The 57,671-nt window shown below is 36.4% G+C and carries 45 protein-coding genes (1 of these 45 running past the window's edge); 17 read left to right on the top strand and 28 right to left on the bottom strand.

Annotated elements, in window-relative coordinates; genetic code table 11:
- On the top strand, positions 1-1,926 hold the 3' portion of the coding sequence (locus C245_RS0115815; RefSeq protein WP_232424371.1) for a TonB-dependent receptor. The gene continues 462 nt to the left of window position 1, outside the view; 1,926 of the gene's 2,388 nt are visible here — the last part of the coding sequence; the start codon falls outside the window, past its left edge; it ends in the stop codon at positions 1,924-1,926.
- A gap of 134 nt (positions 1,927-2,060) precedes the next feature.
- On the opposite strand, the gene C245_RS0115810 is transcribed toward C245_RS0115815, so the two are convergent.
- From C245_RS0115810 to C245_RS0115785, 6 genes are all read right to left on the bottom strand, one after another.
- Positions 2,061-3,083 carry an LLM class flavin-dependent oxidoreductase gene (locus tag C245_RS0115810; protein ID WP_017497587.1) on the bottom strand — a complete coding sequence of 341 codons (1,023 nt, stop codon included), beginning with the start codon at positions 3,081-3,083 and terminating at the stop codon, positions 2,061-2,063.
- Positions 3,084-3,311: 228 nt separating this feature from the next.
- Entirely contained in the window at positions 3,312-3,701 is a 390-nt protein-coding gene (locus C245_RS0115805; protein WP_026110103.1) for a DUF1634 domain-containing protein, read from the bottom strand.
- Positions 3,702-3,705: 4 nt separating this feature from the next.
- Positions 3,706-4,542, bottom strand: coding sequence for a sulfite exporter TauE/SafE family protein (locus C245_RS0115800; protein ID WP_017497585.1), 837 nt, complete (start codon positions 4,540-4,542; stop codon positions 3,706-3,708).
- Positions 4,543-4,730: 188 nt separating this feature from the next.
- Positions 4,731-4,973, bottom strand: coding sequence for a hypothetical protein (locus tag C245_RS0115795; RefSeq protein WP_124020557.1), 243 nt, complete (start codon positions 4,971-4,973; stop codon positions 4,731-4,733).
- 287 nt (positions 4,974-5,260) lie between these two features.
- The gene (locus C245_RS0115790; RefSeq protein WP_017497583.1) at positions 5,261-5,698 is read right to left on the bottom strand and encodes a DoxX family protein; all 438 of its coding nucleotides are present in this window, start codon (positions 5,696-5,698) and stop codon (positions 5,261-5,263) included.
- Between the two features lie 70 nt (positions 5,699-5,768).
- Positions 5,769-6,137 (bottom strand): helix-turn-helix domain-containing protein, encoded by a 369-nt coding sequence (locus C245_RS0115785; protein WP_017497582.1) that lies wholly within the window; start codon positions 6,135-6,137, stop codon positions 5,769-5,771.
- Positions 6,138-6,218: 81 nt separating this feature from the next.
- Between C245_RS0115785 and C245_RS0115780 the strand changes: the two genes are divergently transcribed.
- Positions 6,219-7,097 (top strand): NAD(P)H-binding protein, encoded by an 879-nt coding sequence (locus C245_RS0115780; RefSeq protein ID WP_017497581.1) that lies wholly within the window; start codon positions 6,219-6,221, stop codon positions 7,095-7,097.
- Between the two features lie 168 nt (positions 7,098-7,265).
- Positions 7,266-8,279 carry a zinc-binding alcohol dehydrogenase family protein gene (locus tag C245_RS0115775; RefSeq protein WP_017497580.1) on the top strand — a complete coding sequence of 338 codons (1,014 nt, stop codon included), beginning with the start codon at positions 7,266-7,268 and terminating at the stop codon, positions 8,277-8,279.
- 18 nt (positions 8,280-8,297) lie between these two features.
- Here C245_RS0115775 and C245_RS0115770 read toward each other — a convergent pair whose 3' ends face one another.
- Positions 8,298-9,002, bottom strand: coding sequence for a LytTR family DNA-binding domain-containing protein (locus C245_RS0115770; RefSeq protein ID WP_017497579.1), 705 nt, complete (start codon positions 9,000-9,002; stop codon positions 8,298-8,300).
- Positions 9,003-9,006: 4 nt separating this feature from the next.
- Complete coding sequence (locus C245_RS0115765) at positions 9,007-10,095, bottom strand: sensor histidine kinase (protein ID WP_017497578.1); 1,089 nt, start codon at positions 10,093-10,095, stop codon at positions 9,007-9,009.
- Between the two features lie 210 nt (positions 10,096-10,305).
- Between C245_RS0115765 and C245_RS0115760 the strand changes: the two genes are divergently transcribed.
- A complete protein-coding gene (locus C245_RS0115760; protein ID WP_017497577.1) occupies positions 10,306-12,657 on the top strand; it encodes a TonB-dependent receptor in 2,352 nt (783 codons plus the stop codon).
- Between the two features lie 34 nt (positions 12,658-12,691).
- Here C245_RS0115760 and C245_RS0115755 read toward each other — a convergent pair whose 3' ends face one another.
- The gene (locus C245_RS0115755; protein WP_017497576.1) at positions 12,692-13,450 is read right to left on the bottom strand and encodes a LytTR family DNA-binding domain-containing protein; all 759 of its coding nucleotides are present in this window, start codon (positions 13,448-13,450) and stop codon (positions 12,692-12,694) included.
- A gap of 99 nt (positions 13,451-13,549) precedes the next feature.
- Positions 13,550-14,578 (bottom strand): alpha/beta fold hydrolase, encoded by a 1,029-nt coding sequence (locus C245_RS0115750; protein ID WP_157495884.1) that lies wholly within the window; start codon positions 14,576-14,578, stop codon positions 13,550-13,552.
- 757 nt (positions 14,579-15,335) lie between these two features.
- Between C245_RS0115750 and C245_RS0115745 the strand changes: the two genes are divergently transcribed.
- Complete coding sequence (locus C245_RS0115745; protein ID WP_017497574.1) at positions 15,336-16,646, top strand: HAMP domain-containing sensor histidine kinase; 1,311 nt, start codon at positions 15,336-15,338, stop codon at positions 16,644-16,646.
- Between the two features lie 12 nt (positions 16,647-16,658).
- Complete coding sequence (locus C245_RS0115740) at positions 16,659-17,090, top strand: response regulator (RefSeq protein WP_017497573.1); 432 nt, start codon at positions 16,659-16,661, stop codon at positions 17,088-17,090.
- 166 nt (positions 17,091-17,256) lie between these two features.
- Here the strand turns inward: C245_RS0115740 and C245_RS0115735 are convergent, their stop codons facing one another.
- The 5 genes from C245_RS0115735 to C245_RS0115715 all read right to left on the bottom strand — a co-directional run bounded on the left by C245_RS0115735 (position 17,257) and on the right by C245_RS0115715 (position 27,196).
- Positions 17,257-18,576 carry a RagB/SusD family nutrient uptake outer membrane protein gene (locus C245_RS0115735; RefSeq protein ID WP_017497572.1) on the bottom strand — a complete coding sequence of 440 codons (1,320 nt, stop codon included), beginning with the start codon at positions 18,574-18,576 and terminating at the stop codon, positions 17,257-17,259.
- A gap of 11 nt (positions 18,577-18,587) precedes the next feature.
- On the bottom strand, positions 18,588-21,932 hold the full coding sequence (locus C245_RS0115730) for a SusC/RagA family TonB-linked outer membrane protein (protein WP_017497571.1): 3,345 nt from the start codon (positions 21,930-21,932) through the stop codon (positions 18,588-18,590).
- A 25-nt stretch (positions 21,933-21,957) separates the two neighbouring features.
- The gene (locus tag C245_RS0115725) at positions 21,958-24,558 is read right to left on the bottom strand and encodes a zinc-dependent metalloprotease (RefSeq protein ID WP_017497570.1); all 2,601 of its coding nucleotides are present in this window, start codon (positions 24,556-24,558) and stop codon (positions 21,958-21,960) included.
- A 106-nt stretch (positions 24,559-24,664) separates the two neighbouring features.
- Positions 24,665-26,227: a histidine kinase gene (locus tag C245_RS0115720; RefSeq protein ID WP_017497569.1), complete on the bottom strand. Its 1,563-nt coding sequence runs from the start codon at positions 26,225-26,227 to the stop codon at positions 24,665-24,667.
- A gap of 414 nt (positions 26,228-26,641) precedes the next feature.
- A complete protein-coding gene (locus C245_RS0115715) occupies positions 26,642-27,196 on the bottom strand; it encodes a GNAT family N-acetyltransferase (protein ID WP_017497568.1) in 555 nt (184 codons plus the stop codon).
- 602 nt (positions 27,197-27,798) lie between these two features.
- Between C245_RS0115715 and C245_RS0115705 the strand changes: the two genes are divergently transcribed.
- Both C245_RS0115705 and C245_RS0115700 read left to right on the top strand, forming a co-directional pair.
- On the top strand, positions 27,799-28,773 hold the full coding sequence (locus C245_RS0115705) for a ribonucleotide-diphosphate reductase subunit beta (protein ID WP_017497566.1): 975 nt from the start codon (positions 27,799-27,801) through the stop codon (positions 28,771-28,773).
- Positions 28,774-28,790: 17 nt separating this feature from the next.
- Entirely contained in the window at positions 28,791-30,488 is a 1,698-nt protein-coding gene (locus tag C245_RS0115700; RefSeq protein ID WP_017497565.1) for a ribonucleoside-diphosphate reductase subunit alpha, read from the top strand.
- A 214-nt stretch (positions 30,489-30,702) separates the two neighbouring features.
- On the opposite strand, the gene C245_RS0115695 is transcribed toward C245_RS0115700, so the two are convergent.
- From C245_RS0115695 to ribB, 9 genes are all read right to left on the bottom strand, one after another.
- Positions 30,703-31,917 carry a hypothetical protein gene (locus C245_RS0115695; RefSeq protein WP_017497564.1) on the bottom strand — a complete coding sequence of 405 codons (1,215 nt, stop codon included), beginning with the start codon at positions 31,915-31,917 and terminating at the stop codon, positions 30,703-30,705.
- A gap of 24 nt (positions 31,918-31,941) precedes the next feature.
- Entirely contained in the window at positions 31,942-32,844 is a 903-nt protein-coding gene (locus C245_RS0115690; RefSeq protein WP_026110101.1) for a DUF4625 domain-containing protein, read from the bottom strand.
- Between the two features lie 37 nt (positions 32,845-32,881).
- Positions 32,882-35,308 (bottom strand): TonB-dependent receptor, encoded by a 2,427-nt coding sequence (locus tag C245_RS0115685; protein ID WP_081603542.1) that lies wholly within the window; start codon positions 35,306-35,308, stop codon positions 32,882-32,884.
- Positions 35,309-35,318: 10 nt separating this feature from the next.
- Entirely contained in the window at positions 35,319-35,792 is a 474-nt protein-coding gene (locus C245_RS0115680) for a DUF4625 domain-containing protein (RefSeq protein ID WP_035746835.1), read from the bottom strand.
- Positions 35,793-36,246: 454 nt separating this feature from the next.
- Positions 36,247-36,594, bottom strand: a complete 348-nt coding sequence (locus tag C245_RS0115675) for a hypothetical protein (protein WP_017497560.1) — start codon at positions 36,592-36,594, stop codon at positions 36,247-36,249.
- Between the two features lie 254 nt (positions 36,595-36,848).
- Entirely contained in the window at positions 36,849-37,175 is a 327-nt protein-coding gene (locus C245_RS0115670; protein WP_017497559.1) for a multidrug efflux SMR transporter, read from the bottom strand.
- Positions 37,176-37,249: 74 nt separating this feature from the next.
- On the bottom strand, positions 37,250-37,813 hold the full coding sequence (locus C245_RS0115665; protein ID WP_017497558.1) for a Crp/Fnr family transcriptional regulator: 564 nt from the start codon (positions 37,811-37,813) through the stop codon (positions 37,250-37,252).
- 133 nt (positions 37,814-37,946) lie between these two features.
- Positions 37,947-38,525 (bottom strand): Crp/Fnr family transcriptional regulator, encoded by a 579-nt coding sequence (locus C245_RS0115660; protein ID WP_017497557.1) that lies wholly within the window; start codon positions 38,523-38,525, stop codon positions 37,947-37,949.
- A gap of 68 nt (positions 38,526-38,593) precedes the next feature.
- A complete protein-coding gene (gene ribB / locus C245_RS0115655) occupies positions 38,594-39,256 on the bottom strand; it encodes a 3,4-dihydroxy-2-butanone-4-phosphate synthase (protein WP_017497556.1) in 663 nt (220 codons plus the stop codon).
- Between the two features lie 316 nt (positions 39,257-39,572).
- Between ribB and C245_RS0115650 the strand changes: the two genes are divergently transcribed.
- Positions 39,573-40,340 carry a methyltransferase domain-containing protein gene (locus C245_RS0115650; protein WP_017497555.1) on the top strand — a complete coding sequence of 256 codons (768 nt, stop codon included), beginning with the start codon at positions 39,573-39,575 and terminating at the stop codon, positions 40,338-40,340.
- Positions 40,341-40,368: 28 nt separating this feature from the next.
- Here the strand turns inward: C245_RS0115650 and C245_RS0115645 are convergent, their stop codons facing one another.
- A complete protein-coding gene (locus C245_RS0115645) occupies positions 40,369-40,962 on the bottom strand; it encodes a hypothetical protein (protein WP_017497554.1) in 594 nt (197 codons plus the stop codon).
- 465 nt (positions 40,963-41,427) lie between these two features.
- On the opposite strand from C245_RS0115645, the gene C245_RS0115640 reads away from it, so the two are divergent.
- Together C245_RS0115640 and C245_RS0115635 are read left to right on the top strand one after the other, a co-directional pair.
- Positions 41,428-41,847 (top strand): OsmC family protein, encoded by a 420-nt coding sequence (locus C245_RS0115640; protein ID WP_017497553.1) that lies wholly within the window; start codon positions 41,428-41,430, stop codon positions 41,845-41,847.
- A gap of 70 nt (positions 41,848-41,917) precedes the next feature.
- Complete coding sequence (locus tag C245_RS0115635; protein ID WP_026110097.1) at positions 41,918-42,715, top strand: alpha/beta hydrolase; 798 nt, start codon at positions 41,918-41,920, stop codon at positions 42,713-42,715.
- A 183-nt stretch (positions 42,716-42,898) separates the two neighbouring features.
- Here C245_RS0115635 and C245_RS0115630 read toward each other — a convergent pair whose 3' ends face one another.
- Positions 42,899-43,864 carry a hydrogen peroxide-inducible genes activator gene (locus C245_RS0115630; RefSeq protein WP_017497551.1) on the bottom strand — a complete coding sequence of 322 codons (966 nt, stop codon included), beginning with the start codon at positions 43,862-43,864 and terminating at the stop codon, positions 42,899-42,901.
- Between the two features lie 182 nt (positions 43,865-44,046).
- Between C245_RS0115630 and C245_RS23755 the strand changes: the two genes are divergently transcribed.
- From C245_RS23755 to C245_RS0115615, 3 genes are all read left to right on the top strand, one after another.
- Positions 44,047-44,475: a DM13 domain-containing protein gene (locus tag C245_RS23755; protein ID WP_017497550.1), complete on the top strand. Its 429-nt coding sequence runs from the start codon at positions 44,047-44,049 to the stop codon at positions 44,473-44,475.
- Entirely contained in the window at positions 44,472-45,374 is a 903-nt protein-coding gene (locus C245_RS0115620) for a hypothetical protein (protein ID WP_017497549.1), read from the top strand. The genes C245_RS23755 and C245_RS0115620 overlap by 4 nt, the downstream gene beginning before the upstream one ends.
- A gap of 252 nt (positions 45,375-45,626) precedes the next feature.
- Positions 45,627-48,449, top strand: a complete 2,823-nt coding sequence (locus C245_RS0115615) for a pitrilysin family protein (RefSeq protein ID WP_232424370.1) — start codon at positions 45,627-45,629, stop codon at positions 48,447-48,449.
- 221 nt (positions 48,450-48,670) lie between these two features.
- On the opposite strand, the gene C245_RS0115610 is transcribed toward C245_RS0115615, so the two are convergent.
- Positions 48,671-49,471: an AraC family transcriptional regulator gene (locus C245_RS0115610; RefSeq protein WP_017497547.1), complete on the bottom strand. Its 801-nt coding sequence runs from the start codon at positions 49,469-49,471 to the stop codon at positions 48,671-48,673.
- Positions 49,472-49,616: 145 nt separating this feature from the next.
- Positions 49,617-50,612 carry an SDR family NAD(P)-dependent oxidoreductase gene (locus tag C245_RS0115605; protein ID WP_017497546.1) on the bottom strand — a complete coding sequence of 332 codons (996 nt, stop codon included), beginning with the start codon at positions 50,610-50,612 and terminating at the stop codon, positions 49,617-49,619.
- Positions 50,613-50,970: 358 nt separating this feature from the next.
- On the opposite strand from C245_RS0115605, the gene C245_RS0115600 reads away from it, so the two are divergent.
- The 3 genes from C245_RS0115600 to C245_RS23165 all read left to right on the top strand — a co-directional run.
- Positions 50,971-52,815 carry a HAMP domain-containing sensor histidine kinase gene (locus C245_RS0115600; protein ID WP_017497545.1) on the top strand — a complete coding sequence of 615 codons (1,845 nt, stop codon included), beginning with the start codon at positions 50,971-50,973 and terminating at the stop codon, positions 52,813-52,815.
- A 47-nt stretch (positions 52,816-52,862) separates the two neighbouring features.
- The gene (locus tag C245_RS0115595) at positions 52,863-53,483 is read left to right on the top strand and encodes a response regulator transcription factor (RefSeq protein WP_157495883.1); all 621 of its coding nucleotides are present in this window, start codon (positions 52,863-52,865) and stop codon (positions 53,481-53,483) included.
- Between the two features lie 363 nt (positions 53,484-53,846).
- Positions 53,847-57,671, top strand: a 3,825-nt coding sequence (locus tag C245_RS23165; RefSeq protein ID WP_157495882.1) for a choice-of-anchor A family protein, incomplete at its 3' end; no start/stop codon positions are given.

Genomic DNA, 57,671 nt, shown 5'->3' with positions numbered 1-57,671 from the left:
ATGAGTGACGGAGTAATCCGAAATGTGAGTGGAGCCGTGCGCTCTGAGCATTGGGGAGATTTGTACACCAATATAAAAATGCGTGGTTCACAGGTTCAGGCGTTCCGTAATGGCTTTAATGTGGTTACTTCTTTCTGGGGACCTCTTACGGAAGACATGAGCTTTGTAGATCATATCGAGTTTGTAAAAGGACCGGCAGGATTTATGCTTTCCAGCGGTGATCCAAGCGGATTGTACAATGTGGTAACTAAGAAACCAACCGGAATGACAAAGGGTGAAGCTTCTGTAATTGCGGGAAGTTATGATTTTTACAGAGCGAGTATTGATCTTGACGGTAAATTGGACAAAAAAGGAAAGTTATTGTACCGTTTTAATGCTGCAGCCCAAAACAGAGGTTCGCACCGTTCCTTTGAACACAATAACCGTTATGTAATTGCTCCGGTACTTACCTACCAGATTGATGATAAAACAAAAATTACGGCGGAGTATAATTTTCAATATGCCAACATGACTGAGGTAGGTTCTTATTATGTATTTGGACCTAAATCTGATGGATATGCCACTTTACCGGTTGGATTTACCCTGACACAGCCTGGTATTCCGGATACTAATATTCAGGACCATAGCGGGTATTTTATGTTTGAGCATAAGTTTGATGATAACTGGAAACTGACAGCACAAACTTCTTATTTCAAGTACATTCAGCAAGGATACAGTTCATGGCCTGCCAGCGTTGGCTCAAGTGAAAATACCCTTGGTAAAGGCAACATTATTAGAAATGTGGGTATCTGGGATGCAGAAAGTAATATGTATTTAGGTCAGGTATTCGTAAATGGGAAGTTCAATACAGGAGCTGTTACGCATAAAATACTAAGTGGTGTAGATTTGGGGAATAAAGATTATATGGCAGATTGGGGACAGTCTCATGATCTTGATACGGCAGCGAATCCATTTAATGTTTACAGTCCAAATTACGGTACACCTTCTAATGGCTTTCCGGCTTTTGATCGTGCAACACCGCTTTCTGTCAGAGCCGGAATTGGAGGCAGACTGGGACAAAAGTATGCGGCAGGTTACATTCAGGATGAGTTAGGTTTTTTTGAAAACAGGTTGAGATTGACTCTTGCGGCACGATACACCTGGATTAGTCAAAACAGTTGGGGAACGGATGAATCTGACAGTCATATTACGCCACGTGTGGGAGCTAGTTATTCTGTGACTGATAATCTGGCTGTTTATGGTTTATACGATCAGGCTTTTATACCACAATCCGGAATTATTCAAAATGGGGATCAGGTAAAACCACTTACAGGAAATAATTTGGAATTTGGGGTTAAGAAAGATTGGTTTGACGGATCATGGAGTACTACATTGTCGGCTTATCGTATCGTAAAACAAAATGAGCTTACTTCTGATCCTAAGAATGGACCAAACGATGTTTATAAAATTGTTTTGGGAGAGAAAAGAGCACAGGGTATTGAATTTGACGTAAGAGGAAAATTATTAGACGGACTTAACCTTATTGCCAATTATGCTTTTACAGAATCTGTAGTTACAAGTTCAGTAGTTAAAACTATTGTAGTTGGTTCAGTTGTACCGGGCTTTGCTAAACATACTGCAAATGCGTGGTTGAACTACAGCATTCAAAGCGGAAAGTTAAAAGGATTAGGAGCTTCTATAGGAGGGACATATCTTGCGGGCCGTCAGACAGACAGTTGGAGTGTAGGAGCTATAAGCTTACCGAACTATTTTAAACTGGATGGAGGGTTATCTTATGAAACCGGAAAGTTTAAAGTTACTGCCAACGTCTTTAACATTCTGGATAAATACCTTTACAGCGGATCTTACTATGAGTGGCTTTCTGCTTACTATTGGCAAACAGAAGCGCCAAGAAACTTTAGAGTGGGGGTAACGTATAAGTTTTGATTTTTTTAGGTTCTAAGGTACTGAGGTTCTAAGGTTCTAAGAGTAAACCCGACAGGTTTTTGAAACCTGTCGGGTTTTTTTGTTGTTATGAAATAAGAAATCCTTTTAATCTGTGCAATCTGTGGCAAAAAAAACTACCCTTTTTGAATGAGCGGAATCACTTTTGCACCAATAAGTTCTATAGCATTCATGAGTTGTGTGTGCGTGAGACCAGCATTGTCCATTTGAAAGGTGAATCTGGAAATACCGCCAAGTGATTCGCTGTGACGCAAAATTTTATCAGCAATGCGTTCCGGGTCTCCCACAATCAGTACCCCCAGATCGTCAATTAATCCGTCAAATTTGGCTTTGGTCACGGGCGGCCAACCGCGTTCCAAGCCTAATTTTGTCCAAAGTTCAGCATAACCGGGATAATATTCTTCAATAGCTTTTTCGGTTGTATTTGCAGCAAATCCGGGTGAATGTAGACCCACTTTAAGTTCTTCGGGTTGATAACCCGCAGCTTTTCCTGCTTCACGATACAAGTCAACTAAAGGACGAAAACGATGAGTCTGACCCCCAATAACTGCGACCATCAAGGGAAGCCCTAACGATCCGGCGCGGATAAATGATTCAGGAGTTCCGCCAACACCCAGCCATACAGGAAGTTTTTCTTGCAAAGCTCTGGGATAAACCGGAAGATTATTTATGGACGGGCGAAATTTTCCCGACCAGGTCACAAATTCATTGTCTCTGATTTGAAGCAAGAGATCTAATTTTTCTTTAAAAAGTTCATCGTAATCATTCAGATTAAATCCAAAAAGCGGGTAAGCTTCGATGGAAGATCCACGGCCTACTACAATTTCGGCTCTTCCTTTTGAAATTAAATCAAGAGTCGCAAAACTTTGATAGACTCTTACCGGATCGGCAGCACTTAGAACTGAAACAGCACTTGACAATCGAATGCGTTTGGTTCGTGCCGCAGCAGCACTTAAAATCACAGCGGTAGCTGAATCTAAAAATTCTTTTTTATGGTGTTCACCAATACCAAAAACATCAAGTCCGGCCTGATCTGCCAGCTCGATTCTTTGGAGTAATTGTTCCATTGCATCAACACTGCTTAGCGTATTGTGGTCTCCATACATCGCCGAAGCGAAACTGTCAATTCCTATTTCCATTTTTTATAGCTTTAGGCTTTAAGCTTTAAGCTTTAGGCAGTATGCTTTCTTATTAAGCCTATTGTCAAATGCTTATCGCGGTTAGTATTTTTATAGCTTTAGGCTTTAAGCTTTAAGCAATATGCTTTTTTTAGAAAGCCGACAGCCCAATACTTATCGCGGTTATTATTTTTTTTTAGGCTTTAGGCTTTAAGCAGTAAGCTTTTTAAGAAAGCCTAAAGCTTATAATTAATGAGAAAAACCAAAGGAAACACTAATCAGAATAATCACAATAACAATTAAGGTGATGCCTACATACAGATAATCTTTTTCCAGTAAAAACGAAAATAGTGATAGTAAAACACGTAAAACCGGAGTTAGAAAAAGCAGAATAATTCCAAAAAAGATTAAAGATTCACCGTTTCCCTGAATTACACCCTGATAAATTGCCGAAATTACTTCAAAGATATTACGGTCATTTTCATGAAAGACCGAATAGTCTTCAATGTCCGCGCTATGATGCAGTAAGTAAACAATTCCACCAATAAAAGCTACGGATAAAGAAATCCAGACGCCATAGCGCAATAAATTTCCGATAATGGTTTGAAAATCTTTTTCTCCAAATTTTTCGTGTTGCATAGTCTTAGATTTTTCCATTAATTCCGTTATAGATCATATTTACTGCTAGTACAAAGATGAGACAGGCAAAGAATATTCTTAGTTTCTTAGGATTTGTTTTCACAAGAACTTTCGCTCCTGCCATCGCTCCAAAAAGCACACCAACTACTACAGGCATACAGATTCCAGGTTCGATGTATCCTTTCTGAATGTAAATGACAGAACTTGCCATTGCGGTAACTCCCATCATAAAGTTACTGGTGGTAGTAGAAACTTTAAACGGAACTCTCATAATATTGTCCATGGCGATTACTTTAAAAGCTCCGGAACCAATTCCTAATAAACCGGACATCATTCCGGCAATTCCCATCATACTGAAACCTCCTATAACATTTTTAGTTCCGTAATGAATAACTTTGCCATCGTGTGCGGGATAAGTGCCTTCTAATTTTAGTTTTTTAGCCAAAGGACTAGATTCTAAAACAATATGTTCTTCTTTTTTACGAAGCGAATTGATAGCCGAGAAAATTAAAGTAAGCCCAAATAAAACGGCAATAAACGAAGTAGGAGCAATAGTTGAAAGCAGGGCTCCGCAAACAGCACCTATTGTAGTGGCAATTTCCAGAAAAATACCCAATCGCATGTTGGTGATTCCTTCTCTCACATAAGCTGCGGCTGAACCTGAAGAAGTTGCAATTACGGAAACCAGAGCTGCACCAATTGCATAATGAATGTCAACGCCAAGAATGACTGTTAAAAGTGGAATTATGATAATCCCGCCACCTAAACCTGATAATGAGCCAATAAAACCTGCTAAAAAAGCACCGAGAATCATAATCAGGGTAAACGTAAGTACTGTCATTCGAATCGATTTTGTTACCGCTAATTTACGAATTGAAATTGGGAGAGGAACTTTTTTATTTCTTAATTAAAAACTAAAATGACAGCATCATAAAATATAAAGGATGAAAAATAATGCCAAAATAATTCTAACTGATTGATTTTTAAATAACAATCAGGGAGGTTGATGATGCGCTAAGATTGAAGAATTTACAGGTTGTCTTCTATTATTTTTTGCACACTATTGATAAAAGTCTCCGTATCCTTAACATCCTGCTTGATGTATAAATCGTATTTGGTTAATTTATACTGATCAATCATGTCCTTTTTTAAATACTTTATGAGAGATTCGAGAGTTCGGGTATCTTCCTCATTTTGCCTTTTTAGTTCCCTTTGTTTGCTTTGCAAGTAATCCAGACTGTTTTTTAATCTCTCGACATTTAACTTTTCCACTCTTTTCCTTCGTTTAAAATTATTTAATAAACGATATCCCGGGAGGTTATTAAGCTCAATATGCCCCAAAAACCATTACCATTTGAGTTTAATTCCTCCGGAGTATCGTATTTTCATACATACGTTTAAATTGAGAATTTAGATTTGGGAATTGTTATATAATTTGTATTGCGATTTACAAAATTTGTATTTGAGGTGAGCAGGTTGTCGAAAGCCCAATGTTTTGGTCTTTTTCGCAGGTAGTTATTTTTTAAGGATTTTATATTTTGAATGAGTTTTATAAATTTTTATTGGGATCGATTGTCTAAAGCGAGATACGTTTTGTCCAAAGAAGAAAGCAATAAGGCTGCCGCAGCACTTGTTAGAACCGAGTAATCAAAAGGAGCTTTTACAGAGACTGAAACAGCCATGGAGAATGCAAAAAGAAGCATTAAACCTGCAGTTCCCAAAGCAATGTAACGGGTTTTAAATCCTATGATGAGAAACAAACCAAACAAAATCTCAAAAAAAGTAGCCAAAGCTCCCAATACTTCTGCTAAGGATCTACTAGCAAAGGAGTTTAAGGTTTGGGTGTAAACAATAAAATTGTCCCAGTTTCCCCACGCAACTCCGGGAGCGCCGGGTGCACCCCAAAGACCAAAACGGTCGGCAACTGCAGAGAGCATCGTAATTCCTAAAACAATTCTTAAAACAAAACCTGCCTGTGTTGTACCAATTTTTCTCATTTGGATCTTTTTAGGTAAAGGTAACAAGATGTTCTGCTACTTTGATGATTATTTTTGAGACCAAGCTATTTTAAGAACTCTTAAATCCATCTTCCTTATCCTTGAAGGCCCATGTCGCCATAGCTTCGATAACAGGCATTAAACCTTTTCCCGACGGACTTAAGCTATAGGTCACAAAAGGAGGTACAACCGGTTTAGCTTCTCTAATGACAAGATGGTCGGCTTCGAGCTGCTTTAAATGTTGTATCAGCATCTTTTCGGTAACTGCAGGGATAGCCCTTTTTAGTTCGCTGTAACGTTTGCTTCCGCCTGAAAGATGGTAAATGATAATGGGTTTCCAATAGCCTCCAATTTTTTCCATAACATAAGTTACAGGACATTGGTCTAAAGCATATTGCTTGTTTTCCTGAATAGTCGATGATTCTTTGATGGCGGTCATAGTGCATACTTTAGGGTAAGTACTTGTATAAAAGTAAGTACAAATATACCTTTGTTACAGAACATAAAAAAATAAACAGAGATGAAAATTACAATTTCAGGATCATTAGGAAACATAGGTAGGCCATTGACCCAAAAACTTATTGCCTCGGGACACGAGGTAACAGTAATCAGTAGTAGTTCAGACCGCGTAAAAATGATTGAAGCAGCAGGAGCAAAAGCAGCGATAGGTTCTGTAAGTGATGCCGCTTTTTTGCAAAGCGCATTTGAAGGAGCGGATGCTGTATTTGCAATGACTCCGCCTAATATGGGAGGAGTTAATATCATTACCAATACTACAGACGCCGGTAAAGCACTTGCAAAAGCCATAGCAGCTGCCGGAGTAAAACGTGTTGTAATGTTGAGCAGTATTGGTGCAGATTTACCAGGAGGAAATGGTCCAATTGCCGGACTTCATAATATTGAGAAATTATATGAGTCATTAGAGAACGTATCGGTTACGTATCTTCGTGCGGGTTTTTTCTACACGAATTTGTACCATGATGTTCCAATGATTAAGGGAGCGGGAATTATTGGAGCAAATTATCCTTCTAACACTACAATTCCTTTTGTACATCCTGAAGATATTGCCGCAGCAGTGTCTGAAGAATTACTAAAAACGATAGTGGGAAAGAACATTCGTTATATTGTAAGTGATGTGCGAACTCCAAATGAAGTAGCCAAAACTTTAGGCTTAGCCATTGGAAAACCGGATTTACCATGGATAGAATTTACCGATGTACAATCTCTTGACGGAATGAAACAAGCGGGACTACCGGAAGAAATTGCTGAACTGTATACCGAAATGGGATCAGGTTTTAGAAACGGTAAAATTGCAGCACATTTTTTAGGCGATTATAGTTCTGTTGAAGGACGAACTAAACTGGAAGATTTTGCAAAAGAATTTGCCGCTAAATTTTAAATAAAAGTAAGAAGCTGGTTTTAGGATCAGCTTTTTTTAGTATTTGAGAATTCTAAAGTGCTATTGATTTTTGATAAGAATATACTGGTTTAGTATAAAATTATACCGTTTGTAAGATTCGGACTGTATTTATCTTTGTAATAATAATAGAACTTAAAAATTATAAAGATGAAAGCCATAGGATTTAAAACATCGTTACCAATTGCTGAAGAAGAGAGTTTTATAGCATTTGAAACTCCAAAACCAGTTCCCGGAGAACGTGATTTAGTAGTAAAAATTAGTGCAGTATCTGTTAATCCCGTCGATTTTAAAATTCGTCAAAATAGTACAAAAGATACCATTTTAGAAACTCCGAAGATTATAGGTTGGGATGCTGTGGGTATTGTTGAAGCGGTAGGAGAGAAAGTAAGCCTGTTTAAGGTGGGAGATGAAGTTTTTTATGCCGGAGATATTACCAAACCGGGTAGTAATGCCGAATACCAGGTTATTGACGAACGAATTGTAGGCAGAAAACCAAAGTCCTTAAGTCTTGAAGAATCGGCAGTCATACCTTTAACCGGTTTAACGGCTTGGGAAATTCTCTTTGACCGCATCCGAATCAATCCTGAAAAAGATAAAGGTAAGTCGATCTTAATTATTGGAGGAGCAGGAGGAGTAGGTTCGATCGCTATTCAATTGGCCAAAAAAGTAGCGGGTCTCACGGTTATTGCAACCGCATCCCGCCCAGAAACTATAGGCTGGTGCAAAGAGCAGGGAGCTGATTATGTAGTCGATCACCGAAATTTAATTGCTTCGGTTCAGGAAGCCGGGTTTCAACAGGTTGATTTTATTTTAGATTTTGTAGATACGAATTCGTATTGGGATACTATGGTAGAATTGATTAAACCCCAAGGGCATATTGCTTCTATTACCGGAAGCAGTGATCCTGTGGCTCTGAACAAACTAAAAAATAAAAGTGCCTCCTTCTCGTGGGAGCTTATGTACACACGATCGATGTATGAAACCGATGATATGGAGGAACAGCACGTTATTCTTAATAAATTGGCTGATCTTTTAGATCAGGGCATGCTAAAATCAACGCTAAATGTAACGTTAACAGGTTTAACGGTATCGAATTTCAAAAAAGCGCATGAACTTTTAGAGTCAGGGAAGACTATAGGAAAAATTGCTATTAAGTTCTAAAGACAAGCAGGGATGAGGTTATGAACCTTTTAATATCTTAAAAACATATTCTTTGTAGCTTGCCCCGATAGGAATTTCTATGGAGCCAATTTCAACATCATAAGCGGTAAAAGCTGTAATGTTTTTTAAATTGATGATAAAAGAACGGTGTACCCGAAGAAAATCTTTTCCCTGAAGTTCCGCTTCAATATCGCCGATTTTGTATTTAGAGGTTAGTTTTATGTCTTCCTTCTGATGCACCACAATGTAGTCTTTCACACTTTCAATAAACAAAACATTGTCCGTATTGATTTTATGAAATTTAGTACCGCTTCTGATGTAAATAAAACTCTCGAGAGGTGGCGTTATAATTTTTGTATTGCTTGGGCCACTGATACGTAAATAACGATCGGTGGCTTTAAAAAAGCGATCAAAAGTAATAGGTTTGAGCAAATAATCTACAATGTCATGTTCGTAGCTTTCCAAAGCATATTCACGATAAGCCGTTGTGAAAATAATAGCCGGAGGGTTTTTCAATGTCTTTAAAAAATCAATTCCCGTGATCTGTGGCATTTTAATATCCAGAAACATCAGGTCAACTGCTGTAGTTCTTAATACTTCGGCAGCTTTTAAGGCATTCGGACAGGTTCCTACAATCTCAAAATAATCCAGCTTACTGATGTGATTTTGCAGCAGGTTTATGGCCAAAGGCTCATCATCGACTAATAAACATCTTATTTTCATTTTTCTAAGCTTGGTTGGAATCGTTTTGCAGCTTGATTTCTAAATGGGCTGTAAAATGAGTATCGTTTTTGGTAACCTCAAAAGTATAATTTTCTGGATAAATTTTGTCCAGCTGCTGTATGATATTGTTCAGTCCAATTTTACCGTTTTCAGATTCAGTTTCACTCTTCCCAATAGTGTTTTTAACCGTAAAGGTAAAATGACTGTTCTTTAGTTTTAAATCAATAGCTATAATGGGGGAATCCGTATCTTCTCCGGCACCATGTTTAAAAGCATTTTCTACTAATGAAAGTAAAATTAAAGGCGCAATAACATCATTATGGTCGACATCGGTATTAAAAATAACACTGAGCCTTTCATCATATCGTAATTTTTCAAGTGCAATATAATTGTTAAGCAATGCAATTTCTTGTGAAACAGGGACATATGTGCCGCTGCAGCGATATAAAATACAATCTAGTATTTCAGACAATACGGCAATTGATGGTGAAGTAATGGGAGAATTAACAAGGGAAAGCGAATAAATATTGTTGAGCGTATTGAACAAAAAATGAGGATTCAATTGGGCTTTTAGCACTTTCAATTCCGTTTCCGCCTTTTGCTTTTCCAGTAACAATGCTTTTTTCTGAACTAAATACTGGTTTTTAACCTGTTTTACAAAAACAAAAAATAAAGAAAGAAAAAAGGATTGAATAAAATAGGATCGAAACAACTTTGAAATATCTGTAAAGATTTCAAAAACGGACTCCTGTATAAAAGGAGGGGTGCGTACAATAGGTTCCAGTATATAAATGATTATAGTTCGGTTAATAGCCGAGATAAGATAACAGCCCACTATAAATTCAAGCCAGACCATACTATGATTTTTGGGCGTCATTAAGCGCGGAAGAATACGATAGGAAAGGAAATAGGCAAACAGCATAGAGAAAAAGAGATCGAATGCAATTCCCAGCATTTCATTTGGAATGTTTAATGCAGGATCATCAAAATTGTTTTTACCAAGGAACATAATATACAGGCAGAACCAAAACACAATATGTGTTGGAACTCTGTGCGCTGAGGAATAGTTGATGAGTTTTTCGAATACTGACATAGCAGACCAAAGTTAGTATTTATTTACAAAGAGAAAGAACGTGTCGACAAACAGGTTCAAAAAAGACATTAACGCATGAAAAGCGTAGATAAACATCGTTAATACTCGTTATTTAATGGTTTAACGATCTGAAAGAACTGTATAGCATGCGCTTAATTTTTGCATACAATTAAAGAAGAGTTTTGGTGAAAATTATAAACGAAACCAAAAATGAAAAAGCTCATCTTACTCATCATCCTTTCTTTAGGCTTTGAGGCTGTGGCACAGACCAATGAATTTACGCTTAAAGGAAAAGTTATGGATTCAAAAACAAAACAATCCCTGTCCTATGTTACCGTCACGCTGGAATCGTCTGATCAGAAAAAAAGAACGGTTTCTTCTGATGAAAACGGGATGTACGTTTTCAAGAGCCCTCCCGGAAATTATCAGTTGAAAATCGAATTTATATCCTACAAACCATTCACCGTAAACGCGATTTCACTTCAGAAAGATCTGATTTTAAAAGACGTTTTACTGGAAGAAGAAGTCAATGAACTGAATGAAGTGAATGTGGTAGCTGAAAAATCGGCCGTAGAACTAAAAATGGATAAAAAAGTATTCAACGTTGGGAAAGACATTCTCTCCAAAGGCGGAACAGCTAACGATATTTTGAATAATGTTCCTTCTGTGAATGTTGATATTGCAGGGGCCGTAAGCCTTAGAGGCAATAGCGGTGTTACGGTTTTAATTAACGGAAAACCATCCATGTTAACGGCCAATAACGGTTTGTCTCAAATTTCGGCGGGGAATATTGAAAAAGTAGAAGTTATTACAAATCCCTCAGCGGCTTACGAAGCGCAGGGGAGTGCAGGAATTATAAATATCATACTAAAGAAAAACAGTATGCAGGGATTCAACGGTTCGCTGCAGGCAGGAATAGGAAATCCGGCAAATCATAGTCTGAATGCCAATGTGAGTTATAAAACCGAAAAAGTCAATTTGTTTTCCAATATAGGATACCGTTATATTGACGTTTTTGCTTCCAACAGACAGTTTCAGCACAATACCAGCAACAATGCAGTAACCACGCTGAATCAATACGATGATATCCGAAGAAATAATAGTATCTACAATATTTACATAGGAGGAGATTATTACATTAATGCCAAAAATACTTTAACTGGAAGCTACTATCGAGACAGAAACAATAACAATTACAAAACGGCTATTGGGTACGAGTATGCCAATGCCAATAATGCAACTGACAGTATCATCAATCGCTACGAAAATTATAAGGAACCAAAGTTTTACAATGCCTTAGAATTAAATTATGTAAAAACATTTGATAAAAAGGATAAAAAATGGACGACCAGCCTGCAATATGATTTTTGGCACGACGATGAAAATCAATACATCGATCAGCAAAAAACGATGCCTTATGAACCCGAGGTTTCTAATCTGTACAGCCGAGATATTGAAAGCAGTAACGATATCTTTCTAAAGTCTGATTTTGTAAATCCGATAAACGAAAATTCTAAAATTGAGATGGGAATCAGAAGCGATTTGCGCGCCATTAGAAGTGATTATTATACGGTTTTGGATGAGGTTTTGCAGGACCAGTTTACCAATAAATTAAAATACGACGAAAATCTTTATAGTGGTTACATTCAGTTTGGAAGTAAAATTAAAAAGTTCAGTTATCTGGCAGGTTTGCGGGCGGAATTATCCGATATTAAAATTGCCGATTCAAAGAATTTGTTCAGCAACACTAAAAATTATATCAACCTGTTTCCAACCGTTCATTTAGTATACAATCTAACCGAAAAAACGGACTTACAGCTTAGCTACAGCAAACGTATCAACCGTCCGAGGTTTTGGCAGCTGAATCCTTTTTCCGGGCTTTCAGATTTGCGCAATCTTACCGTAGGAAACCCTGATTTGAATCCGATGTTTACGAATTCTTTTGAATTGACTTTACTGGCCAAACCCGGAAAATTCAGTATTAATCCGTCTGTATACTATCAGCACACTACCGATTTTTTCGAGTATATTCTGCAGCGTACCGATGAAAATTATTTTGTGAGAACACCGGTAAATCTGGACACCGAAGATCGTTACGGAGCAGAAGTTTCTTCAACTTACAGTCCAACAAAATGGCTGAGACTGTCTTTGGATTTTAATTACTACAAATTTAAGCAGCAAGGTATTTACAAAGAGGTAGTTTATGATGTGGAAGATGAAACCTGGCTGTCAAGTTTTCGTTCGGTTGTGAAGTTTCCAAAAATCATTTCGGGCGATTTTAGTTTTAAATACCGAGGTAAAAATCAGGGAGTTCAATCGGTTACCGAGGCACAATACTCGGCCAATATTGGTTTAAACAAGGACTTTTTTAACGATAAAATGTCGGTTACTTTAAATGTGAACAACCTTTTTAATTCGCAACTAACCAAACAAACGGTCAGCACACCGCTCTATTATTTAGAATCAGAGTTTCGTTCGCAGGGAAGATATATCAGACTGACTGTAATTTACCGTTTTAACCGAAAAAAGAATGAAGCCGACAGACTTCCGGATTCTGAATAGTCTGGAAATTTATATTCTTTACTCTAACTGAATTTTAGGAATCGAGCCAGTTTTTAAAATTATTGATTTCCTTTTTGCTTAGAATAATAGGTTCTGTATCCGGAACGGTAACATTCAGTAAAATTTCGATTTTCTGGCTCGAATGTTTTACAATTTCCTGAACAGAATGGCGGTTGATAATATATTTTCTGTTGATTTTAAAGAAAAGAGCCGGATCGAGTTTATTGATGAGGTCTTTCAAATTATTATTGTACAGATAACTGCTGCCGGAGTTGGTGTAGATAAACAAATGTTTTCCGGTGGCAAAGAAAAAGGGAATTGAAGTGTCGTTAACAGAAATTAGTTTATCTCTGTGGCTCACCAGAAAATGATGCTGAATGTTACTTTGATTCTCAATTTCAACTAAAGATTCAACAACTGAATTGCTGTTAAAGGTTTCTTTTATGTTTTTGTATTTGTGCAAAGCTTCGAGTAATTCTTCCTCTTCGTAAGGTTTAAGAAGATAATCGATAGTAAAATGTTTGAAAACTTTTACGGCATAAGAGTCATAAGCAGTGATAAAAATAACGGGGCATGACACGAGAGCCTGCTCGAAAATATCGAGGCTTTTACCATCTCCCAAATGAATATCCATAAATGCCAGATCAACGGTATTCGCTTTAAAAAAGGCAACAGCACCCTTTACAGATTTCAGTACTGTAATTTCACTGATCGGAAGGATAGTCTGCTCTTCCAGAATATTTTTGAGATAGGTGGAGGCGAGATGTTCATCTTCAATGATGACTATTTTCATTTCGTTTATTTTTTGTAAAGTTAAAAAAAACGGAGCGTTGTGAAAGCTTAGTGTTTTGCAAGGTACAATGGTTACATATTTTTCTTTTGTTGATCGATGCTATTGGGTTAAAAAATCTTTAATTGTTTTTGTATATAATTCGGGTTGTTCTGCGAAAATTTGATGTCCTGCATTTGGAATTAATTTGAACTTGCTATTAGTAAACAAGTCAAGATACTCTTTTGTATAGCCCCAATCAATATTATCGCATTGTCCTTTCATGACCAAAACAGGGATTTTGTTGTTTTTCAGTTTTATTCTGGGGTCTTTTAAACCACCATAACTTACACTTGTATTTAAATTACAATAACTACCGGCACCACCTTCTTCTTTCAATACATTTGTTGAATCGCAAACAAGACCTTTCGTAAAAACATTAGCCATACTAGTAAGATAACCATCAGCTTCTTTATCATTAGCCAGTTTTTTTCCAAAAAATCTTGCCCAAATTCCTATAGATACATACCTTGGATTAAGTACAATTGGAAGTATTTTCGAATTTGGATTGTATGGCTCTTTTAAATTCAGGCTGTCAGGTGCTTTAATTTTTTCTAATGCTTCATTTGCAGGTTTAATTGCACCGGGACAAGTAAAAACAATTCTGTCTACTTTGTCCAAATGATCAGCGGAATATAATACCGCTAATGCTCCACCCCAGGATTGTCCAACCAGAATTACTTTTTCGACACCTAATAATTTGATAATTGCTTCAAGGTCGTTTACATGGCGTACAGCAGTATATTCGCTAACTTTTTCCAGTCTTTCCGAAAGACCGCAACCTACCTGGTCATATAAATATACATCATAGCCCGATGCAGAAAGTTTTCCTAATGTTTCAATATTTTTGGTATACACATATCCTCCGGGACCACCGTGCAGGTAAATAATTGGATATGGTTTTTTCACCCCTTTGCCTGCAATGTGCGTATAAGCAATTTTTGAACCTGTAGGTAAATCCCAGTATTGAGTAGTTGCGCGAGGTGTAATATGAGGTACATCAGGGGTTGTCGGAATACATCCTTTAACTATAAATAGTGCGAGGCAAATTAGAAGTGCCCATTTTGTAAATTTTATTATAATTTTTTTCATCGTAATGCTTTTCATATTTACTCCTAACGTTTCCTGGCTTTCTGCAGGTATTTTTTTGTTCTTTATGGCTTGTTTTATCGCGAAACCAAAAGTATACAAAAAGACCATTCCATTATACATGGGCTCAAAATTTCTTAACCCACCAGCTGGAACAGATACTGAATGGATAATGTTTAGATTAGATGTTTTTATCAGATAGTAATGTAACTGCTTGAAAAATAATACGGAATTGTGATTTTTAAATAGTACAGAGAGGACCAACAGAACGTCGGTAATGTATGATGTGTTGTTAACGTACTAAATTTGTGGTTTGTACAACCTATTTTGAATCCATAAACGTTAGCCATATTTGTATTGGGTATAAACGAGTTTTTAAAATTTTGGCTTAAGTATTTCATTATCAGATGTTTTTTTTTGCTGTTGTGATTGGATTCTTTACCCGCTTTTTAGATATATTGCAATAGATAAAATCCTACTTTATCGTTTTTTTTATTAAATTAGCTAAAGCTTTAATGGTGTTGTTCGTCAGCTTTTTGCTGCAGAATGATGTACTATGGGATGACTACTTTACTCAGGTGCATTTTTTTCGCTTTTGAGATATAATGATGGAGCGCAAGTATAGTTCAGCAAGATCTCTTATCTGAAAGCTAACTAGTGTTCATTTGCTAAAACGAAGAATTAATGAACATAACACTGCATAAACTGCTTTTCTTGTCCTTTTTTAATCCAATTGCCTTTACTTTAAAAGAGTATCGCAATGCAGTACCAAGTTGAAAAAAGTATGAAAGAGAAAATCGAAAATCTGGAACAATCTAAGAACATTCAGGAATTTCTTTTGGCAATAAAGAGAAAATCGGATAATTTAATTAATTACTTTCTGGTCGCTTTTTTTATTATAGGTTTATTATTAGCGTTTTGTTTTGATACCTGGGAGATTGCAATTGGAGTGGGGGGAATATTGCTTATTGCCTATTATTCATCAAAATTAGCGTTGCCTGAATCTGACTTTTATCAGTATGTTCTCAGTACTGTATTGGGGATTTTCATGTGCCAGTTTATTTATCAGATGCATGGTATGTTTGAGATGCATTTTACGGCATTTGTTGCAAGTGCTATACTTATCACTTATCAAAACTGGAAACTGCAAATACCGTTAACATTAGTAGTAATAATTCATCATGCACTATTTGGTTATTTGCAATATAGTGGTGTCAGTGGTATTTATTTTACTCAGTTGGATTATATGACACTGCGCACTTTTGTTATTCATATACTATTAGCCACGACCATTTTCGGGCTTTGTGGATTGTGGGCTTATCAATTTAAAAATTACAGTGAAGCTCATATTAATCAGACGTTTAAAAAAAGAGAAATTGAAAATCAGGAATTAAAAACGGCAAATTACGAATTGGATCGTTTTGTGTATAGTACCTCTCATGATTTACGTGCTCCATTAAATTCTATGCTTGGACTTATTGAAATAGCCAAAGACGATACAGCGGAAGAGTTAATGATTGGACATCTTGAAATGTTAAAGGAGAATGCCGAAAAGTTAGATAACTTCATTTGTGATATCCTTGATTATTCGCGAAACTCACGGATGGAGATCGAGAAGCAAAAGATCAATTTTAGAGAACTTATCAAAGAGGTAACCCAAAATTTAAAATTCATGGGTGATACTAACCGAAGAGTTGATTTTAAAGTTGATATTATTGGTAATGCTTCGGTGTACTCCGATAAAAATCGGCTTACGACTATTCTGAACAATCTGATTTCAAATTCGATCCGCTATCAAAATTTTAAGGTTTCAAATCCATTTGTCAATATTAAAATTGATATTTCTAACATCGAAACCAATATTGTTGTTGAGGACAATGGAATTGGAATTCAGCAAGATTTACATCCAAAAATATTTGACATGTTTTATCGTGTTTCCCGAGAGTCGGTTGGTTCAGGATTGGGACTTTATATTGTAAAAGAAGCAATCTATAAACTCAATGGAGATATAAAAGTTCAATCTGAAATTGGTCATGGAACCACTTTTACGATTAAAATCCCAAACAAGTAAATACCTTAACCCATGGAACAGAACGCAACACAACCCTACTTTAGAAAAATCCTTGTCATAGACGATAGTGCTACAGATCGTTATATTGCAAAGCGAATGGCTGAAAAGTATTATTTTGCTGAGGAAATTGTTTTAGAAGAGTTAGCCACAACAGCACTTGAATATTTACGTTCGTTAGAAGATACACCTGATTTACTTCCGCAATTTATTTTTCTTGATATCAATATGCCTGAAATGAATGGTTTTGAGTTTCTTGAGGAGTATGCAAAACTTTCTGAATCAATCAAACTAAATTGTATTATAATGATGATTACTTCTTCAACGCATCCGGAAGATCTCAAACGGGCAGAAAGTAACCCCTTGGTAATAGGCTTTCTGAACAAACCCCTTTGTAAAGAGAAATTTGAAGGCATAAAGCAGGAGTTTCTATTAAAAAGTCATTAAACATAGATGGTTGAAAGTTAAATTTTATTAGTTAGTATAACCCCGACCGTGATTACTGTATAAGTCCAAAAAAGCAATGAGCCCGATGTAATATCGGGCTCATTATTGTAAGTATATAATTCTCTAAAATTTTGGGGCAATTTTACTTTGAAGTTATTTTATAGACTTACAATTCAGGATTGTTTAAACGTGCATCTAAAGGAAATGGAAGCGTATATCGCGGATCATTTTCTATTAGCGTATAATTTTCTCCATTGAAAGTATGGATGATTTGTTTTTGAGTTGTTCTACGCAAATCAAACCAGCGGTGACCTTCTACAGCAAACTCACGTTGTCTTTCCTGAGCGATAAAGTCAAGAAGTTGAGTTTGTGTCATGGCAGCAATCGACAGGCTTAACTGATCAAAAGCTGTAGTTTTATATCTGTTTTTGATGAAAGCGATTACCGTTGTTCTCGCCGTTGGCAGATCGTTTAGTTGTGCCGATGCTTCTGCTTTTGTCAAATACAATTCAGCGGTTCTAAAAGTACATTTTTGTGCAATATCACCACCTTTTCTAAATCTGTATCTGCTTCCGCTTGCCTGATAATACAAAGCAAAACGTAAGTCGTTTGTTTTATCATAAACGCCTGTTAAAGTTGGCGCAGCATATGATGTTCCTTTCAAAAGATTAATAAAAGGATCTTCAAGTGCTAATATAGATTCCGGTCCGTTGTAAAGATTAGGTAAGGCAGCAGTAGTGTTTAAGTTGATTAAAGCACTTTTGTATGTCATTGCTTTATCTGCAGCAGCAATAGCTTTTGCCCATTCTTTTCTGTAAAGGAAAATACGGGATTCCATTGCATATAAAGCAGCTTTAGAAAAACGGTAGTTGATACCCGTTGTTTGCGTGTCTAAATTCAATAATCTTTTTGCCTCTTCATTATCAGATAAAATCTGATCGTAAATAACAGCAACACTTTGAGGAACATAAGCTTGCTCTAAATCTATTTTTAAAGCCAACGGAACACCTCTGTCTGTTGCAGCTGTTGCAGCATTAAAAGGTTTACTGAAGATATTCAATAAATCAAAGTAAGCAAATGCTCTTAGAGCGTAAGCTTCTCCTATTAGTTGATCTTTCTCTGCAGAAGGCGCTAATTTTACGGTTGCTTCATTGATGATCACATTGGTATAGAAAATTCTGTTGTACAAAGTAGCATAAGGAAAACTGTTTGTAGTTTTATCAGGATTGGCATCGTTCCAAATATAATGATCTCTGTAGAAAGTAGCATTATCATTAGATTCATCTAAAACCAATTCGTCTGCTCTAATAGTAGATAATGCTTTATGAATAGCAGTTGTAGAGTAGCCGCTTGTCATTACTGCTCTATAATCAGTTAAAGTTTCCGGAATTACTTTACCCACTGGCTTCACATCAAGATAGTTATCACAGCTTACAGTCGTAATAGCTACGCTGGCAACGAATATGTATTTTAATATATTTTTCATTTTAAATCAGATTAAAAAGTTAGATTACATCCTAAAGATATTGATCTTGGGATTGGTTGTGCATAGATATTTCCGAACGTTTCAGGGTCAAAGTAACCTTTATAATCAGAGCTGATTACAAATAAGTTTCTTCCTTCGATACTAAATCTAATACTGTCCATAAACAACGTTTTTGTCGCTGTTTTAGGCAATGAATATCCTAAACGAACGCTGCTTAAGCGCATATAGCTCATTTCATGAACCCAAGTATCTAAATAGTTGTAAACATTAAGTGGTGCTCCTGCTGGAGAAAACCATTGGTAAGCCATCCATGAATCTCCTGTTCCTGAAGTTGGACTAGTAATTCCAGGTATGTGCGAACCTGTATTAGTAGGTGACCATGCATTAAGTATATCTGTAGTGTAGTTTTGACCACGATCTACTTGTGTACCATTAAAACTTGGTTTTTCAACAACAGTTTGTTTAAGATTGAAAGTAGTAGCAATAGTAAGATCAAAATTATGAACTTTAAAAGTGTTGATAAAACCACCGGTAAATTTTGGATCTGCATCTCCAACATAAGTAAACAAATCTCTTGTTTCTTCATTCGTAAGTTTTGATTGCGAGAAAACTCCCGGGAAAAAATCTGCATAAGGATCAAAAAGACCAAAAAGAGTTTGCGTGTTTACAGTTTCTCCTTTTTTATTTACAAATAAAGGGAAACCACTTTCATCAATTCCGTTAGTTTTTAAGGCAAATACGGCATTAACAGGTAATCCTTGTCTTGAAGGTAAATAGGTGTTAGATCTTGTCTGGATACGATCAACAGTACTCTTATTATGAGCAAAATTAATAGTCGTGCTCCATTTAAAGTTCGGACGGTCAATGTTTCTTGTAGACAAAGAAATCTCGTATCCTTTATTCGTTACCTGAGCCCAGTTAGCGTTTGTATATTCAAAACCGTTTTCAACAGGAAGTGATTGTAAGCCAATTAAGTCAGTACTTTTTCTTCCGTAAACATCGGTTATAATATTAATACGGTTGTTGAATAACCCCAGATCCATTCCAAAGTTGGTATTGGTCGTCTTTTCCCATCTTAATTTATCATTTGGAGGAGAAGCTACACTAATAATAGGTTCTGATTGTCCCGGTAAAATAATAGTTGTTTGATTTGTTCCAACGACATACGGAGAAGTATTTTTATCGATATTTCCTTGTAAACCGTAAGACGCACGTAATCTTAAATTAGAAACTATTTCGCTATCTTTTAAGAAATTTTCTTCAGATACTGCCCATGAACCGGAAACTGCCCATAATGGTAAGTATTTGTATTTAGGATCTGCACCAAATAAATCGGAACCGTCGTAACGAACACTTCCAAAGAACGTATATTTTCTGTCATATGTATAAGATGCTGTTGCGAAGAATGATGCAAATGCATTTTCGTTTTCACTCTTTAAATACGTTCTATAGGTTGGATTAGATGCATAACTTTGAGTTGGAAAAACAATTTGAGTTGTAGTCAATGTTTTCGGGTCGAAACCAAAACCTTTTGTATTAATAGCTGTGCTTTTGTTTTTTCTTAACTCATTACCCACCATAAATTCTAACTCATGTTTTCCTCCAAGAGTAGTGTTATAGTTTAACATCGTTTTCCAGTTGTATTGAAAAAAGTCAGTGTTTGAATTTTGAATAATTCCGCCAACTGGAAGGAAATAAGTATAAGCTCCATTTGCAAATACACTTGTTTTTTCTCTTTCTTTTCTTGTAAAGTAAGTGTCTTTACCGGCATATTTTTCAGAAGCATTGTTGTCAAACTGTAAACCAATTTGTGTACTTGCTTTTAATCCTTTTGTAATATTATAATCAACGTCAAGTAATGCTTTTATAGATCTTGTTGTCAATTCGTAATTGGTATTTTCTCTTTCTTCTAAGTAATTAAAAGGAATATATACACTTCCATTTCCATACCCGGTCATGTCTTTATCATAGTTATAACTTCCATCAGCATTTAATGGAGCTAAATATGGATTTGCGTTTCTGGAGTAATTAGCAGGATTTGTAAAAGTGTCTGTATCTGAAATATAAGATGATTTTTTACTTTGTGTACCAAAAATTCCAACGCCAACACGCAATTTATCAGTTACATCAAAGTTGTTTTTTAAGGTAAGGTTGTATCTGTCAAAACCAGTTCCGATAGTAGCACCTTCTTCGTTGTAAGCTCCTAAAGAGAAATAGTAATCAGATTTTTCTCCACCACCGGATAAACTTAAAGTATATTGTTTGTTGATGGCGCTGCGATACAATAAGTCACCCCAATTGGTATTGTTGTTTCTTAAAGCGTTGATTGAGTTTTGTGTTGTTGGACTTAGAGACGAAAAACCTCCCGATCTGTAGGCTCCTAATTCATTAGCCTGTTTAAGAATACGGGAAATTTCTCCGTTACCGTCTCTGTAAGTTAGATCTTCTCTTGAAGCCAGTGAAAGTTCAAAATCTACTTTTTGAGAAGCATTTAAAAGGTTTAATTTAGAAAAATCAGGTTTTTGAGTCACAAAAGTATTGACATTCAAATCTACTTTCATGCTTCCTTTTTTTCCTTTTTTAGTTGTTACCACAATAACACCGTTTGCAGCTCTTGCTCCGTAAATGGCTGTTGCAGCAGCATCTTTCAATATGGTAATATCTTTAATATCCTCAGGATTTAAACCTGCGATAGAAAAATTGTTTAAAACATCAATATTGTCTTTGTCATAATTTTGAGGAATGTCATTTCCTTCAAGTGGCAAACCATCCAAAACCCATAATGGATCCTGTGCACCGTTAAGAGAGGCAGTACCACGAACTCTGATTTTTGCAATGGTTCCCGGAGCTCCTGTTTGTTGTGTTACGGCAACACCCGCAACCTGACCTACTAACATTTGATCTAAACTCGCAACACCCGCTTGTTTGATATCAGCCATATCCACTTTGGCAACAGCAGATGTCAGCTTTCTCTTTTCGATTTTCTGATAACCGGTAACTACGATTTCCTTTAATTCGCTTACATCTGACTTTAAAGAAATGTTGTATTGATTTTTATCTGTAATGTCAATTGTATAAGGCAGATAACCCATATAGGTTACTCTTAGAGATTTGATATTATTGTTTATTTTCAATTCAAAGGCACCGTCAAAGTCACTTACAGTTCCCAGACCGGCACTTTGAATTACTCCTTTTTCAGAGGTGTTGTTTGATACGGAACTGTTTTCGACAGCAATGGTAACCCCCGGTATCGGCAGTCCATCTTTGGCATCAAGTACCTTTCCTTTAATAGTCCTTTCCTGCGCAAACCCCGAGAGGGTAAGTAGGAAACTCAGCATGTAAAATAAATTTTTCATTGGGTTGTTTTTGGATTATGTTAATTTAAAGTGTGTTGTTTAGTGCTTTTTCAATACGCTGGATCAGATCGAAATAATGATTCTTTGTCTCCTGATTTCCAATGTTTCTTTTCGTCTTTAAAAGTTTCAGAATCTGATTCAATTCTCCTTTTTTGTCAGAAGTCACTTCGGAAACTCTCTTTAATGAAGACTGATTGATGTTGCGCGCCATTTTTGATTCTTGCAGATAATCGCATAAATGAGGCATTTTTAAAGTCTCTTCTAATTGAATAATTTTCTTGCTGTCTGTTTTCTCAAAAAGTTTATTGGTCGAAACAATCAATACATCTACATAATTTTTCTGTGTCATACGTTCCATAATCGTAAGCGATTTGTTTTGAATCGTAGGAGCGAAAATGTTTTGATGAACGGTTTTAAATAATTGTGTTACGGTATAAACATTCTCTTTGGCTTCGTTACGTTGGAACAGCTCATTTTCTGTAATTCTCAACAAACGATCATCACTTAACAGGTTGTATAAAATTCCATATTGTAATTCTCTTGCCAGCGTGTAAGGAGTGTACTCATAGGGCCCAAGAGGAGAATCTTTCAATGGATTTGTTTTGTCCAGAATTGGGTTAAAAAACAACCATTCCGGAAGCGCAATACTATTTTTCAGTAAATACGAAACAGCTCTTTTTTGAATGGCAGCCGGAACCGGAACATAACTTGCTTTATTGTCACCGTGAACCGTGGTATTCAGATAAATTCCTCCCACATTCGTTAACACATGGTAGTTGTAAAGATTCCACTGACCAATTGCTCCAATATAAAGTTTACCTGTTTGATAGTAAGATTCATCTTTATCATACGTCCACTCAAGGATTTTACCCACCACTTTTTTAAGGTTTTTTAGCCCATATTCGCTGGCCTTCATAGCATCATCCCCTAAATCTTCAGATTGCGAACGCGGGTCAATTGTACTGTCACCGTCCTGCTGCTCTCCGTAGAAATAAACCGGATCGTTTTGGTGTTTTGCAATCAGATCGTTAAGCGCAGTGTGCTCTTCTTTTTGATCAGCGTACCATTTGTAACCCCATTCGATAGCATATTTATCGTATTCACCAATTTTTGGAGTGATCGCTTCAACATGATCTTCGGGCTGAGCAATATAGTTGTAACGAGCATAATCCATGATTGAAGGAGCCGTTCCGCCCATTTTTGCTGTAAAATCTTTAGATCTTAACGATTCTACAGGATAAGCAAACGAAGCACCCATATTGTGTTTTAAACCAAAAGTATGTCCCACTTCGTGAGACGATACAAAACGGATCGCTTCTCCCATGTGTTCGTCACTAAATTTATTTCCTCTGGCTTTCGGATCAATGGCACCTGTCTGAATGCGCATCCAGCTTTGAAGTGAAGTCATTACATTGTGCCACCAGATAATATCCGATTCTATAATTTCACCACTTCTTGGGTCTACTACCGCAGGTCCCATAGCGTTAGATTTTTGAGAAGCCACATACGTAATTACAGAATAACGTACGTCGTCGACATCAAAATCAGTATCTTCTTCAGTTGGTTCTTTGGCGATTACGGCATTTTTAAATCCGGCTCTTTCAAAAGCAACCTGCCAGTCGCGAACCCCTTCTATAATATAAGAACGCCATTGTTTTGGTGTCGATGGATCGATGTAATACACAATTGGCTTTTTAGGTTCTACCAATTCGCCTTTGCGGTATTTTTCGATATCTTCTTTTTTAGGTTCCAGTCTCCAGCGCGTGATTAATTCTTTCTCCTGCATAGCATGTTGACTGTCGCTGAAATACCAGTGTTTTTCAGAGAAATACCCCACACGCTTGTCTGCAAAACGCGGTTGCATAGGTGTTTTATCCAGTAAAATAATGTTGGACGTCACTCCAAGAGTAACCGAAAGGGCAGGACCGCCTTCGCTTACAGATGTAGTAAGCTGTGATTTTACAACAATATTTTTAGGAAACGTTTTTACATTTTCTATATACGATAGTTCCGATTTTACAGATCCGCCAAAGCCAATGTTGCTCAATACATCATTGAAACTTTTTTGCTTACCGTCAAAAACCTTATTGGCTTTAATAACAACCGAAGTCGAATCGTTATTCTTGGTTTCAATATCAAAAACTTCAATAATGGATTCTGAGAAATTATTGTTTACCGAAGCCGTAATAGCATCTCCAACAGGCGATGAAACCTTTGGAACAGAAGATTTTACCCAAACTTTCTTGGCCACTAAATCTTTGTGAAACGTTATAATTTTATTCTCGTAATTCATTCCTTTATTCAATCCGGCATCATTAACAGGCAAAGGAACACTTGAGATTTTGTTAACTACTAAAAACTCTCTTTGAAAAAGAGAATCGTTAATTTCCAGGTATAAATCTGTTTTGACCTGAATGGTGTTAAAAAGTCCTTTTTTGAAAGTTCCTTTTTTAACAAGATCATCATACTTTTTTCCTTTCGAATCTTTTAATGAATCTTTAACTTGTACAGTTTTGTCTTCTTTATTCTTTTTATTCTTTTTTTGAGAAACCATAGTACTGGTGCTCAGTACCAATACCAATAAAACGATATTTTTCAGGTTTATCAACAATGCCTTTTCTCTCATTGAAAGTTAAGTTTAGGTTAATTTTTGGCTAAAAATATTGCAGGGGTTACGTTAAAAAAAACAAAATGGAGTGAGTGGCTTTTTTTCGGGAGTGAATGTTTTTCTTTTACCCAATTAAAGGTAAAATGCAAGTAAAATCGCCGTCTTTTTTGAAGACTTCGAAATCGTCCTTAGCATAATATTTGTAAATAATTTCTAAGTATTTGTGACCAAACTTGGATTCTTTGCCAAAGTTTTGCTTTTCGTTTAAATTATTGGTAATAATTACAACGTTTTCTTTAATGTCAATTGTTATTTTTAAAGGGGTTTCTTCAGAAGCGATATTGTGTTTTATGGCGTTTTCTACCGCGATCTGAAAAGCCAGATACGGCACTTTTTTAGCCAGATTATTTTCGTCTTCGATCTGAATCGAAAAGACAAATTCTTTCGTAAAACGGGTTTGTTGCAGAAATATATACTTTTCGATAAAAAGCAGTTCTTCCTGTACCGTAACAATATTGTTAACCGGGGGCGTAATCAGATATCTGTAAATTTTGGACAGATTCAGAGTGAATTTTCGAGCGACAGCTGTGTTGCTTTCGATAAGCATGTATAACGAATTCAGTGAGTTGAACAGAAAGTGCGGATTGATCTGTTCTTTTAATTGTTGCAGCTGAATGAGTGCTTTCTCTTTATTAATCTTTTCGTTTTCTATCAAAAGATTATTTTTCTCCTGCGCCAGTACTTCTTTTTCCTGAAAATTTTTACGAGTGAAAAGAGTAAATAAATAGAAGAATACAATTAAAATAGCTGTTGTAACGATGTAAATTAAGGAAGCATACTTTTTTACGGTATTGACATCTTCATTAGATATTTTCTCCGCAAAATTAACACAGATGTACCAATCCGTTCCTTTTATATTGAGTCGTTTGGTATAGCGTACAATGTCAAGACCTAAATATTCCGAAAGCGCAATTTGTCGGCTGAAACTGTTTTTATTGGTAAAAGTAGTGTCACTTGCACGAAGGTTTGTGATTTTGAAAACATTCTTCTTGAGCAATTTTACCTCAGGATGGTAGAGGATTGTTCCTTTTTTATCAAACACAAAAGCATAATTGAGTGCTTTTTGGTCAATGGTAGAAAAATAGGTTTGAAGCGCCTTCAAATCAATGTCATATCCGTATCGAATGACTGTACCATTTGTCGCGATGTACTTGTAATAAATGCGCCAGAAAAAATCCTGCTTATTCTCGACAATACAATTGTATGCATTGAGATTCCCGTTTTTAACAGCAAAATCTTTGATGGAAGCTTCCAGATTTGGACTATTTTTAGCAGTTACAAAAGTGATATGCTCCTTATTAATCTGAAACCAATTGTTTTTAATAAGACTGTCATTGGCGTGAATTGTACTGAGTATCTTTAGATTATCCGACAGATTCTGGGTACTGCTCATTTCAACAATACGTTTTAATTCATTTTGAATTTCTAAAAAATGCGACAATTCCTGTACAAGTACTTCCTGTTTTTTCAGAAAGCCTCGTTCTTCAGTTGCAGTATTTGATTTTTCGGTGATCTCAGTTATAAAACTGCTCAGAATATAAATTGAAAGCAGCGTGAGGACAATAAAGATAATTCCTAAAATAAAGAAGTTCCTGCGGGAAAAGGTATTTTTAAAAGTAAATTTCAACGATGTAGATTAAAATATAAGGCAGTATTTCAGACCTTAAAAAGCAATAATTTTTATTTTTTTAGGGTGCAAATATAAAACTTTTTATTTGATACTGTTGTAGTTAGCAAAAGTTAACAGTATTTCGAGGGGTACGTTTAGTAAAAATCTTGTTAAGAGTAAAAAAGTCTCAGGTTTGAAATAGGTGTATGGCTTACAGAATTGAACCGCAAGGTCCGCAAGGTTTTTTACTAAGCAGGATTTTGTAAAAAATAAGGTTCGCAAAGCTAAACATAAACTTTGCGAACCTTGCGAAAATCTTTGCGGACTTTGCGGTTAAATCATATCACAATTCTATTCTCATTTCAAACCTGAAACCTGAAACCTGAAACCTGAAACCTGAAACTTGAAACTTGAAACCTGAAACTAGAAAAATCACCCAATCTGCAGATGTTCCATATTCTTTCCTACCAAAGTTCGGGTACCCTTCACTTTAAAACCTAATTTTAAGTACAGTTTTTTGGCGTTCGGGTTGGCATCTTCCACCAATAGTCCGAGAGTCCTTTGATTTTGAGTTACATACTCGTCAATTAAAAATTGCAGCAGTTTTGAGCCAATCCCTTTTCCCTGATGATTTGGACTTACACCAACCGAATCAATATAAAATTCACCACTTTGCGTTTCGTCTTCAGGATTAAAATCAGCATTGAAATTCAGACGAACATAATCAACAATTGGTTTTCTCAACGAATGCAATTGTCCTCCGTCATAAACAGCAACAGCACCAATAATTTCGTTGTCTTCCTGCGCTACATAACAATTTTGATAAGAGTATTGATTATTCTCGGTTTCAACAAAATGAAGCAGGAAATAGTAGGCCGTTTTAGGATCCTTTTCACCTGTAAATTTGTAGATAATGTCCTCCATTGCCAGCAGCAAAAGTGCTGTAATATTTTCCGAATCTTCAATTGTTGCTTTTCTGATAATCATGATAAATGCGTTTAGTGTACAAAATTACACCAACTTTTACAGATGAATCAATTTTGCTCAATATTTGTGATGAAAAATTACCTTTTTCATAATTTAAAAAGAAATGTTTGGTACTATAGGTTATAATTTTTATTTAGTTAACATGTTTGTTATTAATGATTTATGTGTGTTTTTAAGTGTGCTTTTTTATTTAGCAGATCGAGTGTAATAATTTCAAAAATGAGAGTAGTCAGCGTTTTCCTTGTTGCGCAAAATGATACTTTTTGTAGTATAAATGCTATTTTTTTAAGAATGGCTGTTGATAACTGTTTTTAGGACGAAGCCTTTTTTTCGCCCCTATACTGTTGATAACTCTATTTAGATTTAGTATAAATAGCTGATGTTTCGCCTCTTAAGCTTTATTTTCTTCCTGTTGATAAAAAGCAAATCTAAGGGTCGATTTTGAGGTGCCCAACTGTTGATAATTGCGTTGTTTTTTAACATCAAAAAAGGGGAGAAAGAAGATCTCGGGGTTAAATTTGTAACTATAGAAATGTCGTTAATACCTCCCCAAGAACGAAGCATTTTTATCCAGGTTCAGTCACCATTTAATACTTATATATATGTCTATATTTGATAAAAGAATCAATTATAAACCTTTCGAGTACCCGGAGGTTTTGCAATTTACAGAAGCCATAAATAAAGCGTATTGGGTTCATACAGAGGTTGATTTTACAGCCGATACGCAAGATTTTCATTCTCATTTAAATGCCGCGGAGAAAACCGCCATTAAAAATAGTCTATTGGCGATTGCACAGATAGAAGTAGCTGTGAAAAGTTTCTGGGGAAATATCTACGAGCATTTTCCAAAGCCGGAATTCAACGGATTGGGGAGTACTTTTGCCGAATGTGAATTCAGACATTCTGAGGCTTATTCACGTCTTCTGGAAGTTTTAGGTTACAATGATGAATTTGAAAAACTGATGGAGATTCCGGTTATCCGCAAACGTGTCGATTATCTTTCGGACGTGCTTAAGGATACCAAATCTCAGGACAATAAAAAGTATGTGATTTCACTGATTTTGTTTAGTATTCTGATCGAAAATGTGTCACTTTTCAGTCAGTTTGCAATTTTATTGTCTTTTACGCGATTCAAAGGCTACATGAAAAATGTGAGTAATATTATTGCGTGGACTTCTATCGATGAACAAATTCATGCTAATGGCGGCATCTATATTGTAAACAAAATACGTGAGGAGTTTCCGGATTATTTCGATGAAGAAACATTAAACCTTATTCGTGAAGCCGTTAAAAATTCAATAGAAGTAGAAGCTGATATATTAGACTGGATTTTTGAAGAAGGTGAGATTGAAACAATCAATAAGACTGATTTGGTTAATTTCATGAAATTTAGAATAGACGAAAGTCTGGTTCAGATCAATATCCCTACTATTTTTAATGTTCCGGCAGATGATTATAAAGCGATGGCCTGGTTTGAAGAAGAAGTTTTTGCCAACAGCCTTGACGATTTCTTTGCCAAAAGACCGGTAGAATATACCAAACACGACAAAAGCATTACCGCAAACGACCTGTTCTAAAAAGCAAAATTACAATGATGAATACAATAGATACAACTTCAGCAAACAGTCTTCCGTTAAGTGAAGCCGAGAATAAAATGTGGTGGAAAAACTCTGAAAGTGAGCAAATCTTAAATCGTGGTTATCTTTTAAAAGGTGAAACTGTAGAAGGTGCAATTGACAGAATTTGTACCGCTGCAGCCCGAAGATTATACAAACCCGAATTAAAGGAATCTTTTGTAGAAATGATCGAACGTGGCTGGATGAGCATCAGTTCTCCCGTTTGGGCGAATATGGGAACTGAACGCGGTTTGCCAATTTCGTGCTTTAATGTACATGTTCCCGATGAAATAGAAGGAATCACCCATAAATTGGGAGAGGTGATCATGCAAACCAAAATTGGTGGCGGAACTTCCGGATACTTTGGAGAATTACGCGAAAGAGGAAGTGCTGTTACTGATAACGGTAAGAGTAGTGGAGCGGTAAGTTTTATGAAACTTTTTGATACTACAATGGACACCATTTCTCAGGGAGGGGTCCGTCGCGGAGCATTTGCTGCATATTTAGATGTTGATCATCCGGATATTGAGGAATTTTTGAAGATTAAGAGTATTGGAAACCCAATTCAGAATTTGTTTACCGGAATCTGCGTGCCGGATTACTGGATGCAGGAAATGATTGATGGTGATGTCGACAAGAGACAAATCTGGGCTAAGGTGTTAGAAAGCCGTCAGCAAAAAGGATTGCCATACATTTTCTTTAGTGACAACGTAAACAAAAACAAACCACAAGTTTACAAAGACAAAAACCTGCGCATTAATGCCAGTAATTTGTGCAGCGAAATTATGTTGCCTTCAAGCATTGACGAATCGTTTATTTGCTGTCTTTCGTCAATGAATCTCGAACTTTACGACGAATGGAAAGATACTGAAGCCGTAAAATTAGCGATCTTTTTCCTGGATGCCGTATTGCAGGAATTTATCGAAAAAACAGAAGGTAATTATTACCTTTCGGCAGCCAATCGATTTGCCAAAAGACACCGTGCACTTGGACTTGGTGTACTGGGATGGCATTCGTATCTGCAAAAAAATATGATTCCGTTTGAAGGAATGGAAGCCAAGATGAAAACTACCGAAATTTTCCAGCATATCAGTGATAAAGCCGATAAAGCCACTCAGGATCTGGCCAGAATTTATGGAGAACCAGAACTGTTAAAAGGATATGGAAGACGTAATACAACCACCATGGCTATTGCGCCAACAACATCATCATCGGCTATTTTAGGACAAACTTCACCTGGAATTGAACCTTTCAGTAGTAATTATTACAAAGCCGGTCTGAGCAAGGGAAATTTTATGCGTAAAAACAAATACCTTAAAATGTTACTGGAGAAAAAAGGACTGGACAATGAAGAAGTCTGGAGAGAAATTATGCTGAATGGCGGAAGCGTACAACACATGACACAGCTGACAAAAGAAGAGAAAGACGTTTTTAAAACCTTTAAAGAAATCAGTCAGTTAGAGATTGTACAGCAAGCTTCCATACGTCAGAAGTTTGTAGATCAGGGGCAAAGTATCAATTTGAACATTCCTGCCGATTTACCCATTAAAGAAGTAAACCGACTGCTTATAGAAGCCTGGCAGCTTGGTATCAAAAGTTTGTATTACCAACGCAGTCAAAGTGTATCGAAAGAATTGGTAACCAGTTTGGTAAGCTGCAGCAGTTGTGAATCATAAAATAAGAAAGGCCGGATGTATCATCCGGCTTTTCTTATTTATAAGGGAATTTTATTGTAAAATACTAAAACCAATAGTATATGAAGTCTTTGCGGCTTTGCGACTCCGCGAGATTTATTCTTTCTTCGGATTTACAATTTTAGATCGAAGTATATTAAAGAAGGCCGGATCATTTATCCGGCCTTCTTGATAAAATAAATAATAGAATTACTTTTTAATGGCCTTTACTGTTTTCAAAACCAAGAATTGTGATCATATAAGGTGTATTTGAAACCTTGATTTTCTTTGTAATTGCCATGGTAGACAAATTCAGCTGCAGTAATTCTCCTGTAGTTGGAGAAGTAATATAACCAAAGTTCTCTGTTAACTGAATTTGTGGCTTTAAAGCTGCATCAGTGGCAGTTTCGGCAATAACTTTACCTTCCTTTTCAAGTTGCAGACTGGTAAGATTATACAATTTGAATTCGCCCGTATGCAATAGAATTCCTAGTTTAGTAGCATTAAAACTTACTTTACATTGCATGATAGCAGTACTTGCCAAAATAGGTTTAATCGTTTCACTTGCCACGTCAATTAAGTAAGCTCCTTTTGCAGCAGTATATCCCACAAATTTTCCTTTTGCCTTTGTTTCTAAAATAGTTCCAAACCAGGCAGTTCCAAAATCAGCAGGGAGTGCGATAAGCTTTTGTTTTCCGGTACTTTCCACTACAAGGACACCACTTGCTGATCCGAAAACGGCATATGTTCCATCTGAAGCATTTCCGTGAATTCCTTTGGTAGTAACTGTTGCGTTAAAAAGAGTCTTACCGAAATTATCAATGATTTTGACTTTTTCCGGGAGTGTTCCTGCTACAGAATTGTCTTTTTCGGTAATAGCATAAGTATCATTAGAAAAAGTAGCCATTGCACCGTGATGAGCCAACAAACCTGCATTTATAATCTTAAATTTAGCTCCCACAGTATTAATTTCAGATTCTTTAGCAACAGCCAGTGTTCCGTCGCCGTCATTAAAAGTCATTAACTCTCCGCTTTTGCTTTTAAAATGGGTAGGCATAGGCGACTGGCCAATTAAAGCACCAAATTTAGGGATTCCGTCTACATCCACGTGATCGCCATGACCTTCAAAACCGCTGTCAAAAGTTTCAACCGTATTGCTGGCTCTGTGAATGATTCCCGCATATCGTTTGGATTCTGTAGTATAAACGGTAGATTTTGCAAATTTAGCATTAAAAGAGCTTATCGTGGCTTCAACAGGATTAACTAAGGTGATCTCAGTTGTTTTTTCATCAGAAAGTAAAATTCTTAAGAATTTATACTCCGTTAAAGTTTCTTTGGGAGTTTCAGGAGTATTGTCATTGTCGTTGCTGCAGGAAAATAGAGCTGCAGATAAGGCGAATAGGAGAATGAGTTTGTAAAAATTGTTTTTCATGGTAAAGATAATTAAAGTTGATTTTTAAAAATTAATGGTAATAGGCATCGATTTATAGACGCTTATATTGTGTGTAGTGTTTTTATAAAGTACTACCCAATTGTAGGTTCCGGATTGCCAGGCTTTGTCAGCTGTAATTGGAGTTCCTTCGAAATCTGTAGCTGCACCAATAGTGATGCTTTGACCGCCCAAAACACCATTTATTTTTTGAAGTGTAGTAATTTTTGAAGCAGGCCCCAGACCTTTATGTTCGACTTTTGAAATGACAATAACTTTCTTCAAATCGAGCTTGTCGATACTTTCTGGATTGTAATTGGCACTTTTTTTAATCAAAACAGAATATAAAATTCCATCTCCCATAATTTGACTTACCTGTGCATGCGCAGTCAGAAGATCATTCTTTTTGAAAATAAGTTCCGGTTCAACCCAGGTATTCATGTAGTAAATCAGATTATCGTTTCGAGAGAGATTATCGCGGCCAATTACGGGATTGACAGGCAAGTTGACAGGATCTGTAATCGTAACGACCTCTTTAATTTCGAGTTTAGATCCGTTTTCATCTGTAACAATAAAAAGGAAATCAAATTTACCTTCCGGAGCATCAGCCGGAATATTGAAGTGTTTGTGTACATTAGTATTTTTTGCGCCTTTGAATTCCGCCCAGGACAGTTCAAATTTCCAGTCCTTGCTATAAGTTTCACCTTTTAAGGGAAGGATTTTCAACTGTACATCGGCAATTTTATCTCCGGCAAGCACGTCAGCATTAAAGTGAAAGTCACGTCCAATTAAGGCCTTTTTATTATTGGCGGTACCAATTTCAATATTTTCAGCTTTGGGTTTTATAACTTCTTTGTTGTCATCGTTACTACAGGCTGTAAAAGACAGATTAACAGCTAGAAAGAGCAGTATTAGTTTTAGCGTTTTCATTAGAGTACTGGGTTGATTAATTAAATTCATAGGGTATTTATTTGTGTATTAAAAATGGAATTTTCAGCGACAGAATGATGTTTCTTCCGGCTTCCGGAAGTTCTATTAACCTGTAGAAACTGGTGTGATTCAGGTATCTTGTGTTGAACAGATTCTGAACCTGAAGACTAATGATAAAATCCTGTTGTCCGGCTTTTAGTTTAGTTCCCATGGCCAGGTTAAAGACGTTACTGCTTGCCGTTTTCTTTTCAGGCGGGACAATCTGATTCTGCTCGGCAGTAAAGCGATAATCAAGAGAGAAATAGGTGTCTTTTAAACTTTTTATTTTTGGATTGTAAGTGATGCCAAACAAAACCGATGGGGGCGGAGAGAAGGGCAATGTGTATCCTTTTTTATCTCCCGACATTTGCTCGCTATAGAGATATTCTGCTAAAACTTCACCGCTTAAATTTTCCAGAAACTGATAACGAAGCTGTAATTCACCGCCATAACGCATGACTTTACTCTGCTCGTATTCAAATACCTGATTGCCGGCTCCGTAATAAATATCATGTTGCGAAGTTGGATTGAGGTAAATGTAATTAGGAAAATAATTAAAGAACGGACTCAGTTGAAAAGACCACTTAGTATTTTTCCATTCCATACCAAGATCCAATTGATACGAACGTTCGGGCGCTAAATTGGAATTGCCTTTTTCAAATCTGAAATAATGATAATTTACCCCATTTGAAGCCAGTTCTTTAGCAATTGGCATTCTGAAACTCGTTCCAAGATTGGCTTTTAAAGACCATTGTCCCGGTGTATAATTAACGCCTGCTGACCAGTTGAAACTCTGAAAAGTACGGGTCAGGTTTTCAGAACGTTTCAAATATTCAGCAGTTGTCTGGCCGTTTTCAGTGACTTGGCTAGGAAACCAATCTGAATACTGTTTCATTTTGATTTTGCCATAATCGAGCCGTACAGCGGCATGAAGCAGCCATAATTCGTTAAGCTGAATTTTATCATAAACAAATCCTCCAGCATTGAATTGTTTAAAGGCAGGAATCAGAAAACTCCAACCGTTAATGCTATTTTGTTGCTGTTCGGCATTGATTCCTGCGGTGAATTGATGATTTTGGATGGAAAACTCATCCTTAAAAGCAGCAGAAAACACTTCTTTATCGTATTGCCTTTCCAGATCTTTCGGAGCATACATATCAGAAGGATACAGGGGTGGCATATAACCATGATTGACATAATGACTCCATTCCCGACGAAAGTTTTTTTGGAAACCCAATTGCGTTTCGAAACGGTGTGAACCTAACGAAAAGGAAGTGGTATTACTGATTTTGGTATGTGTAACTTCCTGAAATGGCATTAAAATATCCCTGCTGGAACGATCGTGCAGTTGGGTGTCTACATTTCGTGGTTCGAGTCCATGTGCATTGGCAAAAAAGCCGCTTTTGGTATAAATATTACTGAAATAGAAAACCGATTTCAATTGATCCGTTACATAACCGGTACTGGCGTGTACATCGAGTTCTCGCCCTGCCGTGTTGCGCAAGTGATTTTTGTATAAAGGAACAGCATAATTGTATACGTGTACCGTATCAGTGGGAACGCGATAGTCTCCGTAATCCATAGCAGTTATTCTGGAATCAAAGAACCATTTTTCGTTTCTACCGTAAAGATTGACAGATCCTCCGAATTGTTCATTATTGCTTTTGCCTGTAAAATCAACTGTTCCGCCCAAAACATGTTGAGTAGGAAAAGGTACAGGCTGTATGTTTATGGCGCCGCCAATGGCATCAGAACCGTACATAAACGATGATGGACCTTTGATGATTGCCACGCGGTTTACAGCATATTGATCGATTTCTAAACCGTGATCTGCTCCCCATTGTTGACCTTCGTGTTTGATACCGTTTTCAACCACAATAACCTGATTGAAACTTAGTCCGCGAATTAGTGGTTTTGAACCGCCGGAACCAATAGAAATGGTCTTAACACCCGGAAGTCTTTGCAAAGACTGCATTAAGCTTCCGCCAAGATTACGTTGGATAAAGCTGCTGTTTACGATTTCAAGATTAAGGGATTCCTGCTTTTTGCGACGTACTTCGTAACCTTCACTAATGACAACTTCTGATAACTCTTGTATTTCCGGTTTTAAGAAAATAGCAGGGAGCACAATTGTGTTTTGACTTATAGCAATTGCCGTTTCATAAGAAGCATACCCGGAATAGGTTACCATTATTCGCTTTGTATTTTTAGGAACCTGATTTAGGAAATACTCCCCTTTTTTATTGGTTATAGTACTAATATGAGCCGGATACAGTGTAACCAAAGCACCTTCCAAAGGTTTTTGATCCTTAGAAAATACGGTGCCGGAAACACGAACGGATTGGGCTGCTACTTTTGTAACCAAAACAAAACAAAAGAGCAGCACGCAATAAGTCCGCAATTGATTTGACTTAGTCTTGTTCATCAAAATCAATTTATAATATTTTAATACTCAAACCTTTGATCGTCTGCCAGCCTTCCTTATCGGTTAAACGAATCAGGAAATGATAATCTCCAGCATCAATGTTTTGTGGAATTTCGATTTCCTGAACAGCTTCATAACTCTTTTGCCCGGAAGGAATCGTAACCGAATTGATGTAAAGCATCGGGTTTACCGGTTTTTTGATAGGATCCTCATTGCAGGAGGCTACTTCGGTACTGTGATTGTGATGGTCGAAATTGTGGTGAATGTCCAGACTATAAGATCCCAGTTGTGCGTTGTCTGAAAACTTTGCTCTGAAAGTAATTTTTTGTCCGCGAGTGATTGTACTGCATTGTATCGGAAACGCATTTGCGGCAGAAACATCAATTACAGGGTATTCGGTATCAATTTCGGTTTTATCACTGTCACAGCTTGTGAAAGCAAAGCCAGTCGCCAAAAAAGCCAAAAGCATTTTTGAAATTCTCATTCGATTTGGTTTGAGTTTTGTGGTATTCATATGTGAAAATTGTGGGTTACAAAAGGCATATTCCAAACCTGATAATACTAGGGAAATGGCAGTTTTAGGGCACAGGATTAGGCCGTAAAAAGCATTGTTTTCATCGGGAAGGAAATTGGGAAACAAAAGTAAAAGGGTGTACAGGGGAGCCAACGCAATACCCAATTACAGGTACTGAATTGTACAGTTGCAGACAATCAACCGACAGCGAAGTTCTTTTTGAAACAATAGTGTTGTGCGAAAGTGGTATTCCTAAAAAGGAATAAATGTATCAATCACTATCGATCAAAGTACTTTTCTAAATATAGAAAAAGACATAAAATAAAGCTGTAGTGAAAAAGTGAAATACTTTTTCGGTACGAAGAGTATCTAAAACGCGTAACAGCACATCCTCTCAATATTGAAATGATTTACTTTTGTCGTTTTAGGCAATAGGAGGTGCACGAAGGGCAAATAGAGAGCCTTTGAAAAAAGGAGCAAACGATTTGGAATAAAAATGTACATAAGGAATTGGTGTACTATTTTTATAAAACTGAAAAGTTACAAAGTCAAAAGTGCTGACCGGACTGAATTTGAAATGACAAATAGCACACTCTTCGTTAGAGTGATCCTGCATTTTAAATTCACTTTTATCGGTAGGATAAAGTACGACTTTTTTAGCAGTGGAATTGTGACCGTGTATGTGTTCATATGAATGTATCGCCGGAAATAGTATGGCAAATACTACCACCAACGGCATCAAAAGATTTATAAATTTAAATTTCTTTTTCATTCTAATGAATCCATAGCTAATAAGCAATGAAGTACAAATATAGAATTCTTATTTGTAAATGCAACATTGTTTCATTAAAAAAATAAAGAAAAAAATAAAAGGATAAATCTTATAAGTAAAAAGACAGTTGTAGGTCTCTTTTGTCGCTTCAGGGAACGAAAAATGGCAAAAAAATCAGCTTGTACTGAATAAAATTTCCGTTCCTTGAATTGACATTTGAATTTGAAGTAACTATGGTAAATGTTATAGTCTGATTAATGTGATACCGCTTTTAGTCCAATAATAGAACTTACCAGAGTAAACAGAAAAAATAATCGCCAGAAGTCAACAGGCTCTTTAAAAACAAGAATACCCATCAATACCGTTCCAACAGCTCCAATTCCGGTCCATACTGCATAGGCCGTTCCGATAGGCAAGGTTTCAGTGGCTTTAATTAGTAACAGCATGCTTATGGTTAGTGATACAAAAAATCCGGTGTACCATAAATAAACATCGGTACCGGTTGCTTCTTTGGCTTTTCCGAGACAAGTTGCAAAAGAGACTTCAAACAGTCCCGCAATAATTAGAATAATCCAGTTCATAAGTGTAATAATTTTATGGCGCAAAGTTCCTTTAACTCCCGCAATAAAAATTTAACAAATGATAAAAAATGAATTTATTTCAAATCGGCTCTGATTCTGCTGAGGCTAACCTGCGTGATACCCAGATAGGAGGCGATATGTCCCAATTGAATTCTTTGCAGTAGTTCGGGATGGTATTTCATAAGTTCCAAGTAACGATCAGTGGCATTTCTAAACTGCCTTGAAATCAGACGTTCTTCGGTTTTAACAAGTTCCTGTTCGGCAAATTTTCGACCCCAATTGGCAATATGAACATCGGTATCAAACAATTGCTGAAGATGTGTCTTTTTTAATTCGTAGAGTTCGCAGTCCTCCAGAAGTTCAATCGTTTCATAACCTTTTTGCTCCTCAACATAACTTTTCATCGAAACAACGGTTTGTCCTTCTTTTCCGAACCAAAACGTAACTTCATTATCATTCTCCTCAACATACGCCCGCACAATTCCTTTTTTTATAAAATAGAGCGCAGACTCAACCTTTCCGGCATTTAACAGTATATGTCCTTTGGGATATTTTATTTCACTAATACAAAGCTTTAGTGCATTTTTGGACTCCTCAGGAAGCTGAAAGATGTTGTCAAGAATGGTATCGATGTGCATTGTTAATGGTTGATGGTTAATTGTTAATGGTTGATTCTTTATTCTTTACTCTTTACTCTTTATTCTGGGGCGTTGACTATTAATATCTCACATCTCACTAAAAAGATTTCGCACTTCACAGATTGACAGGAAGCTAAATTAAAACCTTAGATTTCAGTCTGCTTAGTGTTTCCTGCGAAATATTGATGTATGAAGCTACAATTTTATTGGGCAGTCGTTTTACAATTGCGGGATTGATTTTGAGCAATTGAGTGTATCTTTCTAAAGCGGCCATAGTCGTAAACGACATTAGTCTGTTGGTATTATTGACATAGGCTTTTTCGAGATACGAACAATAAAACTCCCTCCATTGAGGAACAATCTCCATCAAATGATTGAAATCTTCATGACTGATATATAATAACTCCGATTTCTCGATAACCTGTATGTATTCTGTCGAAGGCATTTTGGTAATAAAACTCACCAAAGCCGTAGCGAATTGATTTTCGAATGCAATATACCGGGTGACGTCTTTTCCTTCTTCGTTGATGTAATAAATTCTCAAACAGCCTTTATCTACAAAATAACTATTTTGACTCGTTTGCCCGGCCGAAAGCAGCAGGTCGTTTTTATCCCGCTGTACAGGTTTAAAGTGCGACAAAATAATATTGAGATCTTTATCAGAAACTGCAATACGACTTCTTATATAAGCACCAAGTTGTTTGTAGGGCATTTTTTTAATTAGATGATTAGATAATTAGATTGTTGGATAATTAGATGATGAGTATCAACAATTAACCATTAAACATAGTCTTTTACATACTTTCGGTAGTAGATAATATCTTCTATTGAAAGTACTATCAAATTGTGTTGTACTGCAAAGCTAATGATTTTGTCCAGTTTGGCCATGCTTCCGTCTTCGTTCATTAATTCGCATAGAACGGCTTCCGGTTTTAGACCTGCTAATTTCATTAAATCTACACTACCTTCAGTATGTCCGTTTCGTTCAAGGACGCCGTTGTTTTTGGCACGTAGGGGAAAGATATGCCCAGGTTTTGCAAGATCTGTGGGTTTGGCATTTTGAGCAACTGCAGTTTTAATAGTTGTAATTCGATCTGCTGCCGAAACTCCCGTAGTTACACCCTCTTTTGCTTCGATTGTAATGGTAAAAGGCGTCTGAAAACTACTGGTGTTTTCTTTCACCATATAGGGTAATTCCAACTGATCGGCTTTTTCATTGGTCAGACAAAGGCAAACAATTCCGCTGCACTCTCGTATCATCATGGCCATGTCTTGTACATTGATGTGTTGTGCCGAAAAAATTAAATCGCCTTCGTTTTCGCGGTTTTCGTCATCAGTTAATAGAATTCCTTTTCCGTTTCGCAGTTGTCGTAAAGCATTTTCGACACGTTCGACGCTGGTTAAACCAAATTTTTCTAAAGGATAGGGTAATGTACTGATCATCTTTTGTTGCGTTTTTTGAATTAAAGAGCAGCAAAGCTAGATTTGTTTCAGACACAAAAGTTTGATCTAGGTCAATAAAATGAAGAGGATTCTTTAAAAGGTAAAAATCGTATAAATACCGATTGTCACAAATCCTTAAATTCATCTACTACAGAACGACATACTTTTACCAAAAGCCGTATAAATACGCATTGTAATGTCTGTTTTTATTGTTATATCTTCCTTGAATAATTTTGTATCTTAGTCTTTATTAATCTAGATCTGTACTGATTATAAGCTTTTTAGTAATCAGTATGAATTACAAAATAAGTAAGCAATGCCTTGGAATCCCGAAATTTATAATAAGTTTAAAAATATTCGTTATCAGCCATTTTATGATTTGGCCAGTTTTATTCAGCCAGTAAAAGGAATGAAAGCCATTGATTTGGGTTGTGGCACGGGAGAACAAACGGCGATTCTGTCTAATCAATTTGAAGAAGCGTACTTTTTGGGAGTCGATTCTTCGCCGGAAATGCTGGAACAATCCAAATCTTTAGAAACGGATCGTTTGCATTTTAGAAAAGCCACCACAGAAGAAACAATAGAATCGGGTGAAAAATGGGATCTGATTTTTAGTAATGCGGCTTTACAATGGTCAGACAATCATGAGATGTTATTTACCAGATTGCTGCAACAGTTAACCCCGAAAGGACAATTCGCTGTGCAAATGCCGGTACAGACGGAAAACAAACTCAATAAAATCCTTTTAGAGCTGGTACAGGAAGAGCCTTTTGTCTCTTTCTTAAAAGGATTTAAAAGAGAATCCCCGGTTTTAAGTATCGATGAGTACACACAAATTCTGTTTGATGGCGGATTGGAACATCTTCAGGTCCAGCAAAAAGTATATCCAATTATTGCCAAAGATCATGAAACCCTTTTTAGTTTCATCTCGGGATCGGCTTTGATTCCGTATACAGAAAGACTGGAAGGAGAGGAGAAGGTACTTTTTATTGAAACCTATAAAAAGAGAATAGCGGAAGGTTTTCCCAAACTTCCCGCTATTTATTCGTTTAAAAGACTCTTACTTTATGGTCGTAAAACCTAATGAAAGATATTTATTTGTAAAGAAAATTTTATTCTTTATAGAGAATAATAGTTGCTTTGTAACCTTTTCCCACATTCCACTGACTCGCTTCAATCACTTTTCCTTTGTCGTCATACACTTGAAATTCAGCTGTGTTCGGTGAAGCAGAACCTTCGTTTAAAGCTTCAAAGTCAATTTTGTTCATTCCTTTTACCAAGGTAATTTTAAAACCCTGATAATCTCCGTTTAAACTTACTTCGGGTTCAATTACTTTATCATTCAGGTATACGCGTATTTTATCGCCATCTACAAAAGCAGCATCACGATAACGAACAGTAGATACAGCCGTATTGGTGACAAAACCTCCCAAATATTCGTTTCTTCTGTAAAAAATGCCTTCCACATTGGCTTCCGGTTTATACAGGCTGTTGTTTTTATACAAATCTTCCGGATTGATTTTTAAAACGGTAGGTTCTTTTGGTAGTGGAAGATCGGGATTTAACGGAGTTTCTGTTGGAGGTGGTACGTCTTTTAATTCAACATTTTTCGAATCAATGGGTTTGTATTTGCCACCGAGTTCTTTCTGCGCATATCCCTGTAAAACAGCAGCGGTTAGTATAATAGTTAATAGTATCTTTTTCATATTATTTTAAGGTTTTAAGACAAACATCAAACGAATGCGTTTGTATCCGGATAGATAACATTTAAGTACAACTATTTATTGCATTTACTGAAAGTTAATTATTTCTAGTGTTTTGTAACATGCAGACAATCAGTTATAAATTTACGTTTTTTTTCGCAGATGCTTGTGCTGTTTATGTGAATACAGATCTCTTTTTGTTGTTGTTTTCCTCTTCATTTTGATTTGGAGAAAATAAATTACATTAAAAAGTAAACAAGAATCTTGCCGTTAATACTTCCTGATAAATTGGGTTGAAGCTATAGAAATCAGATAAAGTTTTAGAATTTCAAGTTAAGATTATAATTTTATTTTATAAGGTTGTAAAATTATCAATTTGATTTATGATAATGTCCGCCATAAATTTGTCTCATCAAATCAGAACAACGGTTTGAAAATTAAAAATTGATAACATTAAAAACTTTAATCATGAAATTTACAAGAAACGCAAACGCAAACTGGAAAGGTACAGGAATGGAAGGAAAAGGAACCATTACGACACAAAGTACTACTTTAAACAATGCTCAACTCTCTTTTAAAACCCGTTTTGCGGAAGGAGTAGGAACTAACCCTGAAGAATTAGTAGCTGCCGCACATGCGGGATGTTTTACAATGCAATTGAGCTTTTTATTATCAGAGGCCGGTTTTGTTCCCGAAGATCTTAATACTACAGCCAAAGTAACTTTTGAAGACGGAACGATTACTTTAATTACACTTGAACTTTCGGGATCGGTTCCGGGGATTACTACAGATGATTTTGAGAAAACAGCTCAAAAAGCAAAGGAGATTTGTCCTATTTCAAAATTGCTAAATACAGAGATCGCTTTAAACGTGTCTTTATTGTCTTAAATAATTGTCATTACAGGGTATCTCAGCTTTAATTTAAATCTAACAAGCAACATCTTAAAAAAATAAAAAAATGAAAACAATAAATCTAAAAAGACAATTGAATCGCTTATTCATGTCTGCCGCTTTAATTTTGACCTTATTAGTGTCTGCCACTTCAATCGCACAAACTGCGCCGGCGAAAGTTAAAAATGTAGTATTGGTTCACGGAGCATTTGCTGACGGCTCAGGATGGAGAAATTTATACGATGTACTTTCAAAAAAAGGATATAAAGTTACCATTGTTCAAAATCCGTTAAGTTCTCTTGAAGATGATGTAGCAGCAACCAATGTGGTATTGCACAATCAGGATGGTCCAACGATTTTGGTGGGACATTCGTGGGGAGGTGCTGTAATTACGCAGGCCGGTAATCACGCTAATGTTGTGGGATTAGTATATGTAGCCGCTTTTCAGCCGGATAACGGAGAATCGGCTTTGCAATGGCTGCAAACGGCTGCTCCCGCTCCCGAGAATGGTGTTTTGGCTCCAAATGATAAAGGGATCGTTTATTATGATGAGGCCAAGTTTCATGCCGGCTTCTGTGCGGACATTAGTAAGGAAGATGCCGCTTTTATGTACGCTTCGCAAGGTGCTTTTTATGCCAAAGGTTTTATCACACCTATTACAAAAGCGGCCTGGAAAGATAAACCGGCTTATGCAGTAATTGCTACACAGGACAAAAGTATCGATCCTTCTATTCAGCGTGCCATGTACAAACGTTCGAAAACGAAAGCGACAGAAGTAAAAGGAAGTCACTGTGTTTTTATCTCACAACCGGAAGCTGTGGCAAACGTAATTATTGGTGCAGCTAAAGATCTAAGCGGAAAGTAATAGAATGTTATAGAATCTGCACAATCTGCACAATCTGCGTGAAAGAACTTTTGATTGTTTTAATTTGATGATGTATTTTTTTTCTCCTCCATTGATCTTAATAATTGAAACATTTTTCTAAATACAAAAAGCCAAAGTACTGCAAGGTATTTTGGCTTTTTTGTATTGATTCCCGATAGGTATTTACCGGGTAGTAGCTTTAATAAAATAAGGAGAGTCGTTCCATCTTATTTTACGATAAGCAAAGTTTTGCTGCAAAGATTCCGGTAAGCAATTCCAGATGGCTTCGTTCATTTTTTCAAGTAATAGCTTCTTAGAAAAAGTGTCAGACACCACCAGACTGATTTCGCGTACGGGTTTTGGATCTTTAAAATGTTTAAAAAGCCCGGTTTCTACTTCGTTAATCATCGAAAGTTGAGGGATTATGGCAAATCCTAATTCGGCCCGTACCAAATTTTTAAGGGTTTCAATCGAGCTAATATCGTAACTGAATTGTTCTTTAATTTTTCCCGTACTTTTGATATCACAGATATCTAGGAGCTGTGCATTGTAACAATATTCGTTTTGAAGCAAAAGCAATTCGGCCCGGTCTGAAGGCTGCAATTCGTAATGTGATGCTGCGGCCATAGGATGTACCGTATTTAAGTACGCGACAAAAGGTTCTTTAAAAACCGGATGCTCCATTAAATGAGGATTTCCGGTAGGAGTTGCCATAATAGCTACGTCCAGAGCTCCTGTCATAACATCATTCATCAATTGTCCGGTATTGGCTTCTTTTATAATGAATTGCATTTTTGGAGTGGCTTTTTTCATGGCCTGAATAAAAAGAGGGATCAGATAAGGGGACAAAGTCGAAATGATTCCAACTTTAACTTCGCCTTCCAGTTTGTTTTTCTCATTCACTACAAAATCTCTGATTTCATCGGCCTCGCGAAGTATCTTTTTGGCTCGGTTTATAATTTCGGTTCCAAGAACGGTAGGGGTTAACGGAACCTTGTTTCGATCGAAAATTTTAATTCCAATTTCTTCTTCCAGATTTTTTAGCTGTATGGTTAGTCCGGGTTGCGATACCAAACAAACTTCTGCGGCTCTTGCAAAATGACGTTCCTCGTCTAATGCTACAATATATTTTAATTGCTGAATTGTCATCTCGATTGGTATATTGGATATAAAGGTAGAAAAATATAACGGAGCGTTTCGGTGTTTTTTAATCTAAGCACGAGAAAATGTAAAATACAAACGGAGAATATCAAAAATGTTCAGGATATGTAAACTAGCCGACATTAGGAGACTGTAAGAGTTCTTAATTTCGATTTACTAAATGATATCACATGAGAACACTATTTTCTTTTACAGCTATTTTAATACTCTTCGGATGTGAATCTGAAGGAGAACTGACGCGCGAAAAAATTGGTTCAATGGTAGTTTCTTCAGAAGCAATTTTGCTTTCTACAGGAACTTTTGAAGCTGAGGGAGGCAATACCGTTACCGGTTCTGCCCAAATTTACAAAGAAGGGGATCTGTACAAATTATCACTTAAAGATTTTAGTATTTCCAGTGGGCCTGATCTTAAGGTTTATCTTTCTAAAACCAATCGACCGGACAGTTTTGTAAATCTCGGAAGTTTAGGAACAGGAAATTCACAGACCTATACCATTCCGCCAGGAGTAAATTTAACAGCCTATCCTTATGTATTAATTCATTGTCAGCAATTCAATCATCTTTTTGCTACTGCTGCTTTAAAATCCAACTCATTATGAAAATTAAATTTTTGCTAGTTTTAGCCACGTTTTTTATATTCAATTATAGTAAAGCACAAGGCTGCAGTGACGCCGGTATTTGTAGTATTGGAGGAGCATTTCACGAAAATGATGACAAGAAGAATAACCATATCGAATTTGGAACTGTTCTGGGGAAAGGCGATGTAGATGTGAAATATTTGTCGGGTTATATTGCTTACACCAGAAGTTTTAATGAAAAGTGGTCGGGAAATGTAAAAGTGACTTCTCAGTATGCCAATGGAAGTTTCGGAGGAAAAGCTTCGGTTGGTGATGCTTTTTTAACGGCAAACTATACTCCGGTTACGACAAATTTGTACAAATGGAGTTTTACTTCGGGGATTAAAGTTCCGTTTAACCAAAGTAATCTCAAAATAAACGATCATCCGCTTCCAATGGATTATCAAAGCAGTCTTGGAACTTTTGATTTTTTGGGAAGTGTGAATCTGAACTATAAAAACTGGGATTTTAATTCTGCGATACAATTGCCAGTCATTAATATAAACAAGAATTCTTATTTCAGCGAATATTCCGGTACAGATGATTTCGTGACCACCAATTTATTTGAGAGAAAACCGGACGTTCTTTTACGAGGAACCTACACCATAAATACAGCCAATCGTAAATTTTCGTTCAAGCCGAATTTGCTTTTCATTTATCATTTAGGGGAAGATACTTATGAAGATATTTATGGACAAAGACAGATGATTAAAGGCTCTGACGGACTTACCATTAATGGAAATCTAATTGCAGGATATCATTTTTCATCCGGAAGCAGTATCGAAGCCTCGGTTGCGACGCCTTTTGTAGTGAGAGAAGTCAGACCGGACGGACTTACACGGGCATGGACAGCAGGGGTGAGCTATAAAGTGCGTTTTTAAAAAAAATGGAATGGTGACTCAAGTATAAATAGGTTGTGAAGAAATAGTGTCGCACAGAAATTTAATGTGTTAAATAAGTAACGCAAATTTTTTCGTACATCATTTTTAATTATTTTGCGCAAACCATGATCAGATGAACTGAAAAAGAACCATATCCGTCCTTAGATAAATATGTTTCTAAGCAGGAGGGATGCTTATACTCTCAACTGGTGTGGGAAATATATATTCTTACTTTAAATGCCGAAATCAAAAATGATGAAATCTGTACACGCTCAAATTTTACACTTACTATTATTATTTATTGGAGTTGCTTCCATAAATGCACAAAACTACAAACCTGCTGATGCCTTAATTGGAAATAAAACTCTTAAAAAAGGAGTATTATCCAATGACATGACGTATTATATTTATCCAACAGCAGTAAATAAAAACACAGCAAGTTATTATATTATTCAAAACGTAGGCTCTATTTTAGAGAATGACAATCAGAAAGGATTGGCACATTTTCTGGAGCACATGGCTTTCAACGGAACTAAAAATTTTCCCGGAAAAGGAATTTTGACGACTCTCGAAAAACAAGGGGCTGTTTTTGGAAATAATATAAATGCTTACACCAGTTTTGATGAGACGGTTTATAATTTTGACAATATTCCATCAACAGATCCTAAAGTAATTGATACTGCATTGCTGATTTTGCACGATTGGTCCCATTCATTACTATTGACCAATGAGGAAATTGATGCCGAACGTGGTATTATTGTTGAAGAATGGAGAACCAGGCAAAACGCATCAACCCGAATTTCTAATTTATTCAACCCTTATTTGTACAACCATTCGCTATATGCTAACCGTGTTGCTATTGGTGATATGGATATTGTAAGACATTTTGATTACGCTTTGCTACGAGATTTTTACAAAGAATGGTACCGTCCCGATTTGCAGGCAATTGCAGTTGTTGGGGATGTAAATGCTGAAGAAATTGAGCAAAAAATAAAAATATTATTTGCTGATATTCCGAAAGCTAAAAACCCGAAGAAACGATTTGAGGTCGCAATTCCGGATCATGAGGAACCTTTTTTTAAGTTAGCGCTCGATAAAGAAATAACAAATTCGACTATATCTTTTAAAATCATTCAAAATGGCGCAGGTCAGAGTCAGACTTTTGCTGATCTGAAGCAGTCAATAACGAGGATAATGGCGTTTTCGATGCTCAACGACAGATTGAATGAATTAGCACAGAAAGAAAATTGTCCGTTTAAAAATGCGGAGGCTTATTATTCTAATTTTAGAAGAGTGAATGATGTAATGGGGATGGATATTGCTCCAAAACCAAATAAACAGGCAGAAGCTTTAGCTGTAGTTATGGATGAGTATATACGTGCCGGAAAATTTGGTTTTTCGGAAGGTGAAATTCAAAGAAAAGTAACTTTTATTAGGTCTTTTTACGAAAACTATATCCAATCAGAGAAAGAAGTTTCACATAGCAGTATTGCCAATAGTATACAATCAGATTATCTTTTACATCGACTGTTTACAGATACTAAAAGCGAGTTTGAAATGATACAATCTATTTTGAAAGATATCGATTCAAAAGCTCTTCAGGTCGAATTAACTAGTGGATATACTTCAAAAAACAGAGTAGTGACCGTTGAAGGGATGGAAAATGAAACCAATTTAACAAAAGAGAACGCTTTTGCTATTATTGCCAAATCAGAAAACAATCCTAATTTAAAGCCTTATGCAGACAGTTTTAATGATAAGTCACTGTTGACAGATGTAACGATTGTTCCGGGCAAAATTACTGCTGAAAAGGAAAGTAAAGAAATCGGTGCTACTACTTATACTTTAAGCAATGGCGTAAAGGTGCATTATAAATTTGCAAATAAAAATGTTAATGATGTACAGTTGTATGCGGAAAGTTTCGGGGGGGCGTCGTTATATGATCTCAAAGATCTGCCATCGACATTTGCACTGAACGGTTTGACAGATGCTTCAGGTGTGGGAGCATTTTCTAATATTAATTTGGAAAAAATTCTTTCAGGAAAGGTTGTCGGTACGGGAATAAATGTAGGAGCTTTAAATGAGACGGTTTCGGGTAATGCTAAAGTAAAGGATCTCGAAGCAATGCTGCAATTGGTGCATCTGCGTTTTGTAAAGCCACGCTTTGACAAGGAAATTTATGATATTAAGAAATTAGATCTTCAGAATTATCTCGAAAATAAAGACAAGGATATCAATGCAAAAATGACCGATAGTATCAATGCAATTGTTTACGGAAAAAATAATCCCAGAGTAAGAATTTTGGATCAGCAGTTTATTGATGATTTGTCTTTTGAAAGAATAAAAGCAATTTATAAAGAACGATTTTGTGATGTTTCTAACTTTGAGTTTTTTATTGTAGGTGACGTAGCGCCGGAAGTGCTGAAACCACTATTAGAAAAGTACATCGCTAGTATTCCCGGTATAAAAAGAGAAGAAACATTCAAAGACAAAACACCTGTCTGGAGTTCCAATAAAATAAACAAAGAAGTTTTAATTAAAATGGAAACGCCTAAAAGTACGGTCAATATTCAGTTTGAAAGCGATTTTAAATACACTTCCAAAAATGCTGTTTTGGTGGATATGCTGCGTGACATTTTGACTTTACGCTACACAGAGAATCTTAGAGAAAAAGAAGGAGGAACTTATGGTGTTCAGGTCAGTGCGGCAGCTTCGAGATTTCCAAAAAATACGGTTGCCCTATCGATAAATTTTGATTCAGATCCGATCAAAGTGAACAGTTTACTTCCTATAGTGTACGACGAAATTAACAAAATTAAAAAAGGCGTTTTGTTAAAAGAGGACCTGGTGAAAACCAAAAGCAACTACTTGAAATCAAGAGAAGACAGTAAAAATTTCAACAGCTACAGTTTGAGTTTATTATACAATTTTTTTGAGTACAATATAAACATGGATAATCCTGCAGCTTATGTAGATATTGTAAATAGCATCACTGAAAAAGATATTCAGGAGTTTGCTAATGCATTTCTAAACAAAGCCAAGTCTTACGAAATTGTTTTTAAACCATTGCAATAATGGGTATTGGTATATAGTAACCCGGTAGCAGTGAATAGGAATACATTAATGTGACAATACAAAAGAGATATGAACAGCGTCATCAATGAAATTGTAGAGAATCTGCAAGATCTGCAAGAGAAAAAAGATATGCAGACGCTTTGGCATAAAGGTTTTTGTCTCCAGCAGATTTAAAAGTGCTAAACACAGTGTAATTTATAAATTCTGCGAAGGAAAAAGGATTAGGTTAATGAGGTGGGTGAGTAACCAAACTGTTTTTTAAAAGCATGCGAAAAGTGAGAAAGATTTTCAAAACCAACTTCGTAGCAAACATCGCTCGCTTTTTTTTGATTGTGAGTTAACTGATAGTGTGCCATTTCTAGTCGTTTGCGCGTTAGCCATTTTTGCGGGCTGGTGTTAAAATGTTTTCGGAAGTCTCTGTTGAAGGTAGAAAGACTTCTTCCGGTGAGATAACCAATTTTATCGAGAGACATATTAAACATAAAGTTACGTTCCATAAAACCGACCAAATCAATTTTCCCCGGTTCTTCAAAGTTGGCCAGAACATCATCAATATTCGGATCAATTATTCTGAGAATGCTAATTGCTTCGGTTATTTTAAGGGAAGCAATATTTTCTGGGAGTTCTTTCATGTCAAAATATGGAATTAACGATGAGAGACAACTTTTTAGTAAGGGATGATTGTTATAATGGTTTATTTTAGAATTTGCTATTGTTTTAGGTTTAATATCGAGTTTTTTATAAAAATCTTTAAGTATGGAAGAAGTCAAATGCATGACCACGGTTTTATGAGGTTGACCGTCTTTGGGATAGTTGATAATAGTAGCCAGTTGGTTTCTTGGAATGAGAAAAATATCTCCTTCCTTAAAAATATGAACGCCATCGGTTTGTACAATCTTAGTTTCACCTGAGATAAACCATACCAGCATGTGCTGATCGAACATCATATCCGATTTAAAAAAGCGATCGGAGTAACAAGATAGTTTAATATCCGGGGTGATGTATTTTGCTTCAAATTCCATGGATGTTTTTTTTGAGAAGGTATAATTTCAAATTTACTAAAATTATGCGGTTAACCATTCGTTACTTTCCTAACGTTTGTTTTTATAAAGAAGTTACCGCTAGTAGCTTGCGGTAACTTCTTTTGTTTTTTGAACCGATTTTTTTTTAGCTAATATGGAAAGAAACATCAGTCATTTTTTCGCTGAGATTCCACAAACGTTTAGCATGGTCTTCTTCTAGAGAATATAATTTCACTCCGGGAGCTACATCAGAATCATCGGCTATGGAAGCAATTTCGGCATCTTCGCAATATATCCCTCCAACATCGTCAAGCAATGGGCTTGTTGCACACCATACAGTTGTGGCCGCACCTTGTGGAATGGTTTTTAAATTGGCCATTATCTCCGGCAAAATAACTCCGTCCTGATCACAGAAACCCATCTTTTGAAACAATTCTAATGACGCTTCTCTGGCAAGTTCCGTTCCGTTTATAGATCCGGGATGCAATGAATAAGAGCGTACACCAAATTCTTTTCCACGATTATCCAACTCGAGGGCAAATAGATTACTGGCTGTTTTGGATTGTCCGTAGGCTTGTAAAGTTTCGTACTCTCTGTAAAGAAAATTAGGATCATCAAAATTGAATGGAGCAAACTGATGGCCCTGTGAGGATACCTGAATAACTCTTGCTGAACCTGCTTTCTTTAAAGCGGGCCACAATTGGGCTGTTAGCTGAAAGTGCGACAGATAATTTGTAGCCAGTTGTGATTCGATACCTCTTTGGTCCCGACGAAACGGAACCCACATAATCCCTGCATTGTTAATGAGCAAATGCAAAGGTCTGTTTGATAATAAAAATTTCTCGGCAAATAGTTTGATAGAATCCGGATCCATTAAATCCATTTGTTCTAATTCTATATTAGGTATATCTGCTAAGTTTTTTTTAGCCTTGGCAAGATCTCTGGCGGGTACTATAACGGTTGCTCCCGCCAGGGCAAGAGTTTTAACAGTTTCTAAACCAATTCCGGTATTTCCGCCAGTAACTATGCCAATTTTACCTGTAAGATCAATTCCTTTAATGACATCGTTTGTGGTTGATTTAGCATAGAATCCTGAACCAATTGGTTTTTGCAAAGCTCCCTGATAATTGTTCTGTTTCATTTTAAAGATTTTTAGATGAATTGTATAAGGCAAATTTATGCGGAAGTTGAGGGAGTGACTTTGTTTAGAATGTCATTTTACTTTGTTTAAAATGTCATTGCGTCTAAAAGGTTATAAAGACTGGGTATACAAAAAAATCTCACAGTAGGATTATATTTAATTACTTTTAAACTGGTGTTAAATATCTTGTTAATTTATTAAAAATTGAATTAAAGGCAATTTCTTTAAGTTTAAATTATTATTTTATTGAATTCATAGCAATGGATTAGGTTGTTATTGATAATTTTGCTGCTGTAAATTTTAAATGGATAGGGGCTGAGTTGTGAAGAGATTTACTAAAAAAATGTAAGTTAATTTTATGACCGTAGACAATTGGCCCAAATATATTCAGAAGTCTTTTATTCTTTTTAAGAGTATTTTTTTTGAATTCCTTTCTTTTTTTAGCTTTAGATCCATATTACCTGATAATAAGGTAAAATTAACCAGTTCTGTAAAGTACATCATTCTCGTTTTTTTCTTAGTTTCATTCCATTCTCAGGCTCAGGTTCAGGAAATCACCCCCCGAATCAAACTGCTAGGAGAGAAATTAAGAAATTTAGATAATCGCAATCAAACAGACAGTATCAGTTACTTAATTGATAAACATCTCACTAAACCTGATTTGAGTGTATATGAACTTCAATTGTTGCATTTTTTTAAGGCGAATTACTATAAAATCATCGGTAGATCATCGGATGCGATCATTTCTTTGAATAAATCTATTGCATTGAAAGGTGAAGGAAGAGAATCGTTGAAAACGTATTATAGGAGTCTTTATATATTATCGGATTTATTATTTACTAAAAAAGATTATAAAAAAGCATTTTACTATGCCAATTTATGCCAAAACGAAATTTCGCCAGCTGACAGTCCGAGCAATTATATAGTTCTGCATTTAATTATTGGATACTATTATTACATCAATTACGATCACAAGAAAAGTATGGAAGAATTTCTGCTCACAGAACGTGTAGCAAAAAAGTATAATCCATGTAAGCTTGCGGAAGTTTATGTTAAAACTGCCCGTGTGTACAGTAGGCAAAACCGAATAGAAAAAGCAAAAAAAGCGATTACCGAAAGTATTAGAGTGGCTGACAGCTGCAATGATTTAGAGAATAAAATTAACGCCTTACGAACCTTAAGAGAAATTATGGTCGAGCAGGGAGAGTTTGAAGCTGCTCATAAAACATTCGAAAGACTGGATCGATTAGTAGGAATAGAGGATACGAAGATTCGAAACAGCCGAATCGATTCGTTTGAAATTGCGAACAAAATCAAGTTAAAAGAACAGCAGAATACTTACCTGAAAAGAATCAACGATAATAAAGAAGAGCGTCTGCAAAAACAGAAAGTGGCTCTTATTGCTTCGTTAATCGGAATTACTTTATTAATCATATTATTGTATTCGATTGTAGTATTGACCAAAAAGCAACGAATTACCAATGAAACACTAAAACTGCAAAAAGAGCAAATTGAAGTAAAAAATAATGATCTTAAACGTCTTAATTTATTGCACCAAAAGATTTTTACGGTAATCTCCCATGATTTTAAGGAACCAATTACAACCTTAAAAATTTTATTAGAGAAAGAAGAGATACTTAAAAATGAAAATGAGATTGTTTCAACCTACATGAAAGCTATTGGGCAACAATTGGAACAATCGGATGCCATGCTTACCAGTTTACTCGATTGGGCCAAAATGGAACTGATTACCGCACAATCGGGTTATAGCGAGATCATGCTGCACAACCTTATCAGCGCGGCCTGTAAGGAGTTAGGGCATCAGGTAAAGGCTAAGAATATTACAATTGAACTTAAAGTAGCAAAAGGTACAATCATTATTTTTAACTCGGCTGTTTTAAGTATAGTCTTGCGAAACGTTATTAACAATGCTATTAAGTTTAGCTATGCAAACAGTACTATTGTTATAGAATATGATCATCATGAAATAATCGTAACAGATTCGGGGAAAGGAATCGAGCAAAAAAAGATTGACAAATTATTCAAACAGAAAATAAATCCGGGATTAGGCACTAATCTGGAATCGGGGTTTGGAATCGGGCTCTATTTATGTCAAGAATTAATGCTGAAAAACAAAGGAACGCTTGCTGTTTTTAACAATGAATCAGCAGGTTGTACTTTCAAAATTATCTTGCCGAAATAGGGAAAACCGCTATTTATATAACAATTTTTTTGTTGCTAATTTGTGCTATGATACATATTGCATTTTTTGAAGACCAACCTATTGTTTGTGGGGGTCTTACTAGTTTTTTTTCAAATCAAAAAGATTTGGAAGTGCTTTTTTACGCAACAAATAAGCAAGATTTATATCTTAAAGTTCAGCAGCATTCAGGATTAGATTTAATTATTGTTGATCTGATTGCAAGTGATGTGCAGGGACTGGAAGTCTATGAATACCTTCATAAAAATCATCCTGATTTGCGAGTAATTGCTTTTACCTCTCTTTCAAGTCCCATATTAGTCGAAAATCTATTGGCTATGGGCGTAAAAGGTTACGTTAATAAAAATCAGGATAGTGAAGATCTTTTAGAAGCCATTAGATTAGTATGGGAAGGCGGAGTTTATCTGCCGGACGACTATGCCTTTTTATCCAAACAAAATAGGGTAGGCACAGCAATTACACTAACGGCAAAAGAGCTTACGATCATGCAATACATTATTAGAGAATTTACTACAGCCGATATTGCCGGCGAACTAAAACTTTCGGTCAATACGGTCGAAAATCACAGAAAAAACATTTTTAGCAAACTCGATGTGAGTAATGTTGCCGGTATGGTGCGCGAGGCGTCAAAACTGGGACATATTAACTAGAGTGTAGTGTTGATTTAGGTCCCTTCGACTTGAGTCTAATCGCTATAATTTTTGAATATCAAGGGATATTCGAAAAGACTTTGTATGGAATTTTAATTATTTATTATATGGTGAACTTTACTTTTTTTATAACCCGGTTTTTTGTTAGAAGAAGCGCTCTGAAGGAGGGTTTCTTAATCTCTTTTACTTCGCTTGATTTTGATGCTTTTATCCGAAAAAGTAATCGCTTTTCACCCGATACATTTATTAAAAATCTTTTTTTTACTCTCATGCATTCGCTACAGCAGCAGGAATTAAAATGGCGTTCAGGTTGTTATCGGGAGATAAATTCTATAGCAGTTACTAATAATCAAAACTATTAAAATGTTGAATAAAATTACATTAAAATTAAGGCAATTACAGCTGACTTTTATACTGTGTTTTCTTTCTCTCTTCAGTGGATGGAATGTCTTTGCTGAAGGCTCTAAGGATTTGTTCCCCAGTGGGGCAACAGGGAATAGAAGTTGGATGACCAGTTCAACCCAAAATATTAGATTGGGGTCAGGAATGTTTATTGGAGGTGTTAATCAAGGGCGGCATTATGTTTATGTCAACGCTGGAGAAACGATTTACGTAGGCTCAAGTGCTCAGGGAATCGCTTCCGGTACAATCAATTTCAGAACACCAAGCGGAACAGTTTATTCGTCAGGGACGGACAAAGTAACCGGTTTAATTGCGAGTCGCGCTGAAGAGTTGGCAGGACCAGCTGCTTTAAGCCCTGGGGGGTATAAAGCTTATTCAAAAATAGTAGGCCCTTCGGAGGCCGGAATTTGGGAAATTGAATTTATTTCACCTGTTCCGAGTGCAACTCCAAATACAGGGACAACTGTATTAGCTGCAAATGCAAGTTGGACTTCAACAAATGCAGCTCATCAGCCAACGAATAATTCATTGATTCTGGCCTGGGATATTACAGTTGCTTCAGGTACAGTAGTAAAACCGGGGCGTACATTCTTAAATGTATTTACCGGAAACATGGGAGCCAATACCCGAGCTTTCCGTGGAAAATTTCGTGTTTTAACGATTGATGGTTATCGTTATTTGGTAGACGGAAATGGGATGGATCCTTTTGTTTTTGCCTTCTTTTCAAATAATAACGGAGTTAAATCAAGAGCTACCGGTTTGCCAATTTACAAGAGTGTGGATATGGTCGATGTGGAAAACAATACAAACTCAGCTTCACCTTCGACGACTCCTTATTTATATTATCCTCCTGAAAATTTTGGTTCAGGGAATGATGTTACGAATAAATTGTTTTATCAGGATCCTGATTTGACAATGCCAACTTCAGCTTCAGTGAATGTAGGAGGCTCAACTGTAACCACCTGGTTGGTGAATAACGTGGTAACAGCTGCTATTTCGAATATCTTTATTTCGGGATCTGAAGGCTCAGTTGGGGTAGGGACACCTCCATTAGGGAGTTATATAAATTTTACTGCCAGTACAAATGGTAATGCTTTAGTTCAGATAGACGGTGATAATGATGGTGTGTATACAGGAAACAAAGACAGAATTATACTTGTAGCTGCCAAAATGGGTGAAAATAAGATATACTGGGACGGTAAGTTTAAAGACGGAACTTATGCTTCTACAGGTTTAAACTTAAATTTAAATGTAGTTATTTTTAATGGAGAAGTCCATTTCCCTTATGTTGATGCAGAAAATAATGCGAGTGGTTTTTTAGTTTCCAGATTAAATGGTAACAGTCCTGATGATAAGATTTATTGGGACGATTCATTGTTTGCTACAGTCACAGGAGAATCTAACCCGAAAACAAATACTACTTTTCCGGGTTTGTCGAGTGCTTCTAACGGACATAAATGGTCAAGTTCCTATGGGGATAACAGAACATTGGATTCATGGGCATATGTGACTACGACATCTCCTGTAGTTACGGTTCCTGTTGTTCAGAATGCTGCCGATTTAGCAGTAACAAGTATTAGTGATGTAACCACTGGTAGTGTAGGTACGGATGTTACCTATACAGTCGTTGTAAAAAATATAGGAGGACCCAATAATGTAACGGGGGCAAAATTTAAGTTTTCGGATTTAGTTTCGGGAGCAAATTTGGCGGTTCAATCTTTTACCTCTTCTTCTACTTTAGGAGGCGCTGTTACGACACATACTATTACTGGAGGTGTACTTGATGCTACCGTTGATTTACCAAAAGATGCGACAATTACATTTACAATTATCGGAAAGATATTGGCACCGGCCGGTACTAATGTAAACGTCAAAGCAACGATCATGCGCCCACAGGATTTAACAGATCCGGATGCTACTGCAGATACTCACGTTGGAACACCGCCGGTAGATCCGGATGTTGAATGTGACGGAACGCCTAGCGGTGTGGGTTGTAACAATATAAAGACTGATGTTTTTACTGTTACTAGTTCTCCTTTGCCATTTCCATCTACTACAAACTCTTGTTTAGGAGTGTTTTTAAGTGATGTAATTTCGTCTAATCCGCCAACCAGTATCTATAAACCGGCGACTTTTACAGGAGATTTTATTGGCCGTGATAACGCCATTAACTTTGCTGTAGGAGGGAATCTTACGATAACAAATGGTGCCGAATACGAAGGACGTAGTTTTGTATATGGGAATTTTACCATGAACAAAACAAGTGCTTTTAATTTGGGAGTGGCCGGAGTAGGGTCTTTTATTGTACCGGATGATAATAAAAATATTTTAACCATAGGGGGGAATTTTGATGCTTCTGCAGCTTCGGGTAATTTAATACTGGGGGGAGAAAGCGGTAATGGTCAAAAGTCCTATGGAACTATAGTTTATAAAGGAACTAAATCTCCTAATGTTAAAATTACCGGAGATGCATCTAAAGTTATTAACGAAGCTACTTTAGATTTAACACCTTATAATGATGCGTTCAATGCTTTACAGGTTTCAAGTACAGCCTGGAATCAGTTGCCAAGTGATCCGAATGTCACTTTTGCAAATGATGGATTCGGAACTTACACGTTTACATGTTTGACACCTGCTGTTTCAAAATCATATGTGATAAACATTCCAAATGTTTTAGCATCAAGACCAAACGGGACTATTAATTTTGTAGGTTTTCCGGATAATGCCAGTTTATTAATTAATGTACCTGGTACAACAACAAACTTTAATATTGCTACATTTCAGTTTAATGGTGTAACTCAGGCAGTAGGTAGTGGGAATAAAACACCTGCGAATGAAGTAGCGCCTTTTTCACTGCGAATTTTATGGAATTTACCTACAGCCACTACTGTTTCTTTAAAAGGAGCTCAGTTTTGGGGAAGTATGGTTATTCCACAACGTACAGGTACGGTTACCAACGAAATGATTGGTATGAACGGTCGTTTTATTGTGGGTGGAAATTTAATTCAAAACATTGGCGGTTCAGAAACACACAATTATCCTTTTAAAGGAGAAATCAGTACCACTGATGCACCAATCGTTACGACACCAGTAAATTACTGTCAGGATGAAACAGCTACTGCTTTAACAGCAACAGGTTCAAATCTGAAATGGTATACTGCTCAAACAGGCGGTGTTGGAAGTGCAACTGCACCAACTCCTGTAACAACAGCTGTTGGCACTACAACGTATTATGTTAGTCAGACGGTTGGAAATTGCGAGAGTGCCAGAACCGCAATTGATGTTGTAGTAAAAGAAAGACCTGTAAAACCAACAACAGGTACAGTAACACAACCTACTTGTTCAGTGGCTACAGGAAGTTTTACGATTTCAAATTATAATGCTGCTTATACATATTTAGTAAATCCATCAACAGGAGTTACTGTTTCAGGAGCTACAGTAACCGCTCCGGCAGGAACTTATACTGTGACAGCTACATTAGGAACTTGTAGTTCAGTAGTTTCAGATGATGTTGTGATCAATGCACAACCTTCAACCCCTGTAAAACCAACCGCAGGTACAGTAACACAACCTACTTGTTCAGTGGCTACAGGAAGTTTTGCGATTTCAAATTATAATGCTGCTTACACGTATTCTGTAAATCCATCAACAGGAGTTACTGTTTCAGGAGCTACAGTAACTGCTCCGGCAGGAAATTATACAGTAACTGCTACACTGGGAACTTGTAGTTCAGTAGTTTCAGATAACGTTGTGATAAACGCACAACCGTCAACCCCTGTAAAACCA

Source organism: Flavobacterium sp. WG21 (assembly GCF_000335775.1).
Lineage (GTDB): Bacteria > Bacteroidota > Bacteroidia > Flavobacteriales > Flavobacteriaceae > Flavobacterium > Flavobacterium tructae.
This window is presented reverse-complemented; position numbering and strand designations above follow the sequence as displayed.

What these genes read in the sequence shown, in the direction of transcription:
- C245_RS0115750 (WP_157495884.1), bottom strand. Translation starts at nt 14,578, where the DNA reads ATGAAAAAAATTATAATAAAATTTACAAAATGGGCACTTCTAATTTGC.
- C245_RS0115740 (WP_017497573.1), top strand. Translation starts at nt 16,659, where the DNA reads ATGGAACAGAACGCAACACAACCCTACTTTAGAAAAATCCTTGTCATA.
- C245_RS0115685 (WP_081603542.1), bottom strand. Translation starts at nt 35,308, where the DNA reads ATGAACAAGACTAAGTCAAATCAATTGCGGACTTATTGCGTGCTGCTC.
- C245_RS0115785 (WP_017497582.1), bottom strand. Translation starts at nt 6,137, where the DNA reads ATGACCGCCATCAAAGAATCATCGACTATTCAGGAAAACAAGCAATAT.
- C245_RS0115780 (WP_017497581.1), top strand. Translation starts at nt 6,219, where the DNA reads ATGAAAATTACAATTTCAGGATCATTAGGAAACATAGGTAGGCCATTG.
- C245_RS0115630 (WP_017497551.1), bottom strand. Translation starts at nt 43,864, where the DNA reads ATGACAATTCAGCAATTAAAATATATTGTAGCATTAGACGAGGAACGT.
- C245_RS0115675 (WP_017497560.1), bottom strand. Translation starts at nt 36,594, where the DNA reads ATGAAAAAGAAATTTAAATTTATAAATCTTTTGATGCCGTTGGTGGTA.
- C245_RS0115605 (WP_017497546.1), bottom strand. Translation starts at nt 50,612, where the DNA reads ATGAAACAGAACAATTATCAGGGAGCTTTGCAAAAACCAATTGGTTCA.
- C245_RS0115660 (WP_017497557.1), bottom strand. Translation starts at nt 38,525, where the DNA reads ATGCCCTACAAACAACTTGGTGCTTATATAAGAAGTCGTATTGCAGTT.
- C245_RS0115595 (WP_157495883.1), top strand. Translation starts at nt 52,863, where the DNA reads ATGATACATATTGCATTTTTTGAAGACCAACCTATTGTTTGTGGGGGT.
- C245_RS0115775 (WP_017497580.1), top strand. Translation starts at nt 7,266, where the DNA reads ATGAAAGCCATAGGATTTAAAACATCGTTACCAATTGCTGAAGAAGAG.
- C245_RS0115615 (WP_232424370.1), top strand. Translation starts at nt 45,627, where the DNA reads ATGATGAAATCTGTACACGCTCAAATTTTACACTTACTATTATTATTT.
- C245_RS0115770 (WP_017497579.1), bottom strand. Translation starts at nt 9,002, where the DNA reads ATGAAAATAAGATGTTTATTAGTCGATGATGAGCCTTTGGCCATAAAC.
- C245_RS0115620 (WP_017497549.1), top strand. Translation starts at nt 44,472, where the DNA reads ATGAAAATTAAATTTTTGCTAGTTTTAGCCACGTTTTTTATATTCAAT.
- C245_RS0115810 (WP_017497587.1), bottom strand. Translation starts at nt 3,083, where the DNA reads ATGGAAATAGGAATTGACAGTTTCGCTTCGGCGATGTATGGAGACCAC.
- C245_RS0115645 (WP_017497554.1), bottom strand. Translation starts at nt 40,962, where the DNA reads ATGAAAAAGATACTATTAACTATTATACTAACCGCTGCTGTTTTACAG.
- C245_RS0115715 (WP_017497568.1), bottom strand. Translation starts at nt 27,196, where the DNA reads ATGATTATCAGAAAAGCAACAATTGAAGATTCGGAAAATATTACAGCA.
- C245_RS0115600 (WP_017497545.1), top strand. Translation starts at nt 50,971, where the DNA reads ATGACCGTAGACAATTGGCCCAAATATATTCAGAAGTCTTTTATTCTT.
- C245_RS0115700 (WP_017497565.1), top strand. Translation starts at nt 28,791, where the DNA reads ATGAATACAATAGATACAACTTCAGCAAACAGTCTTCCGTTAAGTGAA.
- C245_RS0115730 (WP_017497571.1), bottom strand. Translation starts at nt 21,932, where the DNA reads ATGAAAAATTTATTTTACATGCTGAGTTTCCTACTTACCCTCTCGGGG.
- C245_RS23755 (WP_017497550.1), top strand. Translation starts at nt 44,047, where the DNA reads ATGAGAACACTATTTTCTTTTACAGCTATTTTAATACTCTTCGGATGT.
- C245_RS0115760 (WP_017497577.1), top strand. Translation starts at nt 10,306, where the DNA reads ATGAAAAAGCTCATCTTACTCATCATCCTTTCTTTAGGCTTTGAGGCT.
- C245_RS0115695 (WP_017497564.1), bottom strand. Translation starts at nt 31,917, where the DNA reads ATGAAAAACAATTTTTACAAACTCATTCTCCTATTCGCCTTATCTGCA.
- C245_RS0115805 (WP_026110103.1), bottom strand. Translation starts at nt 3,701, where the DNA reads ATGCAACACGAAAAATTTGGAGAAAAAGATTTTCAAACCATTATCGGA.
- ribB (WP_017497556.1), bottom strand. Translation starts at nt 39,256, where the DNA reads ATGATCAGTACATTACCCTATCCTTTAGAAAAATTTGGTTTAACCAGC.
- C245_RS0115680 (WP_035746835.1), bottom strand. Translation starts at nt 35,792, where the DNA reads ATGAGAATTTCAAAAATGCTTTTGGCTTTTTTGGCGACTGGCTTTGCT.
- C245_RS0115690 (WP_026110101.1), bottom strand. Translation starts at nt 32,844, where the DNA reads ATGAAAACGCTAAAACTAATACTGCTCTTTCTAGCTGTTAATCTGTCT.
- C245_RS0115800 (WP_017497585.1), bottom strand. Translation starts at nt 4,542, where the DNA reads ATGACAGTACTTACGTTTACCCTGATTATGATTCTCGGTGCTTTTTTA.
- C245_RS0115670 (WP_017497559.1), bottom strand. Translation starts at nt 37,175, where the DNA reads ATGAACTGGATTATTCTAATTATTGCGGGACTGTTTGAAGTCTCTTTT.
- C245_RS0115705 (WP_017497566.1), top strand. Translation starts at nt 27,799, where the DNA reads ATGTCTATATTTGATAAAAGAATCAATTATAAACCTTTCGAGTACCCG.
- C245_RS0115635 (WP_026110097.1), top strand. Translation starts at nt 41,918, where the DNA reads ATGAAAACAATAAATCTAAAAAGACAATTGAATCGCTTATTCATGTCT.
- C245_RS0115745 (WP_017497574.1), top strand. Translation starts at nt 15,336, where the DNA reads ATGCAGTACCAAGTTGAAAAAAGTATGAAAGAGAAAATCGAAAATCTG.
- C245_RS0115735 (WP_017497572.1), bottom strand. Translation starts at nt 18,576, where the DNA reads ATGAAAAATATATTAAAATACATATTCGTTGCCAGCGTAGCTATTACG.
- C245_RS0115610 (WP_017497547.1), bottom strand. Translation starts at nt 49,471, where the DNA reads ATGGAATTTGAAGCAAAATACATCACCCCGGATATTAAACTATCTTGT.
- C245_RS0115790 (WP_017497583.1), bottom strand. Translation starts at nt 5,698, where the DNA reads ATGAGAAAAATTGGTACAACACAGGCAGGTTTTGTTTTAAGAATTGTT.
- C245_RS0115725 (WP_017497570.1), bottom strand. Translation starts at nt 24,558, where the DNA reads ATGAGAGAAAAGGCATTGTTGATAAACCTGAAAAATATCGTTTTATTG.
- C245_RS0115765 (WP_017497578.1), bottom strand. Translation starts at nt 10,095, where the DNA reads ATGTCAGTATTCGAAAAACTCATCAACTATTCCTCAGCGCACAGAGTT.
- C245_RS0115640 (WP_017497553.1), top strand. Translation starts at nt 41,428, where the DNA reads ATGAAATTTACAAGAAACGCAAACGCAAACTGGAAAGGTACAGGAATG.
- C245_RS0115650 (WP_017497555.1), top strand. Translation starts at nt 39,573, where the DNA reads ATGCCTTGGAATCCCGAAATTTATAATAAGTTTAAAAATATTCGTTAT.
- C245_RS0115665 (WP_017497558.1), bottom strand. Translation starts at nt 37,813, where the DNA reads ATGCACATCGATACCATTCTTGACAACATCTTTCAGCTTCCTGAGGAG.
- C245_RS0115755 (WP_017497576.1), bottom strand. Translation starts at nt 13,450, where the DNA reads ATGAAAATAGTCATCATTGAAGATGAACATCTCGCCTCCACCTATCTC.